Genomic DNA, 57,671 nt, shown 5'->3' with positions numbered 1-57,671 from the left:
AGATAAGGTTGGTTTTCTGAGGTGTCGATGACACCAGAATCTGGCCAAAAGACGTGCGCATTGTCCTTCGCCCAATAGAGTGTTTGCTTATCGATATAATAGGTTCGATAGGCAGTATTGACTTGCGGATGCGCAGCTAAATATAGAACCCACAAATAGTACATCGATAATAGCGCAAGCAAGACGAATATCGCTAAACGATAAACGCCTCTACTCGACACCTTTAGGTTGGTCTCTTCTTTAAGATCAAAACGTTGTGCAGACATGCTCAATAACATTTGGTTACATATGTTATTGGTTTTACTCTTTGCCCACTATCGCTCTGTCAATAGAGGGTCAGAAACTGATTAAGTTTCGGTGACCTTCTTATAATCCACTCGCTACGATTCACTCTTGTTATAACTTGGTAATAAAAGCTTCTGCTGCAGTTTGGATGATTTCTCATAATTGGTTCAGTTTGCACAAAAAACCATGAGCTTTGCGAGGTTTTGCCACAAAATCACTTTCCCGACACCTATTCATTAACTTAATATTCACTCTGTCAGCCCATACAATTAACAATATAATTATGCGACTTACAATAACAAATAAACTCCTACTCGCACTTATTCTGGTTTTTGGCACTGTGGTTATCATTTCCACAACCTATCAATACAACCAACAACGTGATCTTATTTACTCCGTCCTTAGTGAACAATTGCATGATAAAGCGAGCAATTATTTTGATAGCTTAAACATGATGATGATCACCGGTACCATGGCTCAAAAAGAGACGCTACGAAATAAAGCACTCGCCCAAGAGAATATTGAGAACGTTCGCGTCCTTCGCGGTGATGCGGTCAGTAAACTCTATGGTACGGGACTCGACAACCAAATAGCTGTCGATGATATCGACCGCCGCGCCCTAAACGGTGAAACCGTATTAGAACCGTTCAAAGCAGATTGGGGAAATGGCCTTGTTGTTGCACTCCCAATGAAAGCAAGCGCCGATTACCGTGGAACCAACTGTATCGCCTGCCATATGACAGAAGAGGGCGAGGTGCTTGGCGCAATTCGAATTGAATACAATCTTAGCCATGTGAATGGGATGGTGAATAAGCGCACGGCGATTGCCGTCGCTATCATGGCGGCGATCGCGTTCCTTGGTTACCTGTCGACCATTTTTATCGCACGTCGATTTATTGTTGGACCGGTTCAAACAACATCAAAATTTATGACACGTGTGAGCGGCAGTAAAGATCTCTCTATCCGTTTATCACAAAAGCAAAATGACGAAGTGGGTGACTTAACCAACGATATTAACGCTTTCTTGGATACGGTTTCAGAAAGCCTAATAAAGGTTCAAAACACTGCACAGACGGTAAGTAGCAATGCTGACAAGTTGACGGACATCGCCGAGAACAATGAGTCTACCGCTAAGCGCCAGCTTGATGAAACAGCAGCCGTTGAAAGCAATATGCAAATGCTTAAAGAGCAACAAGCCACGGTCAGTGATGCCACGGAGAGGGCCTCTTCGTTGATGCAGGAAACCTGTGAGCTCACACGAGCTAGCAGCATTGAAGCAAAAGGCGCTAGCGACGATATTGAGCTATTAGTTCAAGAGATCACTGAGGTGTCTACCCATATCTCGGAGTTGAATGCGCAAACCGAACAAGTCTCTGCCATTCTCTCGACCATCAAAGGCATTGCCGATCAGACCAACCTACTCGCTCTCAATGCCGCCATTGAAGCAGCACGTGCCGGCGAACAGGGTCGTGGCTTTGCTGTCGTTGCGGACGAAGTTCGATCACTGGCAAGTCGAACGACTGAAGCTACTAACGACATAGAAGAGATCATTGCCAAGTTCCAACAAGGCAGTAGCTTCTCCGTTGAGGCGGTCAACAAAGTGTCAGACACTGCTCACCAACGCGCCGACGAAGTTCAAGCACTGGCGAGCAAAATGCAGACGGTCGTTTCGCAAATAGAATCGACCACAGACCTTGCTAGTCAAGTTCAAGAACAGATCCAGGCAAATCGACAAACCAGCGAAAGCGTTGGTGAAAAAACCGCCATCATCACTCAGCATGCGAATGAAACCTCAAGCAGCGCAACGCAGACACATCAAATCAGCATGGACTTACAACAGCTTTCTCATCAGTTGGAGACATTACTTAATCAATTTATGCTTAATAACCACAATAAAGGTTGAACCATGAAAATTGACAGGTAATATGTGCCTTTGAAAAGAAATTTAGTAGCAACCCAATGAGTTGACTAATTATTGGTCAATAATCATTGGGTTGTATTGTTACCTCCATGGAGAAGATTAATAACATGACTTACGCGCCTGTAACTGACGTACTAAGCGGTAAGCTAGCTGTTGACAGTGAAGTAACTGTTCGCGGCTGGATCCGTTCGCGTCGTGATTCCAAAGCTGGAATCTCTTTCCTTGCCATCTACGACGGCTCTTGTTTCGACCCGATTCAGGCCGTGGTCCCAAATAATCTAAATAATTACGAAGAAGAAGTTCTAAAACTGACTACTGGTTGTTCAGTAGAAGTAACGGGCAAAATCGTAGAATCTCCAGCAAAAGGTCAAGACTTTGAGCTTGCAGCAACTGACGTTAAGGTTGTTGGTTGGGTTGAAGACGCAGACACTTACCCAATGGCTAAGACTCGTCACTCAATCGAATACCTACGTGAAGTAGCGCACCTTCGTCCGCGTACTAACGTGATTGGTGCGGTTGCGCGTGTTCGTAACTGTCTATCTCAAGCGATTCACCGCTTCTACCACGAGCAAGGTTTCTTCTGGACTTCTGCACCACTTATCACAGCGTCTGACGCTGAAGGTGCAGGCGAAATGTTCCGCGTGTCTACTCTAGACCTAGAAAACCTACCTCGCACTGAAAAAGGCGATGTGGATTTCAACGAAGACTTCTTCGGTAAAGAGACTTTCCTAACGGTATCAGGTCAGCTAAACGCAGAAGCTTACGCTTGTGCGCTAAGCAAGGTTTACACCTTTGGTCCGACGTTCCGTGCAGAAAACTCAAACACCAGCCGCCACCTAGCGGAATTCTGGATGGTTGAGCCTGAAGTCGCATTCGCAGACCTAGAAGACGTGGCTAAGCTTGCTGAAGACATGCTTAAGTATGTATTTAAAGCAGTACTAGCAGAGCGTCGCGATGACCTTGAGTTCTTTGCTCAACGCATCGACAAGCAAGCGATCACTCGTCTAGAGCAGTTCGTAGATGCTGACTTTGCACAAGTTGACTACACGGACGCAATCCAAATCCTTCTAGATTCTGGTCGTGAGTTCGAATTCCCAGTTGAATGGGGTATCGACATGTCTTCTGAGCACGAGCGTTACCTAGCGGAAGAACACTTCAAAGCACCAGTAATCGTTAAGAACTACCCGAAAGACATCAAGGCATTCTACATGCGCTTGAACGACGACGGTAAAACAGTTGCGGCAATGGACGTACTAGCACCTGGTATCGGTGAAATCATCGGTGGTGCACAGCGTGAAGAGCGTCTAGACATTCTAGATGACCGCATGCGCGCGATGAACATCGATCCAGAGCACATGAACTGGTACCGCGACCTACGTCGTTACGGCACCGTACCTCACGCAGGCTTCGGTCTTGGTTTTGAGCGTCTAGTGTCTTACGTAACTGGCATGGGCAACGTTCGTGACGTTATCCCATTCCCACGTACACCGCGTAGTGCGAACTTCTAATAGACTCTATCTATTCCCTAAAGCCGCTCTTTATGAGCGGCTTTTTTTATCCTTCAAGGTGCTCTCCCCTGCCTCTCAACTTTGTGTAAAGCTCTGTAAATTCAGTCCACTATTCTCTATCGCTTGATATCGTTGTACTTGTATTACAATAACTAAGGCATGGAAGATGAATCGTACAATTCGAAACACGGTCATATCGTTATCTATTGCAGCAGTGGCGTCAGTCGCTATCTACCAAACTTATCCCGTTTTTTGGGAAGCGCAAAGCAAGCCAGCACAGTCGTACAAAACTGAATCAGTATCGATCGGCGATATCAGCAATACAGTGAGTGCAACTGGCACCTTAGCCGCTGTCGATGATGTTGTCGTCGGTGCCCAGCTATCTGGGCAAGTTATCAAAGTCTATGCCGACTTCAACGATAGTGTTGAGGAAGGACAACTGCTCGCCAAATTGGATCCCGCCTCTTTCGCCGCTCAAGTCGACCAAGCACAAGCCCTTGCCGATAAAAGTGCCTCCGATCTTAAATCACAAGAACTAAGAATCGAACGCGCAAAGTTAGACTACCATCGCTCGGTTCGTGAACTTAATAGAGCTAAAGAATTGTATGCCCAGAAAAATGTCTCTGAAGATTCTATTGACGTACTGGAGACCACCAGCCGGCTTCTCAATATTGACTGGCAACAAGCTATCGTAGAGAGGGACATACTCAAAGCGACTCATGACGCTAACATCGCGAGTCTTGCTCAAGCGAAGATTCAATTAGAGCGCACCGATATACGCGCTCCTATAAGCGGCTTTGTTATTAACCGAACGATCGAAGCCGGTCAGACAGTTGCTTCTAGCTACAACACGCCAGAATTATTTACGATCGCACGCGATCTGTCTGAAATGGAAATAGAAGCCTACATCGATGAGTCCGATATTGGTCTTATTAAGGAAGGACAACAAGTCTCCTTCGGTGTCGATGCATTTACCGACAGAGAATTTAGAGGCCACGTGCGACAAATACGTAAAGCACCACAAGATAACTCCGGTGTCGTCAGCTATGTCGTAGTAATTGAAACCCCTAACCCTCGAGGCATGTTACTCCCAGGAATGACCGCTAACTTAGAAGTCTCTATTGAGAATTTGAGGGATGTTCAAAGGGTCAGCAACGCAGCGGTTCGTATCGCGAGTCGCTACGAGGTATCCAATAGCAATCAGCAGAAAGGACCACTAGCGCGGCTTAAATACCTCAACCTGACGCCTGACCAAGAACGCCAGATCCAACAATCTATGCCAAACCGAGACGCTTCAGGATCACACAACGCTGATCGTCAGCAACGTCAAATGATGTCAAAACGATTAGCCGAAGTACTGACTAAAGAACAGCGTGCACTACAAAAGCAGATACGAGATGGCAAGATCAAAATGGGTCCGTTGCTTTTGCTGCGTAACAATCAAATTGAGACCGTGTACGCACAACTCGGAGTGGCAGATGACAAATATACCGCTATTATCCATCCCGATCTAAGTAATGAAGTCGTGGTTACCCAATATCGTGGGGGCAACTGATGACTATCGCTATTGAATGTAAATCCATCAGTCATAGTTTTCCGACCGGGGCAGATCGATTCCAAGTTCTCAATGACGTCAGCTTTTCAATCAACAAAGGGGAAATGGTTGCCATCATGGGACCATCAGGAAGCGGAAAGTCGACTTTAATGAATATGATTGGTTGCCTTATGACTCCGGAAACTGGCGAGATCACCATCCTTGATAATTCCATTCAAAACATGGACAAAAATCAATTAGCGGAAGTACGGAGGGACCACATAGGTTTTGTCTTTCAGCAATTTAATCTCCTTGCCCGAACATCAGCCGTCGACAATGTCAAAATGCCCCTCATGTATTTTGACGACCCTATTAAAGATGCCAGCACACGAGCTCAGCAATGCTTAGAACTCGTTGGTTTAGGTGACAAGCTAGACTCGCATCCAAATCAGCTCTCAGGGGGGCAGCAGCAACGAGTTGCGATTGCGCGCGCGCTGGTTAATCAACCAGATATATTGTTAGCAGATGAGCCGACGGGCGCGCTGGACAGCAAGACGGGCGAAGAGATAGTCGAACTATTCCACCACCTCAATCAACAAGGGCAGACCATTATTATCATCACACACGATGACGAAGTGGCCTCCCAAGCTCAGCGAATTCTCAGAATTCGAGATGGTAAACTCATCGCTGACCTATCTAGTCATGAGTCTAAGGGGGCTGCATGATACTAATATCAACAGCTCTTCTCTCACTGAGGCGAAACCTACTTCGCTCTATTCTCACTACGTTGGGCATTATAATTGGTATTAGCGCTGTGGTGATCATGTTTGCATTGGGTGAAGGTGCTCAACGTGAAGTGGAACAGCAAATAGAAAGCCTAGGTTCAAACCTATTAATGGTCCGCCCTGGATCCATAAAATCTGGTGGAGCTTCACAAGCTGTAGGAGCCAGCAATCGCCTTACTATGAGCGATGTCGCGATTATTAAAAGCGAAATCCCTGAAGCGATCGCTGTTGGGGGTTCCGTCAATAATCAAGCTCAAGTCGTTTGGGGCAATCAAAACTGGAGTACTTCTGTATACGGAACAGATACTGACTACCTCGTAGCGTCAAACTGGGAAATGAGCCACGGTGAAGCCTTCGAGGACAGCGACGTGCGACGTGGAGCAAAAGTTGCTCTCATTGGTCATACCGTGGCCAGCGAGCTATTTGGCAACGTTGAATCAGCACTAGGTGAAACGATCCGTATTAACAAAATTCCGCTTTCGATTTCAGGTGTGCTTGCGTCGAAAGGACAAGACATGCGAGGGCAAGATCAAGATGACATCGTGATTATCCCAATCACGACCGCAAATCGAAAAGTGATTGGCCGCAATAATGGTAAATCGGACCAAATTAAACGCATCACTATCTCGGTCGGAAACAAAGATGATATGGATTTTGTGGCTGACGAAGTAGAACGCTTGCTGATTCAAAAACATCGTATCCCCGCGAATCAAGTTAGTCCATTTAAGATAATGAACCTTACCGCAATGATGAATACTCGGGCAGAAGCCAACAAAGTGTTCTCATTGTTACTATCTGGTGTGGCAGGCGTATCATTACTCGTAGGCGGCATTGGAGTAATGAACATTATGCTGGTGAGCGTAACGGAGCGAACCCGTGAGATTGGACTTCGAATGGCGGTAGGTGCAAAACCCAAACACATCATGAGCCAGTTCCTTATAGAGAGCGTAGTACTGTGCCTAGTTGGAGCCTTGCTCGGTATCATTATTTCTCTGCTTGTGATTGCCGCGCTTCAATACGGCTTGGGTTGGCAGCTTATTGTTTCGCCGATGATCATTGTACTAAGCATCTCGGCTACTGCCTTTATTGGCATTGGGTTCGGATTTTACCCAGCCTATAAAGCATCGAGGCTTGATCCCATAGAGGCGCTTCGTTTCGAATAGTAGCGTCTACTTGGGTGTACCACGTTTTAAAAATAGAGCTACATTTAAGTAATCTCCCCTGAGTTGAGGACAGTAAGATGGCTAAATTTTCAAACAGTGATATCGACTACCATGGTGAGTCCAACGGTGTTCACAAATGGGAAACAAAAAGCGGTCAACCCTATTATTGGCACCCAGACTGGCTGCACGTTGCAGAAGATGAAACCGGCCAACGCGTTAAGCAAGCGATTAGTGTTGGCAGCAGTGAAGAAATCACTAAAGAGCACGCCGCCAGTGCGATTTTGAAACACCTTAACGACTGGGCAAAGAGCAAATTTGACCAAAACCCTGACATCGAAACACAAGCCGTTGAGTCAGAGCACGAGCTAAAAGGATTTGATAAATGAGCTTTACTTGAACAGAAAAACCGCATCCAACATGTATTGTTGAATGCGGTTTTTTGTTTAGTTTACAGTGACTGTAACAGGCGTTGAGTAGATGAAGTAAGACTCACCCGTATCCAAATGATGTTGGTACATTGCCAGCACCTCTGCTTGCCCTGAGTTAAGGAAGACTAACTCCCCATCTTCATTTTGTTCGTAATCCACACTGCTTGAAGTCACGAGGAAGTTAACAGCAATAGCCGCTTGCTCACCACCTTTCTGGTCTCTAAGCAGAACATCGAGAGCTAGCGATTGCTCAACATCTACATTTATATCCGAAGTAGGCACCGATACAGACACCATCTTTTCACTGGACCACTGAGCATAATCGGTAGTCAGTCCATGGATACCCATCGCATAGTGCTTATTCTGATCTTCCTTATTGCGATACGTCCAAGGCCAGAGAGTCATGCCACGATGCTTAGCAATGCCGATAGTCTCCGCAGATAAATTAGCGTAGGACGGATTATACGTGGTTGATAACGGCTGAACCTTCTTAAGCATTTGAAGTAGCGTCGCTTCTGAATCTCTGCCTTCACTGTGTGAAGTCAGTAATCCAACAGGAATTGTCGGCATGATCTCAGCCATTCTTTGCGTCTGCTGTTCGTTGAAAGTAATCACGATGAGTTGATCTGCTACATCATATTCCTCGGTAAGCTTTGCAATCTCATCTACTATTAGCGGATTTGAACTCTTGATCTCAAGGAAATGCGTCATCTCTTCGCCTTTAAACTCCTCGAAGAACTCAGCCAAAGTGGGTACTTTCATCGCAGTTGGCGTTGCACCATCAAGATCTAATATACTGAGTGCCCGTAACTCTTCTAGTGTCATCTCCTCGACTTTACCTGTTCCATCCGTCGTTCTGTCAACCGTTGTGTCATGCATGACGACGACATGGTTGTCCGCAGAGAGATAAACGTCATACTCATTACCGTCAACACCCAATTCAAGCGCTTTGATTGCACCTTCTAAAGTATTTTCAGGCACCAATGAAGGGACGCCGCGATGACCTATAATAAGAGGTTTGCGAATCAATGAGTTTGAAGGAAACTTACCCATCAATTCGGCAAGCACATCAGTGTGTGCCGTCACTAGGCCATGAGCTCCCGTTGTCAACAGGCTCGCCATAGAGCTTACTCCGTCATGTTCAACCCACACCGTAAGCAAGCGACGCTGCAGATAGTCCATTAGCTCTGCAGTCACTTCTGATTGCGGCAAGACCACTATTCGAGATTTAGATGCTGTGACTCTAGAAACAAGGCCATGCCATGCACTGATGTCGGAGCCAACGTCTTCTGCTAGCACTTTCATCGCTGAACGAATGTTACCGTTTCTATCTCTTAGTTCGGTGAGCTGTGTATGCTCAGTGGAAACAAAAGTAAGGTCGACGGCCTTATAGCTCTCAAGAACCGCTGTCAGCTTATCTAGAGCCACATCATTAGCGAGTTCAAGCACTGGGATAATACTGAGCTCAGCAGCCAACAGCTGCTCGAGCGATGACAAGTACTCACCATCTTGAGAGTACACCCCCAGAGAGCTATCAAGTTTCAAGTATGCATTCGACCCGTTGAAATAATTTAAGCTATCAAGTGAGCTAAAGTCAGTACCGATAACACTTGGTGCCATCGCAATCTCAGTTTCTGGCTCATCAACCGAATAGATTTGCTCAAGTTTAGGCAGTGTTTCTGTTTGTTCGGTAATTTTGACATCTTGGATTTTCAGTACTGAGCCCGCCGCCTGAAAACCAATATTTCCCATTACTGGTAAGATTGCATTGTCATGAAGTAGTTGACCATTGAGTTTCTGTTGAACACGGTCACCATGAGTAATGATCTCAACCGTATAGATTTGCTCAGGATCGATATCTTGATTAAACGCGCTAGTATCAAGAATCGTCCATTCATTTTGATAGCGGGCGGCAAGTTCAGTGCCGTTATTGCTCGTTGCAGCTTGGCGTATCGCCATCTGATAATAAGGGTCTGAGCCAAGGATACGGTACTTGAAGCCAGCCCAACGCGAGCTGTTGTTCGCCTCAGGAATGGTAAAATTCACAGTAACTTTGTAGTTACCATATCCAGACAGCTCTTGCGGCAGTTCAACGGCCGTCGCTGTGTAGTTATCAACCGTACCATCGACGTAGAGATACCCGTCCTTTACATAGGCTTCACCAAGGTTAGTGACAAGGTCCCATCCCTCTGGTAGCTGACCGTTTTCAACGTTAGTAAAGTTTTCCTCTAAGATGACGTTAACGCCTTCCTCGGGAATGATCGTATTGTCATTGTCATCACCGCATCCTGCTAGTGACACTGTTGCCACTAAGCCAAATACCAATCTATAGCTGTTCATTAGCTGCCTCCTGTATTAGATGGAGAAATGCTATTGACCAGAGATGAATGCAAGCTTTCAGTAGCATGAACCTTAAATGAGATAAAACGTGTTTTTGTTCATTCGAACATTGTCTATTTTACAATCATTTACAACATAGTTCGCTTGTCTAACAAGACCGGTTACACCCGTTTCATATTTGAGCTTTATATTCACTTGAGTTTCATTTGAACTTATTCCGAGATTTTGACATGAAAAGGAAGCAGAGAATTCTTCAACTATTGCAAACAAAAGGGACACTCAAAACGTGTGATATCTCCGAGCTATTTAACGTCACTCCTCAAACCGTTTGCCGGGACATTAATGCGCTGTGTGTCGAAGGAAAAGCTAGACGAATTCACGGGGGAGTTACATTGCCCGCTACTGCTGACAATTGCCATTTCAATCAACGCGCGCAAAGCAACTCAAGTGGAAAGTTAGCGGCGGCTAGAGTTGCGGCTAAGTTGGTTACGCAAGGGCAAACTGTTTTCTTCGGTTATGGCTCAACGATCGCACTCGTTGCCAGCAAGATAGAACCAGCGCTCCGCTTCAAAGCGATAACCAATAATCTCGATGTTGCGACTGCATTAGAGAACAGTAATGCCGAAGTTTGGCTTGCTGGCGGGCTAGTACGGAATAGACAGCGCGATGTTACCGGGTATAGCACTGCCAACTTCTTGAACAGCTTTCGCGCGGATATCGCTTTTTGTGGAATAGGGTCCATCAATGACCGTGGAGATTTGTTGGAGTTTCACTATGAAGAGGCCGAGCTTACCCGCTTAATCCTGAGCAATTCTAAACAGCGAGTTATTGTTGCTGACCAAACGAAACTAGAACGTCACGCCTCGGTTTTTTGTAGCAAAATCATAGATATTGATACGCTTGTAATTGACGATGCGCCAGCCAACCTAGCGCAGCTTTGTCGCTTAAATTCGGTAAGACTTATGCCAGCAAATGAAAAGAACAGCGAAATCGCTGCGCAATCCTCCGAATCAGAGATTCACTTCAAAGGGTTTGAAGGTTCAGGTGGATTAGATAGTTAAGTGAAAGGCCTAACTACTTAAGTTAGGCCTTTAACATTTTACTGATGTGATACCCAGAAATCATACACAACTACTTCACCATAGTTGTCAGGGTCATCGGTATACGACCCTTCTTTCTCAGGATTACTTTGGGTATAGTTACCAACCTTAAAGTAAGCTTCGCCGTAGTCGAGATCCATCAACACAGTGCTACTGCCATCTTTCACTAAGTACTGACTTGCATTACCCGACGCATAAGCGCTTCCAAGGTTGCCGTCTTCACTGTAATAAACGTAGTGCTTACCATCGATAACCTCGAACATCACTTCATGAATCGTTCCTAGCGAGTAGTTCGTTTTAATGGTCAAGTCATCACGTAACACGCCGCCATTGAACGATAAGAATAGATGAGAGCCCTCTAGACGAAGTACCAAAGAATCATCAATACCAGCTTCTTTATTTCCGTGGATCTGAGTCGCAACTAGATGATCTTTGACTATCGGAAGGTGAGTAATGGCTTGCTTAGCGTAAACTACATGCTTACCTGTCGTTGTCCAATAGATATCGGAACTACCATCTGCCTCTCGTTCTCGAAGCTCTGATCGGATATAGCTTGAGTTAGGCGTCGTACCGTTATTCGAACGAACCGGCGCTCTAAACACTATGCCGTTACGATCATCATTGACGTAGAAATACTCATTACTCTCCTGATACAACGTCTTGTCTTCTGTACCATCAGGATAGGTAATCTTCCATTGATTGTAGTTACTCATCAAATCAGATGGATACTCGGCGTTACCTACAGGCTCACCACCTCCAGAGCCGGTACCACCATAAATCTCAACTTCGTTGATATTTGTCCATTCAGTACCAGCCGTGTTACTAAATGTTTTGATACGTATCTGCTGTGCTGAGATATCAGTGATATCAAAGACTTCGAATCCATCTACGCTACCGCTACTAACATCATCAAACACCTTAGTCCAAGTGCCACTTGTACCTGGGCGGGCATAGATTTCAAATGTATATGCTCTTGAGTCCCCTTGCCCCCAAGCAATACCTACTTCAGATACATCACTGGTTTCTTGGAGTTGAATAGTCAGATTCACAGGTGAACCTAACGCAGCCCAACGAGAACTCCACGCTGTGCTGCCATCAATTGCGTTGGTTGCTGGATAACTACCATGACCTGTCCCGTCATCAAAAGCAGTGTCAATTGCGAGCTTATTGCCTGACGTGCTATCTATGTTGTTCAACACCCACTGTTGATTGACGTTGCTATCACTGGAATCCCAGAGATAAAGAAGTTGCCCTTCTGCAGCACCGCCATTTCCATCAATGGAATAGCCCGTTGCATTCCGCTTTTGAAATCGATATATCTCTGTACCGCTGACAACTTTGATCTTTTGCCAGTGTTGGTTGTAATCGCTCGCATTACAGGTTTGCAAAGTCACTGCTTGTCGCTGCGCACCACCGTCCCCGCCATCCCAACATAAGTTAGTATCTTTCTTTTTGTATGAATAATAACCGTCACCATGATTAATTTGAACCCACTGCTGATTCGTATTAGTCGTGTTAGTTCCCCATAAGTAGAGTTGCTGCCCCTCCTGGGCACCACCGTTACCGTCTATTGAAAAGTCAGTACCATTTTTCTCCATTACGAAAGTAGCAGCGCTGGCAGAAACACCTAAAAATCCAGTAATTACAGTTGCTAACGTCAAAAAACGGAAAGTCTTCGGTCTCATGTCATCTCCTGAATAATATTCCATTATGTAACAAGTTGAGGGACCCAGTTTCCATCCTGTACAACACTAACCACTAAATAGTCCAAGGATCTAGCTGAGTTATTTTTGTATTACAATATCAACATTAGCAAATATATTTATATGCCACTTCGGCATATATAACAAGATGTGATCTAGCACATCTAATTCGAGCTTGAATTACCTTAAGACGTGACGGAACTAATAGATTCATGACGATTCCGTTTCGTTTTGCAACATAGAGTGTGGCAGATCTCATGTGAAACCATCGTGATATTAATTTCCATTTCGCTATCCATACACTTTTTCACTTTATCTACTACGAAAGCTCATAAACGTGTGCCCTTTCCATACATAAATACTGAATTACTGCCCTTTTCTGTTTCAAATCAAGATAATTTTTAGTTTTCTTCTTTAATCTGGTTGTCACTGATAGCCTCGAGAGGTATAAATAGGCTGTTGTCACCTAGTAACTGATTCGTTACGAATGGTTTTTCGCCCCCTTCAATTAACATGGATGAAGAATATGTTTGAAAAAGTTGTTGCAGCACCCGCTGACCCTATCCTCGGTCTTACAGAAGAGTTTAAAAAAGACGCTCGCGCTGAGAAGATCAACCTAGGTGTAGGTATCTATAAAAATGAACAAGGTGAGACTCCTGTTCTGGCTACCGTAAAAAAAGCAGAAGCAGCACTTCTAGAAACGGAAAAAACCAAGTCTTATCTGACGATTGAAGGGACGGCTGAGTATGGCCTAGCTGTTCAAAAACTACTATTTGGTGCAGATGCTGAAATCGTAGCTGAAAAGCGCGCAAAAACAGCTCAAGCGCCAGGTGGTACTGGCGCACTTCGCGTAGCGGGTGAGTTTATCAAACGCCAACTTGGTGAAGTGAAAATCTGGATCAGCAACCCAACATGGGCAAACCACAACGGCGTATTTAGCGCTGCTGGCATCGAAACGGCACAATACCGTTACTACGATGCACAAACTAAAGACAAAGACTTTGCTGGCATGGTTGCAGACCTTGAGCAAGCGTCTGCTGGTGATATCGTATTGCTTCACGGCTGCTGCCATAACCCAACAGGTATCGACCCAACTGCAGACGAGTGGGAACAACTTGCTAAACTTGTGGCTGACAAAGGTCTAGTTCCATTATTCGACTTCGCTTACCAAGGTTTTGCAAAGGGTGTTGAAGAAGACGCTCAAGGTCTGCGTACTTTCGCTAAGTACAACAAAGAGATCCTTGTAGCGAGCTCATTCTCTAAAAACTTTGGTTTGTACAATGAGCGTGTGGGTGCGTTTACACTCGTTGCTGAGACAGAAGAGATCGCTACGACGGCTTTCTCTCAAGTGAAGAGCATCATCCGCTCTATCTACTCAAACCCGCCAGCGCACGGCTCTGCGGTTGTTACCTATATTCTAAACGATGCAGCACTGCGCGCAGAATGGGAACAAGAAGTCGCTGAAATGCGCGATCGTATTCAAGAAATGCGTGAGCTATTCGTGGCAACACTGAAAGCAGAAGGCGTAGACGCAGACTTTAGCTTCATCGAGCGCCAAAACGGCATGTTCTCTTTCTCTGGCTTGAGCAAAGAGCAAGTAAATCGCCTGAAAGAAGAGTTTGGTATTTACATCGTAGGTTCAGGTCGCATCAGCGTTGCAGGTATGACTAAGTCGAACATGGGACCACTATGTAAAGGTATCGCTGCGATACTTTAATCTCCAAATATCAAAATATTAACTCAAAGGTCAGCGCAAGCTGACCTTTTTGGTTTCAGCGTGTAGTATTAACAGATACTCCATTTGATAAGGCTCGTCATGGACGCTGAACTGATTGAAATCCAGAACTTTCTGGCCTCCCATCCCCCTTTCGATGAACTCCCTGAAGAAACGCTGATACACGTCTCACAACAAATAGAGATTGGTTACTATCGCGAAGACACCCCCATCATTCATTTTGGCGATGACATTCAAGACCTTTACATGGTTCGCAGTGGTGTTGTCGAGATTTATCGACGCAAAGGCGAGCTCTATAACCGAATTGATGAAGGCGATTTATTCGGTCAAATGGGTCTTCTAACCAATAACAAGGTGCGCTTCCCCGCCAAAGCGGTTGAAGACACCTTAGTGTACTGCATCCCTGAGGAAGTGTTTCAGGAGCTTTATGATGGCTTCGACTCATTCGCGGACTTTGTTGAAGTCGAAGATACCGTTCGATTGAGACAAACTGTATCGAACAATGAAAACACCAACGACCTAACCACCTCCAAAGTTCGAACACTGCTGACTCGCGATGCACCGACTATTGAACGCAGCAGTACTATTCAGAGCGCCGCTCGCCTCATGGCAGATGAGCAGGTGTCGTCGCTGCTTATTATCGATCCCGAAATCGTAGAGAACGACGAGGAAGATACGTCCCCAGTTGTCGGTATTATTACTGACCGTGACCTATGTACGCGCGTGCTAGCAGAAAGCTTGGACCCACAAGATGAAGTCTCTACGGTTATGTCCACGGACGTCATCTCTCTTGACCACAATGCGTATGTGTACGAAGCGATGCTCACCATGCTCCGTTACAATGTGCATCATCTTCCAGTACTTAAGAACAAGAAACCTCTTGGGATTATTGAGACGACCGATATCGTTCGCTATGAGTCTCAAAACTCTCTCTTACTCGTAAGTAGTATCTTCCAGCAGCAGTCTGTTGAAGAACTGAAAGCGCTGTCTGACCAAATTCGAGATAGCTTTGTTCGTTTGGTCAATGAAGACGCTAATGCCCATATGGTGGGCACAGCCATGTCGGTGATTGGCAGAAGTTTCAAGCAACGTATCATCGAGTTAGCAGAAGAAGAGTTAGGGCAGGCACCTATCCCTTATTGTTTCTTAGCGCTAGGTTCGATGGGACGAGACGAGCAGCTCGTGGTTACAGACCAAGATAACGCGATCATCCTTGATGACAGCTTCGATAAAGAGAAACACGGTAAATACTTCGAGGCTTTTTCTAAGTTCATTTGCGATGGACTCGCCGATTGCGGATACACCTACTGTACTGGCGACATCATGGCAACGAACCCTGAATGGCGAATGACCCGTAAAGAGTGGGAAGCATGCTTTGCCGATTGGATAGACGATCCAAATCCTAAAGCGCTGCTCAATGCCTCGATATTCTTCGACCTCGATGGCGTCTACGGAAAACTAAAATGGGCAGAGCAGCTCAATAGCTTTATCGTCAGACGAGCAAGACGCAATAACCGTTTCTTGGCCTGCTTAGCTCGCAATGCACTAAACCGCAAACCACCACTCGGATTCTTTAAAGACTTCGTAATGGAAAAAGATGGCCAACACAATAACTCCATCAACCTAAAACGCCGCGGTACTGCGCCTCTTGTTGACCTTATTCGTGTGCATGCACTTGCGGTTGGCTCTCGGTCAACCAACTCGTTTGAACGTCTTGATGACATTCACGAGGCGGGTATCCTTCCCAAAGGACGTGCGCGAGATCTGAAAGACGCACTCGAGTTTATTTCCATGGTGCGCATCGCTCACCAAGCTCAAGACGTAGAGTTAGGCATCGAACCAGACAACAATGTCGAGCCGGAGAATCTATCAGACTTTGAAAGACGGAATTTGAAAGACGCTTTCCAGATTCTGAGTAATGGTCAGAATTTCCTTAAGTTCCGATATCAAGCAAGCAACAACTTTAAGTAGGCCCTATGATAAAAAAACTACTCAAAGTACCAGCGGTGCAATGGAACAATAAGTTTGACGTTCTGAGTGAACGTTCAAAAGACTCGAGGCTCCAAGCTTTCTATTCGGCAGGATTACCACATGCAGATACACCGCTGCGTGAGGTGCCTTTCGTGGCGCTCGATTTTGAAACAACCGGATTGAATCCAGAGAAGGATGGCATTTTGTCGATTGGCTTAGTGCCTTTTACTCTCTCTCGAATCAAACTTAATCAAGCTGCCCATTGGACTGTTAGACCAAAAGCCAAGCTGGAAGAAGAGTCCGTTGTCATACACGGGATTACGCACAACGATCTTATTGATGCCCCTACTCTTAACGAGATCCTTGAAGATGTGCTCAACGCACTCGCAGGCAAAGTGATTGTTGTCCACTACCGTCCTATTGAGCGCGGATTTTTGAACTGTGCTCTGAAGAAGATGCTTGGTGAAGGCATTGAGTTTCCCGTCGTGGATACCATGCAAATTGAGTCAGACTATCAAGATAAGCTGACGGCAGGCCTGCTAAACAAGCTAAAAGGAAAGCGCGCGGACTCTGTTCGCTTGGGTCAAACACGTCGACGCTACGGACTACCTGATTATCCGCCGCATCATGCACTGATGGATGCCGTGGCAACCGCTGAACTGCTACAAGCACAAATGGCTTATCACGGGAGTGAAGGAGCTGTATTGGGAGAGTATTGGTTGTAAGGGTACTTCCAAGCGATGTGACGATAGAAAAATTCGCTTCTGGTTCTCCCCCTAAATTAGGGGGAGTTAGAGGGGGTATTATTCGACGAAGGCACCGCGATTAAGTAGTCAAATTATGCGCCCTAGATCTTAAAGCGACCAATCTCACTTTCAAGCTTCTGAGACAAATCAGACAGCTCTACCGCTTGCTGCGCTGCTTCTTGCGCTTCTTCTGCTAACTCGTCCGATACATCACGAATGCCTTGCGTATTGCGAGTGATCTCAGAGGTCACAGACGCTTGCTCTTCAGCCGCTGTTGCGATTTGTGCGGCCATATCACTGATCTGCTCTACGGCTGCATGGATTTGTGTCAGGCTTGCAGCTGCACTGTTCGCATCATCCACACTGGTTTCCGCCAGACCACGACTATCACCCATAATACCCACTGCTTTCGCTGTCGTCGCCTGCAGGGTCTCAATCGTGCTTTGGATCTCTTGTGTCGACGCATGTGTACGCTGACTCAATACGCGAACTTCATCAGCAACGACTGCAAAACCTCGCCCTTGTTCACCCGCGCGAGCTGCTTCAATAGCTGCATTAAGTGCTAGCAAGTTTGTCTGCTCGGCAATGTCTTGGATGGTTGATAGGATAGTGTTGATGCTATTGCCATGAATCTCAAGCTCTTGAATGACAGACGTCGCCACGTCTACTTCCGCTGCTAGATTCTGAATTGAGCTTTGAGTTTGAGATACTTGACCCGCACCATGCGTACTTGCACCAACCGCTTCGGAGGAATTTGAAGCCGTCATATCGGCATTGTTTGCAATCTCTTGAGTCGCAGCAGCCATCTCGTTGATCGCTGTTGCGACCATGTTGATCTCATCTTGCTGGGTTTGAATACGCTGGCTTCTAACGCGAGCATGGGTTGCGGTGTCTTTGGCTTGATCCGAAAGTGCAACAGACACGTCTTTCAAATGCATAACGGTTTCATGCATGTAGCTCACGAAGGTGTTAAAGTTGCGAGCTAACTGCCCTACTTCATCTTTACTGCGCGGCTCTAGGCGCTGTGTTAAGTCACCTTCACCCGAAGCAATTTCTTTCAATGCTTTCGACACACGGGCAAGTTCGTTGACAAGGAAGCTCATTAGCCACGATGCGATAATTGCGACGAACACCAAGACAATCACAGAGGTGATGATCAACTGTGTCAGTGCGGTTTTATGACCCGCTAGCTCGGTTTCTTTGTCCAACTCAATCGCAAATACCCAGTTAGTGCCCGGAACCTGAGAAAAGAACATCAGCTTTTCTGAGCCACTGAGTGTAACGTCAAGAATGGAGCGATCAGCCACTTTCTGTTGAATGGTTTGGGTATTAAAGTTTTGCCCCAATGCCGTCACAGGCTTAAGAAGCAATGACTTGTTCGGGTGTGCTAGGAATGTGCCATTGGTCAAGTCAATAAGCATTGCGCTCGCATTCTTACCAACGTTAAGACTAATAACATCATCAACCAACTGGTCAATGAGCACATCGGCACCAACGATACCAGCCAGACGACCATTCGTTCTTACTGGTTCAGCGATGGTCACCAACAACGCGTTGGTGATTGCGTCTTGATACGCTTCGGTGATGATTTGCTTGTTCGCTGCTTTTGCATCTTGGTACCAAGGACGAGTTCTAGGGTCATAATCCGCACGATTGCGCTCAGGGTGTGAGCGATGCATTTCACCGCTTGGTGTGCCAAAGAAGATATCATCAAAACCACCAGCAATTCGGGCTTGTTGAAGGTAAGGTACTTTATCTTGCTCACCGGCAAAACCATTGAAGGCACTGGCGATCTTAGTTCGAATATCTACCCAGTTTTTAATGCCTTCCACTGCAGCATAAGAAACATTGTGGGCACGTGCATTAATCGCAGCATTGGTTTGAGAGGATAATTGGTTGGCAGCGAGTATAGTTAAAGCGACTGCCATAAGAACAACTGCGCTTAAGGTCGCAGCAATTAGCTTTTGTCGTAATGATAAGTTCATAAATTATTATTCTGTTATTTATAGGATTGGAGCGCCATTCAGTGTAATTATGAATATTTGAAAGGCGGCTGAATAATATACATATTCGACCACAAAATCGAGAGCCAATATATTGACTTAGTTGAATAAAAACGCGTCACAATATTGACCATTTCAAAGACTAAATCAATGGTTTCATATATGATTGGTTGATTATTAAGCCGACACAATTATACTCGGCGAAATTACTACTTTCTTGAGACGCCGATATGCAAGTCTGCTGTATTCAACTCGCTCTACCGGTCGTCGTCATCGCGTATCTTAAACGACCTTTTATTCACTAGCTGTTCAGTTTGCCTAAACATTCAAATTAAACGCAAATTGGAGACATTAATGTGAATAACAAACATTGGACTCGTTTTGAGCTACTGCATCAAACCGTCAAAAACAAGAATATCCACATCAAAGGTACGCACAGCTACTACAGTGATGCCTATGATGATGGCTTTGAAAGCTCTGTCGTGCGTTACTTGCACGGCGACGAGGTAACAAAAGACCGTCAGCCGCGCTGGGCAGTTGATCAGCTCTACATTGGAGACTATGTCTGTATTGGTGCCGAAGCCGTTATCCTAATGGGAGGCAATCACACGCACCGCGTAGACTGGTTCTCTCTCTATCCCTTTATGGACGTGATCGATGAAGCCTATCAATCTAAAGGTGATACGCATATTCAAGATGGCGTCTGGATAGGTATGAGAGCGATGATTATGCCAGGGGTAACTTTAGGAGAAGGCGCAATTGTCGCCGCAAACAGTGTGGTGACGAAAGATGTGCCCGCATACGGGGTTGTTGGTGGTAATCCAGCGAAACTCATCAAGCATCGGTTCGACGATCCAACCATTAAACGTCTTTTAAAGCTTAATATCTATTCTTGGAGCTCAGATAAGTTTGAAGCGCTAAAGCCATTGATATGCGCCTCTGACATCGATGCGCTGGAGAAAGCAAGCCACACCTTCAAAGGATAAAAAAAAGAGCGGTCAATGACCGCTCTTTTTCAAACTGCGCTTTTAGTACTTTTCTGTCTTCATACCCATCAATAGGCTGACACACATCATAAGTAGGATTACCGTGAACGGAAGCGCTGATGAAATTGCGCCCGCTTGCAGTGCTGCTATCGCTTCATTACCACCAATCCAGAGCAAGGCAACGGCAATCGCACCTTCCATAAATGCCCAGAAGACGCGTTGAATAACAGGTGCATCCACTTTGCCACCAGCAGTGATGCTGTCGATAACAAGTGAACCTGAATCTGAAGAAGTGATAAAGAACACCAGTACCAAGATAACCGCAATAATCGAAAGCAGCGTACCCATTGGCAGTACATCGAACATTTCAAACATCGCTAACGGAACATCACGAAGTCCATTCGCACCCAAGGTACCAACTTGGTTGATAACTTGGTCGATAGCTAAACCACCGAATACAGACATCCAGATGATTGTCACGGTAGTCGGCACAATCAGAACCGCAGTAATAAACTCACGTACCGTACGACCTTTCGACACACGCGCGATGAACATACCTACGAATGGTGACCAAGAAATCCACCACGCCCAATAGAATACCGTCCAACCGTGCATCCACGCTTCGTCTTCACGACCATGCGGGTTACTCAATGGGATAATGTTCTTCAGGTAAGCAAATAACGTGTCTGGAATAGCGGCAAATGTCACCGCATAACCGATGATCGCAACTAGGATGAGCAGTAGGAACGCCACGATCATATTGATGTTACTGATGACTTTTACACCACCATCAATACCACGCAGAACCGAAACAACAGCAAGAAGCGTAACAACGGCGATAACAATCACTTGCATCGTCATGCTCGCCTCAATGCCAAATACATGCTGAATACCACTCGCCGCTTGCTGAGCCCCGAGGCCCAAAGAAGTAGCAAGGCCAAATAAAGTCGCTAGAACCGCCAGAATATCCACTACGTGGCCAGCCCACCCCCACGCTCTATCACCTAAGATTGGATAGAAAATCGAGCGCATTGATAGGGGTAATCCTTTGTTATAGGCGAAGAATGCAAGAGACAACGCTACAACACCATAGATAGCCCACGGGTGCAGACCCCAGTGGAACATCACAGCACCCATCGCGAGCTCTTTTGCCTGCTCTGTGTTGGCTTCTACGCCGAGCGGTGTCTCATACCAACCGGTAAAGTAAGCGACTGGCTCAGCCACACTCCAGAACATCAAGCCGATGCCCATACCAGCAGCGAATAGCATGGCAAGCCATGACATAAACGAGTAGTCGGCAACTGCATCGGTACCACCGAGTCGGATTTTACCAAACGGTGTCACGATCAAAACTAAGCAGAAAACAACAAAAATGTTGCCTGACCACATAAACAACCAATCGAACTTATTGATGATGCTCCACTTGATGCCATCAAGTGCAGACTTCGCCGTATCCGCATCAACGATCACGGTCATTACTAGGAGCAGCGCGATAAAACCCGCGCTGATCCCGAATACAGGGTTATGTACATCAAACCCCCACTTTTGGACATTATCCTGTCCTATGGTGTAGTCAGTACTATCAATACTGTACTTATCAATACCCTTTGTCATTAATCCTCTCTATGACTAAATTGCTTCTAACTCAAAGCATTTAATGTTCTATTTACGGCGATATTGGCGTACAACAATCGCTGAGAACATGCATTAATCTACTTTTCAGCGCGTACTTTACCAAATTATAAGTGTAATTTCACGGTATGTAAGTTTTATGGCGATTTTTCACACAATCCTAGCCACCTAAAAAATCATTAGTGTTCGAATGAGTATGCTTTATAAATGCAAATTTGAAGAAATAAAAAAACGCATACGAACTCGTATGCGCCAAAAATAGGTAGCGTTAGTTTGATACGTTCAAACAGTAATTTTTGAGCCAACTACGCCTAGTTTTTCGATATATTGCTGTCTAGCTGTAGTACAGGTGCAGCGTCGATATCATCGGCATTCATCATTAGAGAGATGCGCTGAATAGACGAGAGCAGTAGCGTTTGCTCCCAACTTTCTAGTGCTTGAAACTTCTGTACAAAGTTATCCTGTAGTGGCGGCGGCGAGCTCTTTAGCACCTCTTCACCTTTTGCTGTCAGCACCGCATGAACTTTTCTTTTATCTTGCTGGCTTCTTACTCGCTGCACATACTCTTGCGCTTCTAATCTATCTATGATGGTCGTTGCTGTAGCTTGACTGATGTTTGTCGAGTTAGAGAGTTCACGAATTGTCACATCACCCATGTCTCGGATAGTGTTCATAAGGATTAACTGTGGTCCCGTCAGGCCACACTCTTTCTTTAGTTTCTTAGAATGTAGGTCGATAGCTCGAATGATTTGACGTAACGCTACTAAGACTTCTTCGTGTTTTTCCAAAACTTGTTCCAAACTTTCACTGATATTGGGCGCACTTTATAACAGAAGTTTGCTATTGATGCGTAGGTTATTTGATAAAAATGCGATGGGAATACATTGCGGGCGCGCTGCCGTAGGCTGAGCACTTGTTGTGATTGCATCGCACTTTACCCCTCTAGCTCCCCCCTATATTAGGGGGAAAACCAAAGGCGAGTTCCTATCGTCACTTCGCCCTATTCCATTAGATCTTGCCCCTCCTTATTAAAGGGACAAACTAAAGGTTAAGACAAACCATTCTCTAACGCGTATTTCGCGAGCTCTGCGGTAGAGTGAAGATCCAACTTGTGTTTGATGTTCTGACGGTGCGTTTCTACTGTTCGATAAGAGATGTTCAGTAGCTGCGCTATCTTTTTACTGCTGCAACCTTGAGCTACGAGCTTAAGCACACTCTCTTCCCTTCTGCTTAGTGGATTGGACTTCGCCGCGGTTGGTGTGATCTCTTGCGAGAACAGGGTCTGTGTAACAGACTCGCAGAAGTAGGTTGAACCTTGGTGGACTGTTTTTATTGCCTGCACCATCTTCTCAGCGGAGATCTCTTTTAGCATATAGCCTACCGCTCCAGCCTGCATGACTTTCATAATGTACTCGCGATTATCGTGCATGGTAAGCATAAGTACGCGCACAAAAGGCAACTCTGTCTTTAGCAGCTCGGTGGCTTCGATACCGTTCATGATAGGCATGCTCACGTCCATCAATACTACGTCTGGCACCGTTTGCTTTACGACTTCTACCGCTTCTAAGCCATTACTTGCTGTTGCTACGACATGAATGTCGGGCTCTCGCTCTAGTCGAGCCATGAACCCCTCGAGCACAACTTGATGATCATCGACAATAACAACTCTGATTTGGTCGCTCATCACACCGCTCCTTCCAAGTTCAATAACACCGTTATCTCTGTTCCTTTTCCGTATTCACTAATAAGCTCAAACTCACCACCGATAAACTCTACCCGCTCTCGCATGTTTCTGAGCCCTATTCCACGGCTATTCATGGCATTACCAACATCGAATCCTATTCCGTCATCAGTAACAATAAGCTGCAAGACATCCCCAAAGCGTTTGAGGAAAACCGTTACGTTGGTGGCATTCGCGTGTTTCTCAATATTATTCAGAGATTCCTGAACTACACGGTAAAGTGTAGTCGCCACTTCAGATTTAAGCTTTGGTGTCTTCGTATCCAGCACCAACTCTGTGTTGGCCATAGAGTAAGTTCTAAAGTCTTGAAGCAAGGTAGTAATCGCCGCTTCAAGACCAATATCATCAAGTGCACTGGGTCTTAAATGATGGGAAATACGACGCACTTCCATGATAGCTTCCGACAGCGATGATTGAGACTGCTTAAGGTGCCCCATCGAACGCTCATCGACATCTCGAGTATCGAGCAACTCCAGATGACACTTACTCGATACCAGCAACTGGTTCACACCATCGTGGAGTTCCCTCGCTAGGTGTTTACGCTCATCCTCCTGAAACATTACCGTTTTATGAGCGAGCTCTTTCAAGTTCTTATCGGCTAGTTTATGTTCATGCCAGTTGATAGCGAGCGTCAAAACAATAATGACAGCAACAGTCACAGCAAAAATAGTGACGATAGAAAACATGGTGGTTTCGATGTTCTTGTCTATTGCTGCACGCAGCACCGCCACTTCTTGTGCCACGTCCTCAATATAAAGCCCGGTGCCAATCATCCACTCCCATTTATCCAGCCATGCGGCGTAGCTGAGCTTCGTCACCGTCTCACCAGTAGACGGTTTTTGCCACAGATACTGGTGAAAGCCTCCTCCTGCTTGAGCTTGGAACAACAAGGCCTCAATCAGATAGTCACCATCTTGGTCTTGGAGTTTAAGTAGATTGCGCCCGACCAATTCAGGAAGAATCGGATGTACTAGATTGGTGCCGTGTTTGTCGTAAGCAAAAAAGTAACCATCGGAGCCATATCGAAGACGGTTAAGCGTCTCTCTGACTTCGTTCTTTGCTTCTTCTTCGGACAAAGTAGGGTCATGATAGGCATGGTCAATCGCATCGAAAGCAAGCTCAACGCTGTCCTTAAGCGCCGACTCTTTGGTTCGAATCAAGCTCTCACGAAAGATACTGATCTCATTCTCACCCAATGCTTTTGCCTGATGAAGGGTTATCCAACTCACACTCGCGGTCACGATTATCAGTGGGATCAAGGTTAGCAGGATGAGCTTGGCTTTTAACGGCATAGAAGTCCTTTACTACGGTCGTCCTGGCATTTCTGGTAAGCGCTCACTCAACAGACAAAGCTGCACAAAGTGCAGCTTTTCTTTTTCATTAACATTACCAATGAGTTGCAATGAAATGAATCTCTAGACTGAGCTAACGCAGACCTGATCACATTCCATAGAATTCTGGGAACATGAGGATCGAGGCGAGCACCACTATCTGAATCGCAATGAATGGCATAACGCCGCGATAGATGTCTCTGGTTGTAACCCCATTTGGTGCGACCCCTTTTAGATAGAATAGACTAAAGCCAAATGGCGGCGTCAAGAAGGAGGTCTGCAGGTTCATCGCAATCAAGATCGCAAACCAGGTCATATTGATGCCCATCAGCTCTGCAACAGGTGCAATCATCGGCACGATAATGAAACAGATTTCTACGAAGTCGATAAAGAAACCAAGGATTAAGATCACTACCATAGTAATGATCAAGAAGCCCCACTTCTCACCCGGCAACTCTAGCATCCACTCTTCCACTAGCATATCACCGCCAGTATAGGTAAATGCCATTGAGAACGCTGTCGCACCTAGAAGGATAGCAAAGACCATTGCGGTTACTTTTACTGTCTCTTTCGATGCATCGTAAAGCATGCTCCAACTAAACTGTCGATAAACAAGTGACAATACAATCGCGCCAGCGCCACCAAGAGCTGCCGATTCTGTTGGTGTAGCGATACCAGCGAAAATAGAGCCGAGTACGACAACAATCAGAGCAAGCGGAGGAATAATCGCTTTAAGCGCGGTCTTTACTTCTTCCGAGCGAGAAATCGATTCATCACGAGGAATTGGTTGAGCGCTTTCTGGGTTTAACTTAGCAAAAATCAAAATGTAGAGAACGTAAGCACCAACAAGCACAAAGCCAGGCCACAAGGCAGCTTGGAACAGGTCACCAACAGGCACACCCAATACATCACCCAGTAGGATCAAGACAATCGAAGGTGGAATAATCTGACCTAGGGTGCCCGATGCGCAGATCGTGCCGCACGCGAGTCCTTTGTCGTAGTTATACTTAAGCATAACTGGCAAGGAGATAAGCCCCATTGCTACTACGGATGCACCCACAACACCCGTCGAGGCAGCCAGCAGTGCGCCTACCAAAACAGTAGAAATTGCGATACCACCACGCACACCACCAAACAGACGCCCCATAGACTCAAGTAGCTGCTCTGCCAAACGGGTTTTCTGAAGAACGAGCCCCATAAACACGAACAGTGGGACGGCCATCAATACCGTATTCTCCATAATGGATTGAATGCGATAAGGCATAAAGGCGAACATGTCCATGCCTTCCGCCCACACACCGAAGATGAGTGCTATTCCACCGAAGGTGAACGCAACTGGAAAACCGAGAAGTAGCGCGAATAAGGCTACAAAAAACATCACAATACCGATCATGAAAATGTCCTTATTCTTTTGAGTCGGAAGATTTAGCGTACATGAGGTGTGGGTTAAACAGTTTGTTCAACGAGTGGAGAACCAAACCACATCCGGCAATCGCCATGAAGAAGAATGAAAGTGGAATCATCGCTTTGATTACCCAGCGATAAGGTAGACCGCCTGGGTCGCCTGACGTCTCGCCCAGTTCAAAACTCTCTTTTGCGAAATCGATACCGAACCAAGCCACCAGTAGGCAAAATGGGAACAAAAATATAAAGGTGCCTAGAAGGTCAATAATGGCTTGAGCTTTCATCGATAAGCGTTCGTAGAACACGTCCACTCGTACATGCCCACCCGCTTTTATCGCGTACGGTACACCAAGTAAGAATACTGCCGAGAACAAATGCCACTCCATCTCTTGGAAGGCAATGGATACGTCGTTAAACACGTAGCGCATTACTACGTCATAAACCACGTTCACTAATAAAAGTAAGAAAAGAATACTGGACAACCAACCGAGAACATCGGCTACCTTGTTAAACAGTCTTTCAATGTAAATTAAACTACGCATACAACTTTCCGCCTATCCGCCAAGTTTCGTTAATAGTTATGATTTGGGGCGTATGACTAAGGGTTTGAAAAAAGTGGCGCAGGAGATGCGCCACTTGAAGTGAGACTAGTTGTCGAACTTGTTTAGGTAAGCTTTCGACGCAATGTCTGTCCAAGAACGAACTTGCTCTAGGTAAGCCGCTTGAGAAGCTTGGATTTCTTTTGCCATCTCGTCTTTCTCAGCATGCTCTTTTAGCAGTTTGTCGTTCGCATCACGTAGGGCATCGATAACCTCTTTCGGGAAGTCTTTGACTTTCACGTCTGGGTAGTCAGTCTGGATCGTTGCCCAGTTTTTGCCACTCTCGTGCGTTGATTGGATGTACATGTCATAAGCGGCTGTCTTCATAGCAATTTGAAGAATCGCTTTTAGATCGTCAGGCAGCTTGTTCCAAGTGCGCTTGTTCACTAAGAACTGAAGCTCTGTCGCTGGCTCATGCCAACCTGTGTAGTAGTAGGGTGCGATTTTGTGGAAGCCCATACGAAGGTCAAGAGAAGGACCTACCCACTCTAGAGCATCAATCGTACGACGCTCTAGTGACGTGTAGAGCTCACCAGAGGCAATGTTTGTCGGCTTAGCGCCTACTTCCGCTAGGATTTCACCTGCGAAACCAGGGATACGCATTTTCAGACCTTGTAGGTCTTCAACACTGTTGATTTCTTTCTGGAACCAACCGCCCATCTGAACGTCAGTGTTACCACCAGGGAAAGACATTAGGTTGTGTGGCGAGTACACTTTTTCCATTAGCTCCATACCACCGCCGTGATAGAACCAAGCGTACTGTTCAGGTGCCGTCATACCAAAAGGCATAGTCGTAAAGTAGAGGGTATTTGGCACTTTACCTTTCCAGTAGTAAGACGCAGAGTGACCCATGTCGTACTGACCAGATTTCACCATATCAAACACACCAAATGGCGCTTTGTGTTTGTTAGATGAGTCGATACGGATTTGAAGACGACCGTTGGACATCTCTTCAGCCATTTTTGCCATATTCTTTGTGGCATCACCGAAAATAGGGAAGTTTGGCCCCCATGTTTCAGCAAGTTTTAGGCGATAGACTTTGTCATCAGCGTTTGCTGACCCTGCTACAAAAGCTAGGCAAGTCGCTGCTACAATGGCCGTGCTCTTCATGACACGTGATACTGATTTCTTGATTAGACTCATTATTCAGTTCCTTGAGTAGGTTCCTTGTTGAAGCCGCGTATGCGACTCCAAGTTTCACATTCGAGGTAACTATGGATGGAATTCTGAATAACGGGTATTCGTGCGAGCACGCAGTGACAATTAAGTAAATTAGGATGGTTAGACGTTGGTATTACGTAGAACTACGTAGTCCTTTGGCCGCTAAGTCTATTTTCTATTTATTATTCAATCTGTTATTTTTCTAAAACCCAATCTAAAAATGGGCAAATACGTACGCATTTATTATCAGACAGATATTACAGTATGGCTACTTTTGTGATATCAGTCGCTAACATTTGTCGATAAGCGTATCGCTAAGATCAAAAAAACCCCTACACGAGGGGTCTTTTTGAAATTGGGCAAAGTGAACGCTTATAGCGCTTTATAGATCACTTTGTTACCCGCAAGCTGTTCTTTCGCTACTAAGCCTTCTTCAAGAAGTTTCTTTAGAGCGCCAGTTGCCCAAGATGCCGCTTTCGCGTCTTCTTGACCAGCTTCAAGGCCGATGCCTTTCGGGTTGATGCCTTCAGCGTTCTTAACAACGATGTCTAGTACTTGTTGCTGTTTAGGAGTTAGGGCTACATCAACTTTTTTTGTCGCAGTTGCGGTTTCAACTACAGGTGCTTTTGCTACAACAGGCTTTGCTGTTTTTGTTGCAGCGGCTGTGTTCGCAACTACCGCTTTAATACGCTTTTGCAATTTTGATTGCACTTTGCGCTTATGAGCAAGTCTCATCGAGTTTTCTCTCCAATTCACTGCATCGAGGCAGTGGTCAAAATTTGAAGCGCGTTTTATACCAAAATTTTGAATGCTTTTGTAGGGGCTTGACACAAAGTCGAGACAAAAATGCCGTCTTTGGCCATTAATGACTATTATTTAAACAATAAACTTTGTGGTTGTTTTACCAGTATAAAGCCATGTCAGCACTCACTTATGGCAAGCATTATGGATACATTACATCTCAGCAATCATCATTACACATGGGAATCTCCGACGGTTAAGCTGTTCGTTGGAGTGGGCGCGTTAGTCTGCTTTTGCTTCTTATTACTTTCCCCCTCATGGGAACACGCATGGCTTTTTATTGCCATTTTCGTCGGTGTGATGGGGTTTGCTTATCTTATGCTTCAAAAAAGCCGCGTTACCTTTACGCTGACCAATACCCACCTACAGCAGCACTTGTTTAAAGGCGGCTGGGTAGTTCAATGGGCGAATGTAGAGCGCATTGGGATCTGCACTCAACATCAAGAAGGCTGGCATAAGCCGCTACCATGGATTGGGATCAGAGTGAAAGAGTACGGTCCGTATCTAAACGCCATTTGTCCACGCATCGCCACTGATATCCTACTTAGCCAGCGAGCCCTGCTCTACATCGGGAATCAACAAACCAACCCGACACAGGCATTCGAAGACATTGTTTTGGATTCTGAGCCCTTCATTGATGAAGGTGGCGTGGAGTATAAAGGGCTACTTGCCATGCTCGCAAACAGAATGAAGCATCAGCGTGAGTTCTATGGATACGATGTGTTTATTGCAGAAGCGGACTTGGACAGAGCTGGTGAGGACTTTGTGGGACTGGCTCGACGCTATCAAGCAGCGGCGAGCCGTCACGACTTCGCTGAGTCTAAAGACTGCAGGAAGTTAGTATAGTGGCATTTCGTCGGCGACAAACGGGTTTGAAACGCGCTCGCGTCCAAACGTAGACTCTGGACCGTGACCCGGTACAAACTTAACATCATTACCCAGTGGCCACAGTTTTGTTTTGATCGAATTGATCAACGTCGCGTGGTCCCCTTGCGGGAAGTCAGTACGACCGATACTACCGTTAAACAGCACATCACCCACAAAAGCGAGTTGTGCTTCCTCGTTGAATAAGCACACGTGACCTGGAGTATGACCTGGAGTATGAACTACATTCAGTGATTGATTACCAAATGTCACAACGTCCCCTTCGTCCAACCATTGAGTCGGTTCAAACGCTTCTGTCAGCGGCCAGCCAAACATTTGACTTTGACCTTCTAGGCCTTGTAGCCAGAAGTTATCTGCTTTATGTGGACCGACAATATCTACTTTCAATGACTCCGCCATCTCTACCGTGCCACCAACATGGTCCAAGTGGCCATGCGTCAATACCAGCTTCTCTACAGATACACCAAGTTGCTCTACCAACATCAGCAGTTGCTTCACGTCACCACCTGGGTCAATCACAATACCTTTCATGGTTTCATCGCACCAAACAATTGAACAGTTTTGGGCGAAAGTAGTGACGGGAACAGTTTGATATTTGAGACTCATGATAAACCCTATATTTCTTTGACTAGCGCGACTATGACATTCTCGTCTGTGAATAACAAGTCCCTACTTATTAAGGTGGTTAAAAACAAAAACCATCACCCTACCTGAGGTAAGACAATGGCTTTATAGATTCAGCTCTAAAGGTGGCTGGCTATCAGACTAGGTACTACCTGTTGTTTGAAAGCGCGGCGTCTTCCACATTGTTGCGTTTAGCATCGTAGTCATAGACATCACCACGAAAGTGCACTTTTCCATCAGACAACCATGCAGTTTGATAGATGATATGTACTGGGATGCGCTCTTTGAAGGCGACCGCTTTGTTGGGCCTTGTCGACGCCACCTCTTCTAAGCTTTTACCTTGTACCTCAAGCAATACCTGCGCAAACTGATCGGCATGTTCTACCCGCACGCACCCTGAGCTGAAGGCTCTTAGGCTCTCGTTGAAAAGGTGTTTGCTCGGTGTATCGTGCAAGAAAATCGCCTGTGCGTTAGGAGTATTAAATTTATACTGGCCTAAGGCATTCAACTCCCCGGCTTGTTGACGCATTCGGTATGGGAAGCGCTTAGCATTCACTTCTTGCCAATCAATCATCGTTGGGTCGATACGATTCTGATTGGTCCACCCTTCAATAATTTCAAAGCGCTGTGAAAATAGGTAGGTCGGATCCCTTTTCACCTTGGGAATAATGTCTTTAACCATGATTTTCCATGGCACATTCCAGGTAGGGTTGAGTATCAACGAGTCCATTTTGGTCTCAAAGATAGGCGTTTGCCTGCTGGTTTTGCCAACAATCACTCTCGATTCAAAACGTGTTTCTCCTTCATCCCAATACTTAAGTTGGAAACTAGGAACGTTGACTAAGATAATATTCTCGCGCTGCTGAGGCCACAAACGAGAGCGCTCAGAATTCAACGCCAGGATTCTTAGTTTGTCATTAGCAGACTTGTTGAGCCATTCGATCGTGTTAGGGCCAATAATGCCGTCATCATTAAGTCCATAGAGCTGCTGAAATTCTCTAACAGCTAAATCCAAGGTATCGTCAAAAAGGTTATCTTCCCTTATATCGGCATAGATCTCTGACGCCTGCAATCTCTCAACCAAATGCAAATACTGCTCGGGTGCTAGTACATCACCTCGTCGCAATAGACCCGCTTGTTCATAAGCAGGAAATTCCACCTGTGACTTGGCTAAAAGGTCAATATAGACATTTTCAAAACCGGGCTGCTGAATCATCGGAGAAGCGAGGCTACGAACATAATCCGTCTCTTGCCCAGATTCAAAAGCCGTTACCATTATGTCTACCTCTGTAGCAGATGGTCTTGGCAAAGAATCTTGCAGGCTGGTTGTAAAGTACCACTCTTTCCCGCTGTCTGCTGCTGAAGCAACATAGCTCATATAGAGAAGGAAAGTATCTGTGGTCAGTCTGTCGTACCGAGATTTGTCTTGTTGTTGGAACGCATCATGCAGCATCTCAACACGCTCTTGGAATAATGGGCTAAACCCCGCTAAACGAACAACGTCTAGCTGAAGATTTACCTGTGCATTGAGCTCTTGATCGCTCCAAAGTTGAATCCGCTGCAGACGAGAATAAAGATACTCCACAAGCTCAGGGTAAAGCAGCTCATCCTGTGGCAGCGTGTCTACGTTACTTGTCGAGTGAGTTTCCTGCTGACTTGATTTGAGAATGGGCTCGATGTGTTTCACCGAATAGGACGTCAGTTCACTTGAATCCGAGACGAGTTGGTCTGGAGCAGCCGTGACAGCCACCGAACTTGAGAGTGCCGAGACAAGAATGCTCGGCATGATTAACCAGTTTCGCATCTACCCACCTCCTAAGACAGAGTCTTTAAGTATGGCAGAAATCACACTTCTAAAAGTGTTAATTTAGTTTAAACCAGTTAGCGTCTCATTTATGTGATTGCGCTCCAATGGTTATCCCATTGAATCCCCGAGACAAAGGTTTGTTTGGCAAGATCTGCATTTATTTTTACTACCCTGCCTATCCCTGAGCTCACATGAAATTCACCGTTTTTTACTACGACTCCAGACGCATCAGGTAACGCATTGATCTCCAGAAGTTCACGCGTTGCTTTATCCCAAATACCATAACAGTTACCTCTTGGAGAAGTCGCTAAAATATGGGATTCCGTGGTAGCGATACTCGCGACATAATGATTAAAGCGAGCCCAATCTTCTGGTTCTCCACCCAACTCAACAAGCGCCTCCCCTTTACGATGCATCGCGACTAGCGGTACATAATCATCGGGTTCGCCTCTATATTGTTGACCACAAAGGACGGTGTGCTCCCCATCATGGGCTAGGTGGCGGATGCTTTTATGTTTATCTTGCAACGATACTTGCTCAAGCAACTCACCCGATTCTGAGAGATAGCTAAGACTTGGGTTCATCGTATCTAGGTTTAATGGCGAGCGACCTTGGGTATGAACACCACCGACACCAACCACTAATCTTCCATCAGACATGGTGATGATTTCGTGGGGTCCAATTCCAATTCCAGAAAACTCTTCAACCTTACGATAGCCATTTTCAACGTCGTACACGCCCACGATTCCAAGACTTGTCGAACGGTCCCCTTCAGTGGCGTAAAGCCAACGACCGTCATTCGAGTAAACACCATGCCCATAGAAATGGCGATCGCTCTCGGCTGGTATCAGGGTATCAATATTCCCTGAAACATAGTTAAAGACCATGGCGTAACTGCCAGGGCGACGGGCGAACATGACCGCATGCTCTTGATTTGGCGCAATAGCCACACCATGTCCTCTGCCAGGAAGAGGGATCTGATGCCGAGCTTGGCCAGCCACTGAATACACCACGACTTCGAACTGTCCTTGCCGACGTATGGCTCCGCCAATTAAGGCCTCAGACTTGTTCAGCGCACCATGGACATCGGTAACCATTGAACTGTTATTGTTCGTTGCGCAAGCAGCAAGCAAGGAAGGCGCACAGGTCCCTATCGTTAACGCCTTCGTAAAGTTGCGCTTTGAAATATCAATCGCCATCGGTCGCATTAAACCCTATTACCACACCTAGTTTAATTGATGCTTCTTCGTTAATGAGATACTTAAGCTGCTCCAACTTGTTGAACTGAGCCAGCACGGTTCTATAGCCCTCTTTAGTCTGTAGCATCTCAAACAAGCTCGATTCTTCTGGCCAGGTTTCAAGGGTATCTTCAAACTGATGAACGATGTTGTCGGCAAGCGCGGCCTCACCTGCAGCTCTCAAAATGTCATCTAAGCCCTCGCCTTGCGCGAGATACAAAGACTGCATCGCAATAATGTTCTCTTTTAAGTTCAAGAGAGAGCTGTTTGAACGCCATGACTCAGAAAAGTAAGGGCGTGGCGAGCCTATCTTCGCAAGTGGCCTGGATAGCTTCTTCATGCTGTAGTCGAGCTGATTAGAGAGCATTGCCAAATATTCAGCATGCCAAGCCTTGGTATCCAGTTCAGGCCAAGGATTAATCCTCCAAGCCTCTACAATTGTGTTTGAGCGATCAACCAAAGACTCAGTCACTGCTGCGAGTAGAGAGCATTCTTTAGTCCCACCTACACTGATTGTTGATGCGGTGTCATACAATAACCACTCCACAGAACCTAACCCCTGAACCGTCACACTTTGAGACTGAACAGATGCCATATCCCAAGAGTCGATCTTAGTTGCTGCCACCATCTTTCTACCAGTGGTGTTTTTCTTATCAGGCCAAAATTGGATGTTCCAGTTTTGCTCTAATGCGGTAGCAGGGCCTCGTTCTTGTCCCTGAAGGTGCATCCAACTTTCCATCCCCTGTCGCCAAGTTGCTTTCACCTGTTCTAAACTACGATTGGCGCTGCAATATTGAACGCTGTCATCGTGTAGCTGTCGCATTGCATCACTAAAGCGTTTAGCAGAAGCAAACTGGATCTCATAAACGCTTTGACTTTCGTGACTTGTTGATTGTGGTCGATCTTTCTCAATACCTGCTGATGACTGGCAGCCTGCGAGTGACATCACTGCTGCGATGGTGAGTGTTTTTTGATTAATCACAGCCATCTCCTTATAGCGAGTTCAAAAACGCAAGTAGCGCTTCACGCTCTTGCTTGCTCATCGCCAAAACCTGATTTCTAGCAGCTTCTGCTTCACCGCCATGCCACAAAATCGCTTCCGTAAGGTTGCGAGCACGACCATCATGTAAGAAATAAGTGTGACCATTTACCTCCTGGGTATAGCCGATCCCCCAAAGAGGTGGCGTGCGCCAATGTGTTCCAGATGCTGCGTACTCTGGACGCCCATCAGACAGCCCTTCTCCCATATCGTGTAACAACAAGTCTGTGTACGGCTGAATAGTTTGATTCGACAAAGCCGGTAGATCTGCTCTTTGTGCTGTTTGTATGTTCGTTCTATGACAGTTCTCACAGCCTACTTTCTTGAACAGAGCCTCACCTTGCAAAACCTCTGGATTATCGATGTTACGACGCTGGGGTACTGCGAGATGTTGCGTATAGAATTCAACAAAATTTAAGATCTTGTCACTCACCTCAGGATCACCACCACTCAGGCTATCAGTGCACAAATCTTGCTTATCCGTGCAGTTCTCCTCGGTGAACAGGGAACTTGTTAAACCGACATCACCATTGAATGCCGCAGCATTTTGCTGCATAAGGTTTGGTTGTCCTGCCTTCCAGCCAAAGCGACCTAGCGCCATCTCTTTACTGCGCACATCTAAAACATAGTTAGGGATACCTGCTACCGCTGTGCCGTCGTTTGCCTGCTGCTCAGCAAAGTCGAGAATAGTCGCTTCAGGCACCGATTCTAGTAAGCCAAGACCAATCATAGGTGGTGCAACTCGCGCAGACATCATCACGTCAGGGTGCATATCGCCGTATGCCAGTTCGACAATGTCTAGGTTTGGCTTACGAAGCATCACACTCGTACCGTCTTTAAAACTTACGGCAAGTTCATCGTAAGTAATGTGTATTTGACCTTCTGGGTCCATATCAGGAAGCGCAAAATCTTGTAATTGCCCACCATAAGTTGGTTCTGGGATAACACCCGACACTTTCACCGCTTGCTTTTGCTCTTCCGTCGTCGCAGGAATACTCAAACGAACAAGCATAGACACAGCATGCTGGTCATTTTCTTCAGGTGGGTGTCCTCGTCCATCCTTGATATGACAGTTTTGACATCCGTTGGTATTAAACAGTGGACCTAATCCATCTCTAGCATCGGTTGACGCAGGCGCTTGAACCCAAGGGTTTCTGAAAAAGCTGTTTCCGACACTAAAATCTAAGCGCTTACTCATTGGTAAGTTGGCCGCAGGCATCGAATACGCATTGGGTCCGTCTTTCTTAACGGTTGTTTTACCACCAGAGAGGCGGGTTGGTGTTGATTCAGCAGAAACTGAAGTGGCAATTAGGGCTAAAAGCGTAACCCAGATAGTGTTTGATCTAGACATACAGCACTCACAAGTAGAACAACAAAGGGGGCAAGCGCCCCCCATTTCAGTGATTAATTATTATGATTAAAACTCGTGGTCAGCGGTGTCTGGGCTTAGGCTGTCGATGCCTACAATACCTGCTGCACGCTCGATTGAACCCGTTTGCGCGACTAGCGCTACGATAGTTTCATTAACGAGTTTGTTGCCTTGTGGGTTATTAGATGCAATCAGCTGATCAAAATATTGATTATCTTGCTCTGCAGAAGTGACAAGTTTACGAACTTGGGTACGCGCTATGTCGAACTGCTTTTGGATCTCTTTTGCAGCCGTCTTGTCTTTTTGCTCAACAAGATTGGCGATGCTTGGACCATCTACCAGTGTGCCATCTGCACGAACGTAGGTACCTGTGTATACGTTATAAATACCTTGCTCATTGTAATAGTGAGAATTGTGAGTGTTGTCAGAGAAACAATCGTGCTCATCCTCTGTAGAGTTCGCCTCAAGTGCGACCTTCATGCGCTCACCAGCAAGTTCGCCCAGCGATAGCGACCCCATACCAAAGAGCATCTTACGCAAGCCGTTGTCAGCTTTATCTGCAAGAAGTTCAGTACGATAGTTACCTTTCTCAGACGCAGACCACTGTTTCTCCATCCACTCGAGATCTTGAACTAGAAGTGCTGACGCCGCCTTGAGGTATTCTGCGCGACGCTCACAGTTGCCGTTAGTACAACCTTCTCCGATTACGTAATCAGTATAAGGACGTTCACCCGCACCTGCGTTAGTACCGTTAAGGTCTTGACCCCAAAGTAGGAATTCAATGGCGTGATAGCCTGAAGCAACGTTGGCTTCTGATCCTCCAACTTCATTGAGATCGGCAATGGCTTGAGGTGTGATACTAGACACATCTAACGTCGTTGCGCCAATTTTTAAGGTTTCGTTCGCGACAATATTTGCCTGAGCACCTTCGTTACCCAGTTCGTACTGATAGTCAGCACTAACGTAGTCGATCAAACCTTCATCGAGTGGCCAAGCGTTAAGTTGCCCTTCCCAATCGTCAACGATGGCATTACCAAATCGAAACACCTCTGTTTGCTGATAAGGAACACGCGATGCAAGCCAAGCTTGTTTCACATCTGCAAGGCCTTTCTCCGAAGGGCTCGCTAAAAATGTGTTAATAGATGTGTCCAACTCTTGCGCCGTAATACGAGCGTCGGCAAATACTGCATGCGCAAGATCGGCGTAATGTTCAACAACTTGGTCTTTAGTGACTGCAGAAAAAGCAGACGTAGATGTGATGAGAAATGAGGTGGCAATTGCACCCTTCACTGCGGTTGTTACATTCATGAAAGCATCCTTGTTGAGCTTAATTCTTATTATTTAGTGCGAATTGTTATCATTAACACTATCAACCGCGATAATACCTAGTTACAATTTATTTTCAAGGACGAATACAAAAAAACCTCACAAATGTGAGGTTTTCGTTTCAAAGAATTAACAGTCGGTACTAGAGCTCTAAATGATGCTTTCCGTGAGAAACCTTTGCCTTCAGATAATTCTCATTGCCGTCTTTAATATGGGCACTCGTATTAACGACATCTTCGATATTGATGCCGTGTTCGCGCAGTTCGCGGATCTTTTTCGGATTATTAGTCACTAATCGAATGGAATAAACGTCCAACGCCTGAAGCATCTGCGCCGCTTCTGTGAAGTCTCGCAGGTCATCGCCAAAACCGAGATGATTGTTCGCTTCGTAGGTATTCATGCCTTCAGACTGAAGCTTGTAGGCATCAAGTTTGTTGTATAAACCAATACCACGACCTTCTTGGCGCAAGTAAAGAATGATTCCACCTTCGCGGCCCATTTTCTGAATGGTTTCCTCTAGTTGTTCCCCACAGTCACAACGCGACGAATGGAAAACGTCCCCAGTTAGACATTCAGAATGCATTCTCACTAATGGTAGTGCTTGGTTCTTATCTGCTGCCTTAAAAATGATAGCAACATGTTCTTTGTCGGTGTTCAAACCGCGAAAAGAGAGCATTTCCGCGTCGATATCACTTTTAGCACCGACTTTTAATTGTATTCTGGCACGTACTTCCGCCATCGTATTTCCTAATAGATTATCTGAGGCTATTAGTGAGCTTATCTCAGCCATAGTCTGTTTCTCCAATATGGGAACTATGGGGGCTATTACTTAACTTTTCAACAATAAGATCACTGTGACAAATGTTATATTATAACATTTTGAATTGAAGTAAAACGAAAAAAGCCCCGAGCATGATACTCAGGGCTTTGAAATTCTTATCTTTTCTTAACTGTTAAGCTTGCTTTTGTTTCCAAACCGCAAGTTGTACCCAAACGTTTTCAAGCTCAGCCAATTCTTCCTCAGTCAACAGGGACATGGTTTTTGATGTGCTCGAAGCACTCGCACCATTAGACGAACGCAGGTGTGCGTAAAAGTCTTTCTTTAACTGGCTGATCACTGCTTCCACTGCTGTTCCACCTTACGTTTGAGTCGCTCCTTTAACTAGGCATCATACCATTCTGATCAGATCGTACAGCTTTTCTCCCCAGCTATGGAACTGCCATCACAGTTTGGAGTGGTTTTTCTGCCAATTTTCTAAATTTTAACGCTCCTCGGACGATAGCGAACTTTTTGTACTGAACTTTTTTGGGTCCTCTGTACAATATCAGCAAACTTACCAACGAAGTAAAAGCAATGTTGAAAATCATAAGTAACCAAGACTTTGACACGTTTTCTCAAAACGCAAAAGAAGCACCTCGTAAGCGCAGTCATCACAACTTACACGAGCAGTTAGATGCTGGTGTACAACGCCTATTCATTTCAACGGAACCTGATACCTACATGCGCCCTCACCGCCACAGTGAAGAGCACAAATGGGAGCTGTTTTTGGTGCTAAAAGGTCAGCTTGACCTACTCATTTTCGATGATGAGGGCAATGTTACTCAACGCCACAGTCTATCACCAGACACAAACCGAGCGATTGAGATCCCACCGGGTACATGGCATGGCTATGCATGCATGGAATCAGGCACTGTCGGTCTGGAAATTAAAGAAGGCGCCTATATTCCAACGCCTCAAGAGGACTTTGCACCTTGGTCGCCAGCAGAAGGTGAAGACGGTGCTAATGATTACCGAGATTGGATGCGCACGGCTCTTCCTGCATAATCGACTCGTCTTATAAAGCCACTTTACTGGCTAATGTCCTCAGTCAGTCATGTTTTTGCTGGTAACATCGACCATAATGTTGATAATACTCGCTCCCTAACGCTGACTGAGGATACCTCGTGACCACTCCGGCTTTTTCCACACTAAATCTACCGACTGAATTATTGAGCACATTGGATAGCCTTGGCTATACCAATATGACGCCGATCCAAGCGGACTCTCTACCAAAAATCCTTGATGGTAAAGACATCATCGGTCAAGGCAAAACCGGATCAGGTAAAACAGCGGCATTCTCACTCGGCTTACTCGCTAACCTCAACGTTAAGCGCTTTCGCGTTCAATCCTTGGTGCTCTGCCCAACTCGCGAGCTTGCTGACCAAGTGGCTAAAGAGATCCGCACGCTAGCTCGTGGTATCCACAACATCAAGGTATTGACGCTTTGCGGTGGCATGCCAATGGGCCCTCAAATCGGTTCACTTGAGCACGGTGCACACATCCTCGTTGGTACTCCTGGTCGTATCCTGGACCACCTAGAGAAAGGTCGTATCAATCTTGAGGAACTGAACACCTTGGTGTTAGATGAAGCGGATCGCATGTTGGAAATGGGCTTTAAAGACGCGCTCGACGCTATCATTGGTGAAGCACCACGCGATCGCCAAACACTGCTATTCAGTGCAACTTTCCCCGAGCAAATTCAAGCGATCGCATCAAGCGTGATGAAACAGCCAGAAGTGGTGAAGGTTGAGAGCAAGCACGATCACTCCAGCATCAAGCAGTTCTTCTATCAAACGGAAACGGTCGAAGAGCGCGATAACGCGTTAGAAAACCTTCTGCTGACACATCAACCTGAATCAGCGGTTGTATTCTGTAACACCAAAAAAGAAGTACAAAACGTTGCAGATGAGTTACACCATCGCGGCTTTAGCGTCATTGATATCCACGGTGACCTTGAGCAACGTGACCGTGACCAAGCTTTAGTGCAGTTTGCTAATAAGAGCGTGTCTATCTTAGTTGCAACCGATGTTGCAGCGCGCGGTCTAGACGTCGATAACCTAGACGCGGTCTTCAACTACGAGCTATCTCGCGACCCAGAAGTTCATGTACACCGCATCGGGCGCACAGGTCGTGCTGGTAACAAGGGGCTGGCGTTTAGCTTCTATAGCGAGAAAGAGTTCTATCGCGTGGCACGCATTGACGAATATTTGGATATGCCTATCGAGCCAAGCATCTTACCACCAGCATCATCAAATCGTCCTTACCAAGCTAAGATGACAACAATTCAGATCCAAGGTGGTAAGAAACAGAAGCTTCGCCCTGGCGATATCCTGGGCGCGTTAACGGGTGATAAAACTCTATCGGGCAACCAGATCGGCAAGATCAACATGTTCCCAATGAGCGCTTATGTAGCGGTAGAGTCATCGATTGCCAAGAAAGCACTCGGCAAGATCACCAACGGTAAGATGAAGGGGCGTAACTTCCGCGCTCGTATTATTAAGGCCTAGCCTAAACGGTATGACCTTATAGAGACAATGTGATGGATGAAAAAGGGCAACCTTGTTTGCAACGTCCGCATCCATCGCACTGCTGCTCATTGACGACAGGCAAGCTGTCGTCATCAAGTTGAATGGCATTTTGTGGACATGCTTCCTGGCATAGGTAGCAATCGCCAAACAGTGCATTCTGGCAGCTTGGCAAGAAGCTTGGCCGCAATCCATTATCAATGGTGCTGCCATGTAGAGCGCCTGTCGGGCAGCTTTTACTGCACTCTCCGCACTGGCTGCAATACCCGTATTCCAGCGTTAGCTGTGCTAACTCACCTTCGATGGCAATAACTTGCTCAGGGCATGCCTTTTGACATTCCCCACAACCATCACAGATTTGTTGAAACAGCACCTCTTCTATGGCTTTCGGAGGCCTTGGTACCAGTCGGACAACCTGCTCAGCACTTAACGTCGCGGTAAGCGAATCGCCAGACTCAGTGGGAGTACGAGTCGCGCCATTTGTCAGAGCACGAAACAAACCACGACGGCTGATCGTCTTGTGTTCCATGTAGGCTTTTACGTATTGCTCATCACGACTCATCATCTTTCCTGTCATCTAATGTTAGCGGTATAACTTCACAGCTTTAGGCGTTAGCTCTAAAAGCTCTTGCACTGCCTCACTCCATTGAGAAACCAACGACGCAAGCTGTTGATAGCTTTTAGTCCTGGCATGTTCTTGTACCAACTCGAAGTAGCGATAGCACCAAGTGAGTAAGTGTTCGGAAAATAAGGCCTTCACGGTATCAATATCTTGTTGCTGCTCAATCAATTGACTCACCGCAAACAGCATCAAACCAATCTGGTCTTCAGGTTCTCGCATGCCGGTATCGAGCTCGATGTCGTGCTGGCGCAGGAACTGACGGTAAGCAACGGTGCTATCACCGAAGATCACCTCTTCCTTGTCGGTATACACGGAGCCCCAAGGCGGCGCTAACATGACCTCTCCACCCTCGAACAACAGAAAAAAGTCTTGATTGAGCGAGTCAGGGAGTTCGGATTGAACGGTATTGCACCAAGCCTGAATATCACTGTCGGCGAGCGCTAAATCTTGCGACAACGCTTGGATCAAGGTTTGGTTGTTACTATCAGTCAGTGGAAAGTACAAAAGTGAGCCGAACACTTTTGCCATGGTTTGCAGGCTTTGAAGATCAATAACGTCTGATTGTGACATGAACTAAGATTACCAAGTTATTCTAAACAATGAAGTTGAGTGTAATAGAGGGCAGGCACAAACGCCTACCCTCCTCACTCATTACATGCCAGCGGTCATGTGAAGACCGAAGAACACGCTGCGACCAATTAGCTCTGCAACCATAACCATCGCAAAACCGATCACCGCGATTGGCATTGAGCGTGATTCAGAGCGCATTGCCCAAACCCATGCAGCAATACCAGCAAACACCAGTACAAAGCGTAGGTTCTGAATTTCTGCCATGTTTGGCACAAGCTCAGCGGCTGATACGATTGCTGAATGAATGCTTGGTAGCGAACCCACCATGGAGATCGTCGTCATCACCAGCGCTAGGCCTGCAACAGATGCAACAATCGCCGTGATCTTACCAAGCCTAGGACACTCAAGTTTCGCACCGCGCATCAAAATAAGTGACAGCATCACACCGCACACCACTGCCGTTAGTGCAAAAGATTGACCGGTAAACGGCGTATCCCAAGTTGGAACAGTGTCAATGATATACACATTGGTCATCGCGTACATAAACACTACGCCAATTACCATTGCCGCCACTAGCAAGCCTTTGCGAATCGCTTCGCTGCCTTTGTCGATAACCGACAGCAACCAGTAGATACCACCCAAGCCAAAGAACATAGAGCCAAAGAGGATCTCGCGTGATAACCACGAGGTACCCACTTGATTCAAAGCGTTAATGGCGCGCATTGGGCTACCCAAGTGCATGGTCGAGGCCATAAAGCCTAGTCCCATAAACACCCAGATAAAGAACATGTTACGAGTAATGCCCGTTTTCACGTGCGCATCGGCTTTGCCAAACAGTGTGATTAGACCCATCACGATAAACGCACCGACCGCAGTTTGTGCAAATACAGTGAAGAAAATCAAAGGCCATTCATGCCATCCCATCTTAGACCTCCTTAGGGTTTGCTAGGTGACCAGTCGTGTCATTAGTTGGACGTGCATGACGGTTTGGCTTGATCACAATATTAGGTTTCGTCAATGACGATGACGGAAGCGGTGCCACATCGGCGTTGGTACCATACTTAGCGCGAAGCTCAGCAATTGGACCAAATTCCAGTGCGCGTAGTGGGCAAGAGCCAACACAGATAGGTTCAAACCCTTCTGCTACACGCTCAAAGCAGCCGTCACATTTCGTCATATGGCCCTTTTCTTTGCTGTACTGTGGTGCACCGTATGGGCACGCGTTAGCACAGTGTTTACAACCGATACACACCTTTTCATCCACGATAACGAAGCCGTCTTCGCGCTTATGCATTGCACCTGACGGACATACTTTCGCACACGCAGGCTCATCGCAGTGGTTACAGGCAATAGAGGTGTAGTAAGCGAATACGTCCTGACGATAGGTACCATTCTCCTCTACCCAGTTGCCGCCAGCGTATTCGTACACGCGGCGAAAGCTGCGGTCGACACCCAAATCTTTAAAGTCTTTGCAAGACAACTGGCAGGTTTTACAGCCAGTGCACTTACTCGAGTCGATATAAAAACCGTATTGTTTCATGAGTTAGTCCTTACGCCTTCTTAACCAGTTGAACTTCGACAAGGTTGGTGTGTTGTGGGTTACCCTTCGCCAATGGACTTGGCTTTTGGGAGGTCAACACGTTGATTGAACCGTTATGGTCCACCTTATTGCCATCTGGTGCGTACCAAGCGCCCTCACCCAGAGCCACAACACCTGGCATCATTCGTGGGGTGACTTTGGCGTTAATTCGAACTTCGCCACGGTCGTTATAAATCTTGATGCGATCGCCATTTTTGATTCCGCGACGCTCAGCGTCCATTGGGTTGATCCACATCTCTTGTTGAGCTGCTTGCTTAAGCACATCAACGTTTCCGTAGGTTGAGTGGCAGCGCGCTTTAAAGTGGAAACCGGTGAGCTGCAAAGGATATTTATCGCGCATTGGCGAATCCCAGCCCTCAGACGTGCTGACATAGATTGGTAGCGGGTGAATCACATCACCTTCAGGTAGCTCCCATTCCGCTGCCAGTCTTGCTAGCTCTTCAGAATAGATCTCAACCTTGCCAGACGGTGTCGTCAGAGGATTGTTCTCAGGATCTTCACGGAATGCTTGGTAAGCAACGTAATGACCATTTGGGTCGCTACGCTTAACAATGCCTTGCTTGCGAACCGTTTCAAAATCCGGCAGAGAAGCATCAAGCTTCAAGGTTTCAGCGTAAAGGTGACGCAGCCAACCTTCCTGGTCGCGGCCTTCAGTGAACTCACGACCCACGCCCATGCGTTCGGCAAGGTCAGAACAGATCTGGTAGATGCTGCGTGCTTCAAACTGAGGTTCAATCGCTTTATCTGCAAAGATGAAGTAAGGCATGTTCGCCGCTTTACCATCCATACAGAAGTCCGCCTGCTCTGACGTAGTTAGATCTGGAAGAATAATGTCCGCATATTTAGCAGAAGACGTCATGTGGTTATCAATCACCACAATCATCTCACACGCCTTGTCATCTTGAAGGATGTCATGAGTACGATTGATGTCTGAGTGCTGGTTGATAATACAGTTACCTGCGTAGTTCCAAATGAACTTGATTGGCACATCTAACTTATCTTTACCGCGCACACCGTCACGAGTAGCCGTCATTTCTGGGCCACGAACAATCGCATCAGTCCAAAGGAACATTGAGATAGAGGTCTTGATTGGGTTTTCAAGCGTAGGGAAACGAACAAACGGAATGTTGTAGTCCGACTCACGTGCACCAGAGCCACCACCATGGATACCCAGGTTACCAGTCAGCAATGCCAGCATAGCGATGGCGCGAGAGGCAATCTCACCATTTTGAGTGCGCTGCAAACCCCAGCCTTGATAGATCGCACATGGCTTTGTTGAGCCAATTTCACGTGCTGTCTTAATGATGATATCGACAGGAATACCCGTGATAGGCGCTGCCCATTCCGGCGTTTTCTCAATGCCATCTTCACCTAGACCAAGGATGTATGACTTATAGTCGCTATTGGCTGGTGCCGATGCAGGCAAGGTCTTCTCGTCATAGCCGACACAGTATTTGTCTAGGAATTCTTGGTCTACCAAGTCTTCTTTGATCATGACATGAGCCATTGCCGCGATAAAGGCAGCATCTGTACCAGGCTTGATTGGGATCCACTGATCCTCATGACCTGCCGCAGTATCGTTATAACGCGGATCGATCATAATCATGCGCGCATTGGATTTGGCTTTGCTTTCAATCAAGTGGTGAATCAAACCGCCGCCCGACATGCGAGTTTCTGCAGGGTTGTTACCGAACTGAACGATAAGCTTGCTATTCTCCGTATCCGAGAACGAGTTACCGTTTGCCCAGCCGCCGTAGGTGTAACTAAGACCTTTAGCAATCTGCGCAGTTGAGTAGTCACCATAGTGATTCAGGTAACCACCTGTTAGGTTCATTAGACGGGCAATCAACGACTTACCCGGAGGCCAAGACTTAGTTACCGTACCGCCCAGTGTGCCCGTACCGTAGTTCAGGTAGATCGCTTCGTTGCCGTATTCTTTTTTGATGTGGTCAAGGCTGTTAACGATCTCAGTGTAAGCCTCATCCCAAGAGATGCGCTTGAATTTACCTTCACCACGCTTGCCGATGCGCTTCATCGGATACTTTAGGCGGTCAGGATTGTAAACGCGGCGGCGCATAGAACGACCACGCAAACAAGCACGCACTTGCACATCTTTATTTGCGTAATCATCGTTACCTGTGTTGTCGGCATCGACCCACTTAATCTCACCATCCACTACGTGCATACGCAGAGGGCATCGGCTACCGCAGTTAACGGTACATGCGCTCCAAACGACCTTTTCAGCGCCTGGTGCTGATTTGGCTTCTGCGTGTGCAGATTTGAAGGGGAGAGAGATGGCACTTGTTGCCGCTACGAGACCGCCGATGGCCGACGAGGATTTGATAAATCCTCGACGCGTCAACGACGGCGTCAATAATTGCTTCAGTTTATTAGTCATATGGACATGCTCGATTATAGTTATGCATCATCACGTCCATGTTACAAATGAAAACCCGTGCCACAGTTGACTAAAATCAACTCTACTACTTAATAGGTAATTTCTTACAATTTCTTGTCATTTAGTGGAATATTTTTAGAACACTTATTTATAAAAATTAATAATTCATCACCACCTCGAAAGGCAGGTGTTTATATTGATAATTATTCACTGTTAGGAATGCGAATTAATACCAAATTGACACCTAATTTGTGTGCAAAATTCCCGACCAACTTTCAGTACCTCTCCATTTAATTTGGCTAGACTGAGACGCTATTCTGGATGCGCTCGATGAGAGAAGCAGTAATCATTGGGTGAGCTTTTCCTCCCGTAAGTAGTGCAATATCAACACTTGGAAGCGGCGGCATATCTGCAAGTTCATATACACCCGCCCCCATCGAAACTCTGCCCATCACACCAATGCCTAACCCGTCCTTTACCATCCCCCTCTGCGCCGATGCTGTATCGCAACACGCAAGCAACTGGTGTCGTCGACCTTGCTTTGTCAGGGAGTCAATCGCGGCCGCATGATATTTACAATCTGCTTGAAACAAAACCAACGGAAGTACATCGACAGAGAGGTCAAAGTTCTCTGCTGCAATCCATACACCTTGGTCGGAATAAAGCCAGTATCCCTCTTCACTATTCGGGGAGCGAGTAACGATGGCTGCGTCTAATTTTCCCTCATCGAGCCATTCTCTCAACACAACACTTGGTTGGCTGAAGACTTGGATGGAACACAAAGGTTCATACTCACGGATCGCACTGATGATCTTCGGAAGCAATGATTCATTGTAGTCTTCAGGACAGCCGAGTCTCAGCGAGCGCTTATTTTGGTAACGTTTAATTTTGTTTAGGCTGCTGTCGTGAAGCTCTAGGATTTGCTTGGCATCTGCTCTTAAGGTAATACCCGCTTCGGTAAGCACCACATTGCGACCTTCTTTCTCAAATAATGGCGCCCCTACTTCAGACTCTAACTTCTTCATTTGCGCACTGAAGGCAGATTGGGTTCGGTTAATTTGTTTGGCGGCTCTTGTGAAACTTCCAGTTTCAGAGAAGGCAAGAAAGCTTCGCAGTGACTCTATATCCATACTGTCGCTACCTATCGATCCTTTGAATGATACCCATCAAAACTTTGCGTTAGTCCTCCATCAAACCATTGATTATGATAAAAATCAAACAAGCATAGGAGGCAAAATGAAACTGTATATTGGAAATCAAAACTACTCGAGCTGGTCACTCAGAACATGGCTTATTTTTGCCCAAAATAACCTCGACGTTGAAGTAGAGAAACTCACGCTCTTTACACCGGAGTTTTATCAAACGCTCTCAGAAATCACGCCAACAGCGAAGGTACCCACGCTCGTAGACTCAAACGTCACTACGTGGGATTCTCTGGCTATTCTGGAATATGTCAATGAGCAATATCTCGATGGCCGCTGCTGGCCTGAGTCACCTTCAGATAGAGCGAAGGCGCGTGCATTAGCGAGTGAGATGCATTCTGGGTTTATGGCACTTCGTAACGAACTTCCAATGAACTGCCGTGCACACCGTCACGTTGAGCTTAGCAAGTCAGCGCTTGCGGACATCCAAAGAGTCGATGCGATGTGGTCAGAACAAATGCACCTTTTCCCCGAACAATGGCTATTTGGAGAATGGTCTATCGCAGACGCCATGTACGCCCCCGTGGCACTTAGATTTAGAACCTACGGAATTAAGCTCAGTGAGCCTGCTCAACGCTATCAAGAGAAGGTGCTATCGAGTGCGGCGATCTTGAGGTGGCTAGCTGAAGCCAGTTCGGAAAGCGATATCGTCGCTGAAGATGAAGCAGGTGTCGACATAGATTAATTAAGAAGCCATATAGGAGTCGCGCTGCAATTAAACAGCAGCGACTTCTTTACATCTGAAACATAGTACTGATTTGGCTGCTAAGTTAACCAAACCATTAAACCACTCGCTAGCAGCAATAGAACTCCTGAAATCCCAACTGAAAACGAAAAGCTTATTTGATGCTGCCTGTCCTTTGTATCGGCTTCATAATTTACTAGATCTCGATGCGTACTTGTATGCGTTATATCGTAACTAATAAAATTAGCACCGTCGTAAGTGATATAAGCAATCACTATTGCAACAACACCGCAATAGGCAACATAATCCACCAATGTAATCATTGCTAGATAGGGTATTAACCACTTAGCCAAAGTCGCGATAACTAGAATAGATATCAAGGTACAGAGAACGCTGGTTACAAATGATTTCACTATTCTTCCTTAGGAGATAGCCTGCTTTACGGCGAGCGCCTGATTTTCAAATAGTTTTTTTGACTCGACTTTGCTTGATCCAACGACAGAAACCCATTGAAGCCCTGTTTCATCGATGTGTTCAAATTCGACTTGAAGCTCATATTTGTTAATCGTAAACATACTGAAAGCGACACCAATAACAAAAGCGATGGGCGCCATAATCATACCAAAGCCTTCTGGGCAAATAACCCAAACAATGCTCGAAAAAATCGCACCTATTAAGAAAAGCTTTAACGCGTGATCTTTAAGCGTGTTTAATTTTACTCTAGCGTTCTTAATTTTTGATAATGGGAACTCATCACGCTTGTATCTAAATGTCGTGCTACCTATTTCAAAATCATTCCTAGATATCATTTTATCTCCATTTAAGTAACAAAGGCATCATTAAGAATATGTAGAGCTAGAGTACTCACTCAGTTCTATTCCTGATCTTATAACCTTTAATAGTCATGCGTTCCGTCATATTACTCGTGACTGATCTAGCGCGTTATTTATATTTATTCCTTTGATTATGAAACTCAACCAATATTATTTAGTTGTGCGACCTAGGTACACTTTCCTCAACAAGTATCAAAAGAAGGGGTAGCCGATATTCGTTTACTTCCAGCCTTGTAACCACATTTCTTTATCTTTGAGCTCTCGCCAATCCATATCTAAAGCTCGCTTTGACATAATCGCCTCTAGCTGACAACCGATGACCACGCCCTCCTCATCACGATCCACATCCACCACAATGAAGTGCTTTTCTTTCTGTTTTGGGCTCACTGCGGTCCATTTGCTGTTCAGTAACTTATTGGGATTAAACTTGTTTATCTCTGAGTTCATAAGATTCGATACCAGTTGTTTGTCTCTTCCTATTCCACGCAACTGCCAGGGATTCGATCAGTGACTGAAACCCATTTATCACAGCGACTGACCATTTATCTCTGTTAATCACCGTTTATCGCATTGAGTCACACGGCTTATAAACAACACGTAAATTGAAGACAAACCTATCTCAAGGAGTCGACATGATTACGTTTAACCATCTCAGTAAAAGTTACCCATTAGGACAATCTTCAGTACAAGCACTCAAAGCGCTTTCTGGTGACATTCAAACGGGTGAGATTGTTGCACTTTGTGGACCTTCAGGCTCCGGGAAGAGCACCCTACTTAACATCCTTGGATTACTAGATACACATTACGACGGCGATATTCACTTTGCTGGAAACACCATTAGTAAATGTCCAAAGGCGCTGACACGATTTCGCCGAGAGAACATTGGCTTTGTGTTTCAACGATTCAATCTGATCCCCGTTATGTCAGCATTAGAGAACGTTACTTATCCGCTAATGCTCAACAAAGTGCCTTACTCAAAACGTATGGAGCAAGCTGAATATTGGCTTGAGCGTGTTGGGCTCAGTCATGTTAAACATCATCGTCCCGACCACCTTTCTGGCGGTCAACAACAACGAGTCGCTATTGCACGAGCCCTGATCCACAACCCACAACTCGTCATCGCCGATGAACCGACAGCAAGCTTAGACAGTGAGTCAGCAGCACAAATCGTCGATTTGATGAAGCAACTGAGCCACGAGCAAGGCACCACTTTTGTCGTAGCCACCCACGATGTTCGAATGTCGAGTCGCTGTGACAGAACGATCCACCTTGTCGATGGGACTTTGTCTTCCCATGCCATCAACTAAAACCAATATCACTCGTCAGTAAGGAAGCACCATGATTCAGTCTCAACTACAAGGTTTCAAAGCCGCCAGCTTGTATCTGGTCAGAAACAAACGTAGGACCCTACTTTCACTCATTATTGTGGCGATTGCTATTTTTGCGATTACGGCTGCAGCAGGGTTTGGGCTATTTACCTATCAAGCGCTAGAGCGTTCAACCGCGAATGACGTCGGACATATCACTATCAGCCAACCGGGTTACTTTGAGAAAGAAGAAGATATGCCACTGCAAAACGGCATCGATGATTACTTGAAGCTCAAACGCTTGCTAGAAGGCTCCATCGATAGCAAGGGCATACAGCCAAGAGTTTATTTTTCTGGCTTGATCTCAAACGGTCGCAAGTCTTCGATCTTCGTTGGCAATGGCGTCGAACCGAGCGAATTTGCTCTACGAAAGGATTTCATTGGCTTGCAGTCTGGCGGTACGTTATCAACCGAAAGCCAAGACGGCATCATGCTGGCAAACGAACTGGCTAACAATCTATCAGTGGACATTGGCGATTGGGTAACGCTACTTGCGACTACGAGTGACGGCGTCCTCAATGCCATGGACTTTGAAGTCGTAGGACTATACTCCACAGGCGTTCCAGAACTCGATAAAAGACAGATTCATATTCAACTATCGAGCGCTCAATCGTTACTGGCGTCGACGAAAGTAAGCGCAGTTTCCATTTATTTAGACAACACCCGTTTAACCGCACCAGCAATGCAAGCGGTATCAAATACGCTGAACGACACTACTGCATTTTCAGGATTACAACTCACGCCATGGTATGAACGCGCGTTCTTCTATCACAAGGTTCGCGGCTTATATAACAGCATCTTCGGCGTGCTTGGCATCGTACTCAGCCTTGTGGTCTTTGTAGCCCTGTTCAACACCATGTCAATGACAGTATCAGAGCGAACTCGCGAAATCGGTGCCTTGTCTGCTATGGGCAGTTATCCACGTGAAATCATCGCCATGTTCGTTCGCGAGTCTATCGTTATTGGCTTGGTAGGCAGCGTTTTTGGCGCCCTACTCGCCTGGGTCACCACGCAACTGCTAAAGGTTGCCGCTATTCAAATGCCACCACCACCAGGGCGCAGCGAAGGCTACCCATTAGAGCTGGTCTTTTCTCAAGATGTCGCGGTCAGCGCGGGTGTCGCCGTCATCATTATTTGTGTATTCGCTGCCTTTATTTCAGCCAGAAAAGGCACTAAACGACCTATTACGGAGGCACTGGCTTATGTTTAATTGGATTAAAAAACAACGCATTGTAGCCGCTTCGCTGTTACTGTTTTCATTCAGCGGCAATGCCGCTACCGATCAGAAAGCGCTTATTGACGCATCAACTTCTGCAGCCGAGATTCTGGTAATGGCAGATAAGTACCGACTTGAAGAAGAAGCCGCAAAAGTCGTGACGGTGGTCTCTCTCTTTCAGGACGGACAACTCGATAAAACGCGCCAATATGAAGTTTATTTACGCCCTAACCGCGAGTCACTGGTGTTATTTAAATCTCAGGTCGAGCAAGGTCAAAAGATGCTGATGTTAGGCGACAACTACTGGCTTGTGATGCCTAAAAGCCGACGTCCAATTCGCATCACTCCCATGCAGAAACTGCTTGGTGATGCCTCGGTAGGCGACGTATCTACGCTGACTTGGAGTCAGGACTATACTGGGGCCATTGTCTCGGATAGCAAACCTGGCGACATCGCAGACGTCCCGACGCTGCACCTATCACTCACCGCAAAAACGGCAGGCGCAAGTTACCAGTCGATAGACCTATGGGTCGAGAAAGAGAGCGGGTTTCCAGTTCGTGCGGACCTTTACCTTACCTCAGGCAAGCTTGCCAAAAAAGCCGTATTCGAATCTGGTGAACGACAAGGTAGCCGACGAGTCGTCACCATGACACTTCTCGATCAAATCCAAGAGAACAAAAAAACCGTCATCAACTATCAGGATGTCGCGCCTTATGAGTTGGCGGATAAATACTACAACCCAGCTTATCTATCAAAGAATAAGCGAGTAGAACAATGAGAACTTCCAGCGTTCCACTTTTCACAATCAAACCGTCGTTTTTGTGTTGTGGCTGGTTAAAGACGACACTTGTAAGTGGCGCGCTGGTGTTATCTTTGCAATGCCAAGCAAGCTCAAACTCGATATGGGATGATTTAGCTGTAGAGACCGACTATCAAGTTAATCTGCAGTCCATAGGTTCAGGTGACAGCGTGTTTGTCCCAAACAATGGTGATTCAGTTCGTGAGCAAATCAACGCGCTACTTGATATCAGCGCGCACTATAAGTCCATCAGCGGCAATGTCGCACTGCTTGGCACTTCTCTCTATGACAACGGACAAGCCCCCCAACGTGAGGTTGAAGCTGTCATAACGTCCCTTACTTACGAAACCAGTGTGACACTAGGAGGCACAGACTGGGATCTCTTGCTCGGCAAAGCAAGACTTGATTGGGGAGTCGGCTATGGCTACCGCGTATGGGACATTTTCACCCCGTATCGACGAAACCCCGTTGGCATTCAAGTGGAGGAAGGAGCCGGCACCGCTGCGCTTTCACACTACGGCGTGGAATCGGAGTGGACCTTGATTGCCACTGACTCTAGTTGGACGCAACTCGACACGACAGAGTATGGTAAAGCCAATCAGCAGCAAGGGATTGGTGGTAAGTACTACCGTTTGATGGGTGACCTAGAGGCACAGGTTATCGCTTACTATGACAATGTTCGGGAAGGGCTTGTAGGTGGCAGCCTAGTTAATGTGTTCAACAATGCTTGGTCAGGCCACAGTTCTCTATCCTATTCGCGCTCCTATCAGGGCTACGGTTTTGAGCCTGGACGCCCTGCGCAGCTCCGTAAACAAAGTCATGCAACACAGTTTTTGGTGGGAGGCACTTGGTCTCACGCTTCGGGTATCAGCGTTATTGGGGAATACTGGTATGACTCACGCGCTTGGCATAAGGACCAATGGCAGAAGGCGCATGAATACGCGAAACAGAATCCAAGTCCAATTTCTGCGTCTTATGCTCTTGGCTACACTCAGCAAAATATGGTCCAACACAACATCATGCTGCATAGTCGCTTGGATCCTCTTTTCTGGACTCAGTGGGAGTGGAGTAAAGACAGTCGCGTACTACAAAACATGAAACCCCGCCTCGACCTTCTCATTGCGCCAGAGGATGGCGGCGTTATTGCCACACAATGGATCGATTTCGAGCTGATCGATACTGGTAACAGTAACCTCAATCTAGAGTTTGCAGCGCGATTCGTGACTGGCGCGTCAAACTCGGTGTATGCAAACCTACCTGATACCTATAACATATTGATTAATCTAAAAGGACGCTTCTAAATGATGATTCCAATATCAGAGAACAGCTGGGCTCGCTCACTATTCATTACGACTCTGTTTTGTGCAGGTATCGCTGTTATCACCGCATCGATCTGGGTAGCCCCCTACTTCGAGAACTTAATGATAAGCCTTGGCTATGGCTACAGTGCAGTGCTCATGTCTTGGCTTATCGAGCGTTTCGTTCCGCAACTGAAAGATAAACGAACCATCTCTCTGGCAATCTCGCTCCTTTTAGCAGTCACGCTCGGCACCGCTCATGCCTACCTGTGGGTAAGCAAATACCCTGGATTCGATGTTTGGCAGGGCATTAAACCCATCTTACTGCTTGGCGTCATTTTTACGGCTGTCTGTTTCTACTTCTTCTACATGCAAGAGCAAAAAAATAATCTTCAACAAGCTCTCGAACAGTCAAAACGAGAAAAAGTCGAACAAGAAAAAACGCTGATTGAGTCGGAACTGAAACAACTACAAAGCCAGATAGAGCCACATTTTTTGTTCAATACACTCGCCAATGTCAGTGCCTTGGTGGATCAGGATCCAGCACAAGCGAAACATATGCTGGACAAGCTGACGCAGCTACTCCGAGCATCGATGGCCCGCCATCGAGTCAATCAAGTTTCGGTAAAATCTGAAGTCGACTTAATTGACGCCTATTTATCGATACAGAAAATCCGTTTGGGTTCTCGACTGGATTTTGAGTTCATTATCGCGGATGCGGTGAAGCAACAACTTATCCCGCCCTACCTATTGCAATCATTAGTCGAAAACGCCATTAAACATGGTATTGAGCCCAGCATTGACGGTGGTACAGTGACGATACGAGCACGCTCTGATGCGCAGCAATGTATCCTAGAGGTGATTGATAACGGATTAGGTCTCTCGTTGGACAACACCGCCAGCACAGGTCATGGGATTGGGATTCAGAACGCCAAATCGCGACTCAGTGCTTTATATCAAGACAGAGCATCACTGAATATCAGTGAAAACCAAACCGGCGGCGTTACCGCAAGAATCAAATTACCATTAGAGCAACCAACACCATAGCGGAGGCGACATGAAAGCACTTATCGCAGATGATGAACCCCTATTACGATTTCACCTAGACAAGATGTTGGCAGATGTGTGGCCAGAACTTGAGGTAGTGGCTCGATGTGAAAATGGCGAACAAGCCCTTGCCGAGCTTGAGAACGCGTCGATAGATATCGCATTTCTTGATATTCAAATGCCAGGGAAGTCAGGAATAGAGGTAGCGCAGATAATCGCTAAATCTCATCAAGATTCTTCGACGCCAGCGCCTTTGGTCATTTTCATTACCGCATTTGATCACTATGCAGTGAGTGCGTTCGAAGCCAACGCAATCGACTACCTATTAAAGCCTCTGCAAGAGGACCGCCTCATAGATGCGTGCAACAAAGCTAAATCACGCCTCAAAGTGAGTGATGGAGGTCCTGACTTAAACGCGATTGTCGCCAATCTAGAAAAGCTTTCGATCAACACAACCCCGCAGTTTGCGAAATGGCTAAAGGGTAGCAAGCAAGACGAGATCCACCTTATCTCTGTTGATGATATTGCCTTCCTCAGGGCAGAAGACAAATACGTTACCCTTGTCACCGCCGACAATCGAGAATACGTGCTACGAAGTACCATCAAAGAACTGGCTACCCAGCTCGACCCAGATAGTTTCTGGCAGATCCATCGCTCAACCATGATTAATCTACACAAACTCGAAAAAGTGAAAAAAGACCTCACGGGCAAAATGAATGCCTATATTGCCGGGCACAAACTTCCTGTCAGCCGCGCGTTGCAGCACTTGTTTAAGTAGCTTTAGCCTACTCTTGCCAATCCGAGAAGTGTTTAACTAAATAGTCTATCGCCATTCGCGCCCTTACCGGCAAGAAGCGGCGATTTTGATACACAATCCAACTACTCGATCCTTTACCCCAAAATGGTTCGAGAACTGGCTTTAATCTCCCCAATGCGAGTTTGTTTCCAAAGCTACTACGAGGCAAGTAAGCGATCCCTAAGCCTTCTTCACATGCCTGAAGAATCGCGTTGGAGTTATTGCTTCTCCAACGACCGCTGACCCGAGTAGCACTCATCGGCTTGCCCTCTTTTTCGAACTGCCAGTGGTCATTGTTGGCGATGATACAACTGTGCTGTGCAAGATGATTCGGGTGAGTCGGTTCTCCAAATTGATCTAAATACCTTTGACTTGCAGCTGCCGCCATCGGTCTATCCACCAGTTTTCTGGCGACTAAGCCTGAATCACTCAGGCGACCATAGCGAATAGCAAAGTCGACCCCATCTTCAATGAAATTGACCATCCGAGTATTAAAATCCATCTCGACAGAAAGATCAGGATACTGCTTAGCAAACGTCATCAAAGCGGGGGCAACATAGTTCTCTGCAAATGCACCTGCCGCACTTACACGCAAGGTACCGCTCAGCTCAATCTGCTGAGATGAGAGTCGCTCATTCGCTTGCTGCAAACCAATGACCAGTTCTTTACACTGCTGGTAATAGACCTGCCCAGCGTCAGTCAGGCTGACCATTCGTGTAGAGCGAGCAAGCAGTGCTACCCCTACTCGCTCCTCTAATCTTGAAACCTGGCGGCTCACATGGCTGGTGCTGCAACCAAGCAGCTTGGCCGCCGCGGAGAAACCGTGACTCTCTGCAACAGCAACAAACTCGTTAATCCCTTCAAAGCTCTCCATTACCACTCCAAACGCTATTATTTTTGCTAAATAGCAATAATGTTTTTCTATTCTAGATTATTATCACTCATTTGATTTGCAATTAATATCAATACGTACAAACAAGAACCCGTCAGCTCAAAGGAACTAATTATGAAAAAAGTACTCATCCCAGTGACCAACCACGCCACTCTCGGTGACACTGACCAAGCAAACGGCACCTATGCCCCTGAGCTTACTCACGCTCTAAGTGAAATTCTCGCGGCAGGTTTCGAGTACGATATTGCTTCTATTCAAGGGGGCAAAGCGCCGCTTTATGGAACAGATATTGAGGGTGATACCGTCAATGCCGAGCTTCTGGCGAATGATGACTTTCAAAACCGTATTAACAACACCATCCCTGTGTCTCAGGTGAACGGCGAAGAGTACGATGCTATCTTCTACCCCGGTGGCTTTGGCTTGCTGTCAGATCTAGCAACCGATGAGTCGTTCGCAGTAATTGCTGCAAAGCACTATGAAAATGGTGGCCTCATCGCGGCAGTCTGTCACGGACCAGGGGCACTACTGCCAATTACACTAAGCTCAGGGGAAAAGCTTCTCGCTTCAAAATCGGTCACAGGGTTCACGCGAGAGGAAGAAATCGACTTTGGCACTATCGACGCGATTCCTTTTTTACTAGAAGAGTCATTAGCTCGCACAGCCAGTCGTTATAACAAGGTGCAGCCATGGCAAGAACTGGTCATCGTAGATGAGCGCGTGATTACAGGTCAAAACCCAACGAGCGCACACGGTGTTGGTAAAGCACTGGTTGAAAGCCTTAGCTAATCCTAGAAACTAGGCTCGCAATCATGTCTAAAAGCCCTAAGTAGCCTAACTTAGGGCCTATTTCTATCACCCGCTAAACACTTGGGTGTCGGGATAAAACGCATACCAAGCAAACCAAAACAGCAAGGTCGAAGCCAATGTCTGACCGTCTTCATCGGTGACCCATGCTGATTGATTTTCACTATCCCAGTGAATCTGGTATGAGGCGTTATCAAATGAATAATCAAACTGCGCCTTACCTTGCTTCTCGAGCTCACTAAATGGAAAGGCAATAGCATTGCCATCGACCAATAGTCCTAATACCATCTCTTTTTGGTGGTACTCGCTTGGTGCTTGATTTGCCACAGGAAAATAGACATTGGGGTGTTCTCCATAGCCAGCATAAGGATCGCGATTATAATCACGTCGATACCCAGTGTCTGTCGAGAGCACTTGGGTATCTGGGTACCTTTGAAGCCAGTTAGACCAACGTGATAATGTCATTGGGATCTGTTTGAGCTTACTGCCAACCTGCGGCCCCGCCACGGCTTCACCATGGATTTGCGACCACAGCGATTCGGTCTGTCTGTCGTACATCAACACATCTGAGCTATACAGAAGCCCTGAGACACCAAACTCCAGCTCTCTTTGACCATCACCCTCTGGTTGGCTTTCAAACGCCATGCCGCTACCACAAAGTGGACAATAGCTCACAACGACCCGCTCACCTCCAACGGTATCATTAACGATTTCGTGCCAATTCAAAATGCTCAATGGATAAGCTTTCGCTTCACCGTTGATCACCAAACCAAGTACGATATCTCTTGGTTTCACACTCTGAGCTTTACGCCCTGATTCAAATTTTGGGTCGGTAAGTGCTGGGATACCGTCTCTAGGCGGACCGCCACTTTGGACCAAGTTCAACGGCACGGTTGCATTATCTAGGCTAAATCCATTAAGTGTTTTGGCAACGACTAACGAAGGAGTAAATAGAACTAAGGAAAGGGAAAATAGGGTAAGAATAGAACGCATGTTGCTCTCCTCATAGCAGCCACTTATCAGACAGACCGC

General features: G+C 46.3%; 52 protein-coding genes and 3 pseudogenes (1 of these 55 running past the window's edge). 23 read left to right on the top strand and 32 right to left on the bottom strand.

The annotated features are described in order from the left end of the window. Nucleotides 1–266 carry the 5' portion of a hypothetical protein gene (locus J4N45_RS06495; RefSeq protein WP_252014180.1) on the bottom strand. It extends 322 nt beyond the left edge of the window, so 266 of the gene's 588 nt are visible here — the first part of the coding sequence; its start codon is at nucleotides 264–266; its stop codon lies off the left edge, out of view. 302 nt (nucleotides 267–568) lie between these two features. Between J4N45_RS06495 and J4N45_RS06490 the strand changes: the two genes are divergently transcribed. The 6 genes from J4N45_RS06490 (at nucleotide 569) to J4N45_RS06465 (ending at nucleotide 7,582) form a co-directional block, all read left to right on the top strand. Then, nucleotides 569–2,188, top strand: coding sequence for a methyl-accepting chemotaxis protein (locus J4N45_RS06490; RefSeq protein ID WP_252014179.1), 1,620 nt, complete (start codon nucleotides 569–571; stop codon nucleotides 2,186–2,188). 125 nt (nucleotides 2,189–2,313) lie between these two features. Beyond that, nucleotides 2,314–3,714, top strand: a complete 1,401-nt coding sequence (asnS, locus tag J4N45_RS06485) for an asparagine--tRNA ligase (RefSeq protein ID WP_042498832.1) — start codon at nucleotides 2,314–2,316, stop codon at nucleotides 3,712–3,714. 166 nt (nucleotides 3,715–3,880) lie between these two features. Further along, entirely contained in the window at nucleotides 3,881–5,269 is a 1,389-nt protein-coding gene (locus J4N45_RS06480; protein ID WP_252014178.1) for an efflux RND transporter periplasmic adaptor subunit, read from the top strand. Beyond that, nucleotides 5,269–5,973 carry an ABC transporter ATP-binding protein gene (locus tag J4N45_RS06475; RefSeq protein WP_252014177.1) on the top strand — a complete coding sequence of 235 codons (705 nt, stop codon included), beginning with the start codon at nucleotides 5,269–5,271 and terminating at the stop codon, nucleotides 5,971–5,973. Before J4N45_RS06480 ends, J4N45_RS06475 begins: the two co-directional genes overlap by 1 nt. After that, nucleotides 5,970–7,196, top strand: a complete 1,227-nt coding sequence (locus J4N45_RS06470) for an ABC transporter permease (RefSeq protein WP_252014176.1) — start codon at nucleotides 5,970–5,972, stop codon at nucleotides 7,194–7,196. The genes J4N45_RS06475 and J4N45_RS06470 overlap by 4 nt, the downstream gene beginning before the upstream one ends. A 77-nt stretch (nucleotides 7,197–7,273) precedes the next feature. Beyond that, complete coding sequence (locus tag J4N45_RS06465) at nucleotides 7,274–7,582, top strand: hypothetical protein (protein WP_128649628.1); 309 nt, start codon at nucleotides 7,274–7,276, stop codon at nucleotides 7,580–7,582. 57 nt (nucleotides 7,583–7,639) lie between these two features. On the opposite strand, the gene J4N45_RS06460 is transcribed toward J4N45_RS06465, so the two are convergent. Then, nucleotides 7,640–9,964 carry a glycerophosphodiester phosphodiesterase family protein gene (locus J4N45_RS06460; protein ID WP_252014175.1) on the bottom strand — a complete coding sequence of 775 codons (2,325 nt, stop codon included), beginning with the start codon at nucleotides 9,962–9,964 and terminating at the stop codon, nucleotides 7,640–7,642. Between the two features lie 230 nt (nucleotides 9,965–10,194). Between J4N45_RS06460 and J4N45_RS27250 the strand changes: the two are divergent. Both J4N45_RS27250 and J4N45_RS06455 read left to right on the top strand, forming a co-directional pair. After that, nucleotides 10,195–10,350 (top strand): annotated as a pseudogene (locus J4N45_RS27250) (DeoR family transcriptional regulator); the annotation flags it as partial. A gap of 6 nt (nucleotides 10,351–10,356) precedes the next feature. Continuing rightward, a complete protein-coding gene (locus J4N45_RS06455) occupies nucleotides 10,357–11,025 on the top strand; it encodes a DeoR/GlpR family DNA-binding transcription regulator (RefSeq protein ID WP_252014174.1) in 669 nt (222 codons plus the stop codon). Between the two features lie 38 nt (nucleotides 11,026–11,063). On the opposite strand, the gene J4N45_RS06450 is transcribed toward J4N45_RS06455, so the two are convergent. Then, a complete protein-coding gene (locus tag J4N45_RS06450; RefSeq protein ID WP_286036900.1) occupies nucleotides 11,064–12,749 on the bottom strand; it encodes a polysaccharide lyase family 7 protein in 1,686 nt (561 codons plus the stop codon). A gap of 544 nt (nucleotides 12,750–13,293) precedes the next feature. On the opposite strand from J4N45_RS06450, the gene J4N45_RS06440 reads away from it, so the two are divergent. The 3 genes from J4N45_RS06440 to J4N45_RS06430 all read left to right on the top strand — a co-directional run bounded on the left by J4N45_RS06440 (nucleotide 13,294) and on the right by J4N45_RS06430 (nucleotide 17,198). After that, a complete protein-coding gene (locus J4N45_RS06440; protein WP_252014173.1) occupies nucleotides 13,294–14,484 on the top strand; it encodes an amino acid aminotransferase in 1,191 nt (396 codons plus the stop codon). A gap of 99 nt (nucleotides 14,485–14,583) precedes the next feature. Next, nucleotides 14,584–16,473 carry a putative nucleotidyltransferase substrate binding domain-containing protein gene (locus J4N45_RS06435; RefSeq protein WP_252014172.1) on the top strand — a complete coding sequence of 630 codons (1,890 nt, stop codon included), beginning with the start codon at nucleotides 14,584–14,586 and terminating at the stop codon, nucleotides 16,471–16,473. An 8-nt stretch (nucleotides 16,474–16,481) separates the two neighbouring features. Continuing rightward, entirely contained in the window at nucleotides 16,482–17,198 is a 717-nt protein-coding gene (locus J4N45_RS06430; RefSeq protein ID WP_234496097.1) for a 3'-5' exonuclease, read from the top strand. Between the two features lie 122 nt (nucleotides 17,199–17,320). Here J4N45_RS06430 and J4N45_RS27335 read toward each other — a convergent pair. Continuing rightward, nucleotides 17,321–18,490 (bottom strand): annotated as a pseudogene (locus J4N45_RS27335) (methyl-accepting chemotaxis protein); the annotation flags it as partial. Continuing rightward, nucleotides 18,476–19,147 (bottom strand): annotated as a pseudogene (locus J4N45_RS27330) (PDC sensor domain-containing protein); the annotation flags it as partial. The pseudogenes J4N45_RS27330 and J4N45_RS27335, both read right to left, overlap by 15 nt. Before the next feature lie 431 nt (nucleotides 19,148–19,578). On the opposite strand from J4N45_RS27330, the gene J4N45_RS06420 reads away from it, so the two are divergent. Further along, nucleotides 19,579–20,208 (top strand): CatB-related O-acetyltransferase, encoded by a 630-nt coding sequence (locus J4N45_RS06420; protein WP_252014171.1) that lies wholly within the window; start codon nucleotides 19,579–19,581, stop codon nucleotides 20,206–20,208. A gap of 42 nt (nucleotides 20,209–20,250) precedes the next feature. On the opposite strand, the gene J4N45_RS06415 is transcribed toward J4N45_RS06420, so the two are convergent. The 8 genes from J4N45_RS06415 to J4N45_RS06380 all read right to left on the bottom strand — a co-directional run bounded on the left by J4N45_RS06415 (nucleotide 20,251) and on the right by J4N45_RS06380 (nucleotide 28,811). Next, nucleotides 20,251–21,822, bottom strand: a complete 1,572-nt coding sequence (locus tag J4N45_RS06415) for a BCCT family transporter (RefSeq protein WP_252014170.1) — start codon at nucleotides 21,820–21,822, stop codon at nucleotides 20,251–20,253. Between the two features lie 329 nt (nucleotides 21,823–22,151). After that, a complete protein-coding gene (locus J4N45_RS06410; RefSeq protein WP_042477435.1) occupies nucleotides 22,152–22,628 on the bottom strand; it encodes a MarR family winged helix-turn-helix transcriptional regulator in 477 nt (158 codons plus the stop codon). Between the two features lie 260 nt (nucleotides 22,629–22,888). Continuing rightward, nucleotides 22,889–23,524, bottom strand: a complete 636-nt coding sequence (locus J4N45_RS06405; RefSeq protein ID WP_128650185.1) for a response regulator transcription factor — start codon at nucleotides 23,522–23,524, stop codon at nucleotides 22,889–22,891. Further along, entirely contained in the window at nucleotides 23,524–24,873 is a 1,350-nt protein-coding gene (locus J4N45_RS06400; protein WP_252014169.1) for a cache domain-containing protein, read from the bottom strand. Before J4N45_RS06400 ends, J4N45_RS06405 begins: the two co-directional genes overlap by 1 nt. Nucleotides 24,874–25,021: 148 nt before the next feature. Then, nucleotides 25,022–26,305 carry a TRAP transporter large permease gene (locus J4N45_RS06395; protein ID WP_252014168.1) on the bottom strand — a complete coding sequence of 428 codons (1,284 nt, stop codon included), beginning with the start codon at nucleotides 26,303–26,305 and terminating at the stop codon, nucleotides 25,022–25,024. 10 nt (nucleotides 26,306–26,315) lie between these two features. After that, entirely contained in the window at nucleotides 26,316–26,858 is a 543-nt protein-coding gene (locus J4N45_RS06390) for a TRAP transporter small permease subunit (RefSeq protein ID WP_042477437.1), read from the bottom strand. A 105-nt stretch (nucleotides 26,859–26,963) separates the two neighbouring features. Then, on the bottom strand, nucleotides 26,964–28,058 hold the full coding sequence (locus J4N45_RS06385) for a TRAP transporter substrate-binding protein (protein ID WP_234494010.1): 1,095 nt from the start codon (nucleotides 28,056–28,058) through the stop codon (nucleotides 26,964–26,966). Between the two features lie 390 nt (nucleotides 28,059–28,448). Beyond that, complete coding sequence (locus J4N45_RS06380; RefSeq protein WP_128650186.1) at nucleotides 28,449–28,811, bottom strand: MarR family transcriptional regulator; 363 nt, start codon at nucleotides 28,809–28,811, stop codon at nucleotides 28,449–28,451. 210 nt (nucleotides 28,812–29,021) lie between these two features. On the opposite strand from J4N45_RS06380, the gene J4N45_RS06375 reads away from it, so the two are divergent. Then, the gene (locus tag J4N45_RS06375; protein WP_252014167.1) at nucleotides 29,022–29,723 is read left to right on the top strand and encodes a DUF2982 domain-containing protein; all 702 of its coding nucleotides are present in this window, start codon (nucleotides 29,022–29,024) and stop codon (nucleotides 29,721–29,723) included. Here the strand turns inward: J4N45_RS06375 and J4N45_RS06370 are convergent. From J4N45_RS06370 to J4N45_RS06335, 8 genes are all read right to left on the bottom strand, one after another. Then, nucleotides 29,715–30,368 (bottom strand): MBL fold metallo-hydrolase, encoded by a 654-nt coding sequence (locus J4N45_RS06370; protein ID WP_234494012.1) that lies wholly within the window; start codon nucleotides 30,366–30,368, stop codon nucleotides 29,715–29,717. The two genes, J4N45_RS06375 and J4N45_RS06370, sit on opposite strands and share 9 nt — an antisense overlap. Before the next feature lie 166 nt (nucleotides 30,369–30,534). Continuing rightward, on the bottom strand, nucleotides 30,535–32,190 hold the full coding sequence (locus tag J4N45_RS06365; RefSeq protein WP_252014165.1) for a L,D-transpeptidase family protein: 1,656 nt from the start codon (nucleotides 32,188–32,190) through the stop codon (nucleotides 30,535–30,537). Nucleotides 32,191–32,279: 89 nt separating this feature from the next. After that, nucleotides 32,280–33,401: a DUF1513 domain-containing protein gene (locus tag J4N45_RS06360; protein WP_252014163.1), complete on the bottom strand. Its 1,122-nt coding sequence runs from the start codon at nucleotides 33,399–33,401 to the stop codon at nucleotides 32,280–32,282. Next, complete coding sequence (locus J4N45_RS06355) at nucleotides 33,382–34,377, bottom strand: imelysin family protein (protein ID WP_252014660.1); 996 nt, start codon at nucleotides 34,375–34,377, stop codon at nucleotides 33,382–33,384. Before J4N45_RS06355 ends, J4N45_RS06360 begins: the two co-directional genes overlap by 20 nt. Before the next feature lie 46 nt (nucleotides 34,378–34,423). Beyond that, nucleotides 34,424–35,821: a di-heme oxidoreductase family protein gene (locus J4N45_RS06350; protein WP_252014161.1), complete on the bottom strand. Its 1,398-nt coding sequence runs from the start codon at nucleotides 35,819–35,821 to the stop codon at nucleotides 34,424–34,426. 66 nt (nucleotides 35,822–35,887) lie between these two features. After that, nucleotides 35,888–37,147, bottom strand: a complete 1,260-nt coding sequence (locus J4N45_RS06345) for an imelysin family protein (RefSeq protein WP_252014160.1) — start codon at nucleotides 37,145–37,147, stop codon at nucleotides 35,888–35,890. 160 nt (nucleotides 37,148–37,307) lie between these two features. Then, on the bottom strand, nucleotides 37,308–37,904 hold the full coding sequence (locus tag J4N45_RS06340) for a GTP cyclohydrolase II (RefSeq protein ID WP_234494017.1): 597 nt from the start codon (nucleotides 37,902–37,904) through the stop codon (nucleotides 37,308–37,310). A 214-nt stretch (nucleotides 37,905–38,118) separates the two neighbouring features. Further along, on the bottom strand, nucleotides 38,119–38,292 hold the full coding sequence (locus J4N45_RS06335; protein WP_234494018.1) for a hypothetical protein: 174 nt from the start codon (nucleotides 38,290–38,292) through the stop codon (nucleotides 38,119–38,121). 227 nt (nucleotides 38,293–38,519) lie between these two features. Here J4N45_RS06335 and J4N45_RS06330 point away from each other — a divergent pair, with 227 nt between their 5' ends. Together J4N45_RS06330 and dbpA are read left to right on the top strand one after the other, a co-directional pair. Further along, nucleotides 38,520–38,990 carry a WbuC family cupin fold metalloprotein gene (locus tag J4N45_RS06330; RefSeq protein ID WP_252014157.1) on the top strand — a complete coding sequence of 157 codons (471 nt, stop codon included), beginning with the start codon at nucleotides 38,520–38,522 and terminating at the stop codon, nucleotides 38,988–38,990. A 119-nt stretch (nucleotides 38,991–39,109) separates the two neighbouring features. Then, nucleotides 39,110–40,492, top strand: a complete 1,383-nt coding sequence (dbpA, locus tag J4N45_RS06325; protein ID WP_252014156.1) for an ATP-dependent RNA helicase DbpA — start codon at nucleotides 39,110–39,112, stop codon at nucleotides 40,490–40,492. Between the two features lie 16 nt (nucleotides 40,493–40,508). Here dbpA and J4N45_RS06320 read toward each other — a convergent pair whose 3' ends face one another. From J4N45_RS06320 to J4N45_RS06295, 6 genes are all read right to left on the bottom strand, one after another. Continuing rightward, nucleotides 40,509–41,072 (bottom strand): ferredoxin-type protein NapF, encoded by a 564-nt coding sequence (locus tag J4N45_RS06320; RefSeq protein ID WP_252014155.1) that lies wholly within the window; start codon nucleotides 41,070–41,072, stop codon nucleotides 40,509–40,511. A gap of 21 nt (nucleotides 41,073–41,093) precedes the next feature. Then, complete coding sequence (locus J4N45_RS06315; protein WP_252014154.1) at nucleotides 41,094–41,702, bottom strand: TorD/DmsD family molecular chaperone; 609 nt, start codon at nucleotides 41,700–41,702, stop codon at nucleotides 41,094–41,096. 81 nt (nucleotides 41,703–41,783) lie between these two features. Further along, a complete protein-coding gene (locus tag J4N45_RS06310) occupies nucleotides 41,784–42,626 on the bottom strand; it encodes a DmsC/YnfH family molybdoenzyme membrane anchor subunit (RefSeq protein ID WP_252014153.1) in 843 nt (280 codons plus the stop codon). Nucleotide 42,627: 1 nt separating this feature from the next. Continuing rightward, nucleotides 42,628–43,242: a DMSO/selenate family reductase complex B subunit gene (locus J4N45_RS06305; RefSeq protein WP_042477459.1), complete on the bottom strand. Its 615-nt coding sequence runs from the start codon at nucleotides 43,240–43,242 to the stop codon at nucleotides 42,628–42,630. Nucleotides 43,243–43,252: 10 nt separating this feature from the next. After that, nucleotides 43,253–45,700 carry a DmsA/YnfE/YnfF family dimethyl sulfoxide reductase gene (locus J4N45_RS06300; RefSeq protein ID WP_252014152.1) on the bottom strand — a complete coding sequence of 816 codons (2,448 nt, stop codon included), beginning with the start codon at nucleotides 45,698–45,700 and terminating at the stop codon, nucleotides 43,253–43,255. Nucleotides 45,701–45,999: 299 nt separating this feature from the next. Then, on the bottom strand, nucleotides 46,000–46,830 hold the full coding sequence (locus J4N45_RS06295; protein ID WP_252014150.1) for a LysR family transcriptional regulator: 831 nt from the start codon (nucleotides 46,828–46,830) through the stop codon (nucleotides 46,000–46,002). A gap of 106 nt (nucleotides 46,831–46,936) precedes the next feature. On the opposite strand from J4N45_RS06295, the gene J4N45_RS06290 reads away from it, so the two are divergent. Further along, nucleotides 46,937–47,587 (top strand): glutathione S-transferase family protein, encoded by a 651-nt coding sequence (locus J4N45_RS06290; RefSeq protein WP_252014148.1) that lies wholly within the window; start codon nucleotides 46,937–46,939, stop codon nucleotides 47,585–47,587. Nucleotides 47,588–47,667: 80 nt separating this feature from the next. Here the strand turns inward: J4N45_RS06290 and J4N45_RS06285 are convergent, their stop codons facing one another. The 3 genes from J4N45_RS06285 to J4N45_RS06275 all read right to left on the bottom strand — a co-directional run bounded on the left by J4N45_RS06285 (nucleotide 47,668) and on the right by J4N45_RS06275 (nucleotide 48,855). After that, on the bottom strand, nucleotides 47,668–48,000 hold the full coding sequence (locus J4N45_RS06285) for a hypothetical protein (protein WP_252014146.1): 333 nt from the start codon (nucleotides 47,998–48,000) through the stop codon (nucleotides 47,668–47,670). 9 nt (nucleotides 48,001–48,009) lie between these two features. Then, on the bottom strand, nucleotides 48,010–48,396 hold the full coding sequence (locus J4N45_RS06280; RefSeq protein ID WP_252014145.1) for a hypothetical protein: 387 nt from the start codon (nucleotides 48,394–48,396) through the stop codon (nucleotides 48,010–48,012). 243 nt (nucleotides 48,397–48,639) lie between these two features. Continuing rightward, entirely contained in the window at nucleotides 48,640–48,855 is a 216-nt protein-coding gene (locus J4N45_RS06275; RefSeq protein ID WP_252014659.1) for a TIGR02450 family Trp-rich protein, read from the bottom strand. A gap of 197 nt (nucleotides 48,856–49,052) precedes the next feature. On the opposite strand from J4N45_RS06275, the gene J4N45_RS06270 reads away from it, so the two are divergent. From J4N45_RS06270 to J4N45_RS06245, 6 genes are read left to right on the top strand one after another with little or no spacing between them, the layout of a single operon-like run. Next, a complete protein-coding gene (locus J4N45_RS06270; RefSeq protein WP_252014144.1) occupies nucleotides 49,053–49,727 on the top strand; it encodes an ABC transporter ATP-binding protein in 675 nt (224 codons plus the stop codon). A gap of 31 nt (nucleotides 49,728–49,758) precedes the next feature. Beyond that, a complete protein-coding gene (locus J4N45_RS06265; protein ID WP_252014143.1) occupies nucleotides 49,759–50,997 on the top strand; it encodes an ABC transporter permease in 1,239 nt (412 codons plus the stop codon). Then, nucleotides 50,990–51,781, top strand: a complete 792-nt coding sequence (locus tag J4N45_RS06260; protein WP_252014141.1) for an outer membrane lipoprotein-sorting protein — start codon at nucleotides 50,990–50,992, stop codon at nucleotides 51,779–51,781. The genes J4N45_RS06265 and J4N45_RS06260 overlap by 8 nt, the downstream gene beginning before the upstream one ends. Next, the gene (locus J4N45_RS06255) at nucleotides 51,778–53,103 is read left to right on the top strand and encodes a hypothetical protein (RefSeq protein ID WP_252014139.1); all 1,326 of its coding nucleotides are present in this window, start codon (nucleotides 51,778–51,780) and stop codon (nucleotides 53,101–53,103) included. Before J4N45_RS06260 ends, J4N45_RS06255 begins: the two co-directional genes overlap by 4 nt. Further along, nucleotides 53,104–54,147 (top strand): sensor histidine kinase, encoded by a 1,044-nt coding sequence (locus J4N45_RS06250; RefSeq protein WP_252014138.1) that lies wholly within the window; start codon nucleotides 53,104–53,106, stop codon nucleotides 54,145–54,147. 10 nt (nucleotides 54,148–54,157) lie between these two features. Next, complete coding sequence (locus J4N45_RS06245; protein ID WP_252014137.1) at nucleotides 54,158–54,925, top strand: LytR/AlgR family response regulator transcription factor; 768 nt, start codon at nucleotides 54,158–54,160, stop codon at nucleotides 54,923–54,925. Nucleotides 54,926–54,932: 7 nt separating this feature from the next. Here J4N45_RS06245 and J4N45_RS06240 read toward each other — a convergent pair whose 3' ends face one another. Then, nucleotides 54,933–55,817 (bottom strand): LysR family transcriptional regulator, encoded by an 885-nt coding sequence (locus J4N45_RS06240; protein ID WP_252014136.1) that lies wholly within the window; start codon nucleotides 55,815–55,817, stop codon nucleotides 54,933–54,935. A 132-nt stretch (nucleotides 55,818–55,949) separates the two neighbouring features. Here J4N45_RS06240 and J4N45_RS06235 point away from each other — a divergent pair, with 132 nt between their 5' ends. Further along, complete coding sequence (locus tag J4N45_RS06235) at nucleotides 55,950–56,621, top strand: type 1 glutamine amidotransferase domain-containing protein (protein ID WP_252014135.1); 672 nt, start codon at nucleotides 55,950–55,952, stop codon at nucleotides 56,619–56,621. A gap of 66 nt (nucleotides 56,622–56,687) precedes the next feature. Here J4N45_RS06235 and J4N45_RS06230 read toward each other — a convergent pair whose 3' ends face one another. Next, entirely contained in the window at nucleotides 56,688–57,632 is a 945-nt protein-coding gene (locus J4N45_RS06230; protein ID WP_252014133.1) for a DUF3179 domain-containing protein, read from the bottom strand. Nucleotides 57,633–57,671 lie beyond the last annotated feature (39 nt).

This window comes from Vibrio sp. SCSIO 43140 (genome assembly GCF_023716585.1).
GTDB classification, from domain to species: Bacteria; Pseudomonadota; Gammaproteobacteria; order Enterobacterales; family Vibrionaceae; genus Vibrio; species Vibrio maritimus_B.
The sequence above is the reverse complement of the archived record's forward strand: the minus strand, read 5'-3'. Positions and strand labels throughout refer to the sequence as shown.

Bases quoted from the DNA above. Each gene is read 5' to 3' on its own strand.
- J4N45_RS06350 (WP_252014161.1), bottom strand. From the start codon at position 35,821: ATGTCTAGATCAAACACTATCTGGGTTACGCTTTTAGCCCTAATTGCC.
- J4N45_RS06270 (WP_252014144.1), top strand. From the start codon at position 49,053: ATGATTACGTTTAACCATCTCAGTAAAAGTTACCCATTAGGACAATCT.
- J4N45_RS06395 (WP_252014168.1), bottom strand. From the start codon at position 26,305: ATGATCGGTATTGTGATGTTTTTTGTAGCCTTATTCGCGCTACTTCTC.
- J4N45_RS06385 (WP_234494010.1), bottom strand. From the start codon at position 28,058: ATGAGTCTAATCAAGAAATCAGTATCACGTGTCATGAAGAGCACGGCC.
- J4N45_RS06260 (WP_252014141.1), top strand. From the start codon at position 50,990: ATGTTTAATTGGATTAAAAAACAACGCATTGTAGCCGCTTCGCTGTTA.
- J4N45_RS06405 (WP_128650185.1), bottom strand. From the start codon at position 23,524: ATGAGCGACCAAATCAGAGTTGTTATTGTCGATGATCATCAAGTTGTG.
- J4N45_RS06465 (WP_128649628.1), top strand. From the start codon at position 7,274: ATGGCTAAATTTTCAAACAGTGATATCGACTACCATGGTGAGTCCAAC.
- J4N45_RS06265 (WP_252014143.1), top strand. From the start codon at position 49,759: ATGATTCAGTCTCAACTACAAGGTTTCAAAGCCGCCAGCTTGTATCTG.
- J4N45_RS06305 (WP_042477459.1), bottom strand. From the start codon at position 43,242: ATGAAACAATACGGTTTTTATATCGACTCGAGTAAGTGCACTGGCTGT.
- J4N45_RS06320 (WP_252014155.1), bottom strand. From the start codon at position 41,072: ATGAGTCGTGATGAGCAATACGTAAAAGCCTACATGGAACACAAGACG.
- J4N45_RS06230 (WP_252014133.1), bottom strand. From the start codon at position 57,632: ATGCGTTCTATTCTTACCCTATTTTCCCTTTCCTTAGTTCTATTTACT.
- J4N45_RS06450 (WP_286036900.1), bottom strand. From the start codon at position 12,749: ATGAGACCGAAGACTTTCCGTTTTTTGACGTTAGCAACTGTAATTACT.
- J4N45_RS06295 (WP_252014150.1), bottom strand. From the start codon at position 46,830: ATGGATATAGAGTCACTGCGAAGCTTTCTTGCCTTCTCTGAAACTGGA.
- J4N45_RS06345 (WP_252014160.1), bottom strand. From the start codon at position 37,147: ATGAATGTAACAACCGCAGTGAAGGGTGCAATTGCCACCTCATTTCTC.
- J4N45_RS06235 (WP_252014135.1), top strand. From the start codon at position 55,950: ATGAAAAAAGTACTCATCCCAGTGACCAACCACGCCACTCTCGGTGAC.
- J4N45_RS06280 (WP_252014145.1), bottom strand. From the start codon at position 48,396: ATGATATCTAGGAATGATTTTGAAATAGGTAGCACGACATTTAGATAC.
- J4N45_RS06315 (WP_252014154.1), bottom strand. From the start codon at position 41,702: ATGTCACAATCAGACGTTATTGATCTTCAAAGCCTGCAAACCATGGCA.
- J4N45_RS06300 (WP_252014152.1), bottom strand. From the start codon at position 45,700: ATGACTAATAAACTGAAGCAATTATTGACGCCGTCGTTGACGCGTCGA.
- J4N45_RS06370 (WP_234494012.1), bottom strand. From the start codon at position 30,368: ATGAGTCTCAAATATCAAACTGTTCCCGTCACTACTTTCGCCCAAAAC.
- J4N45_RS06400 (WP_252014169.1), bottom strand. From the start codon at position 24,873: ATGCCGTTAAAAGCCAAGCTCATCCTGCTAACCTTGATCCCACTGATA.
- J4N45_RS06475 (WP_252014177.1), top strand. From the start codon at position 5,269: ATGACTATCGCTATTGAATGTAAATCCATCAGTCATAGTTTTCCGACC.
- J4N45_RS06340 (WP_234494017.1), bottom strand. From the start codon at position 37,904: ATGGCGGAAGTACGTGCCAGAATACAATTAAAAGTCGGTGCTAAAAGT.
- J4N45_RS06415 (WP_252014170.1), bottom strand. From the start codon at position 21,822: ATGACAAAGGGTATTGATAAGTACAGTATTGATAGTACTGACTACACC.
- J4N45_RS06460 (WP_252014175.1), bottom strand. From the start codon at position 9,964: ATGAACAGCTATAGATTGGTATTTGGCTTAGTGGCAACAGTGTCACTA.
- J4N45_RS06380 (WP_128650186.1), bottom strand. From the start codon at position 28,811: ATGAGACTTGCTCATAAGCGCAAAGTGCAATCAAAATTGCAAAAGCGT.
- J4N45_RS06240 (WP_252014136.1), bottom strand. From the start codon at position 55,817: ATGGAGAGCTTTGAAGGGATTAACGAGTTTGTTGCTGTTGCAGAGAGT.
- J4N45_RS06470 (WP_252014176.1), top strand. From the start codon at position 5,970: ATGATACTAATATCAACAGCTCTTCTCTCACTGAGGCGAAACCTACTT.
- J4N45_RS06355 (WP_252014660.1), bottom strand. From the start codon at position 34,377: ATGTCACTCGCAGGCTGCCAGTCATCAGCAGGTATTGAGAAAGATCGA.
- asnS (WP_042498832.1), top strand. From the start codon at position 2,314: ATGACTTACGCGCCTGTAACTGACGTACTAAGCGGTAAGCTAGCTGTT.
- J4N45_RS06330 (WP_252014157.1), top strand. From the start codon at position 38,520: ATGTTGAAAATCATAAGTAACCAAGACTTTGACACGTTTTCTCAAAAC.
- J4N45_RS06255 (WP_252014139.1), top strand. From the start codon at position 51,778: ATGAGAACTTCCAGCGTTCCACTTTTCACAATCAAACCGTCGTTTTTG.
- J4N45_RS06310 (WP_252014153.1), bottom strand. From the start codon at position 42,626: ATGGGATGGCATGAATGGCCTTTGATTTTCTTCACTGTATTTGCACAA.
- J4N45_RS06440 (WP_252014173.1), top strand. From the start codon at position 13,294: ATGTTTGAAAAAGTTGTTGCAGCACCCGCTGACCCTATCCTCGGTCTT.
- J4N45_RS06250 (WP_252014138.1), top strand. From the start codon at position 53,104: ATGATGATTCCAATATCAGAGAACAGCTGGGCTCGCTCACTATTCATT.
- J4N45_RS06390 (WP_042477437.1), bottom strand. From the start codon at position 26,858: ATGCGTAGTTTAATTTACATTGAAAGACTGTTTAACAAGGTAGCCGAT.
- J4N45_RS06480 (WP_252014178.1), top strand. From the start codon at position 3,881: ATGAATCGTACAATTCGAAACACGGTCATATCGTTATCTATTGCAGCA.
- J4N45_RS06360 (WP_252014163.1), bottom strand. From the start codon at position 33,401: ATGCGACCGATGGCGATTGATATTTCAAAGCGCAACTTTACGAAGGCG.
- J4N45_RS06490 (WP_252014179.1), top strand. From the start codon at position 569: ATGCGACTTACAATAACAAATAAACTCCTACTCGCACTTATTCTGGTT.
- J4N45_RS06365 (WP_252014165.1), bottom strand. From the start codon at position 32,190: ATGCGAAACTGGTTAATCATGCCGAGCATTCTTGTCTCGGCACTCTCA.
- J4N45_RS06290 (WP_252014148.1), top strand. From the start codon at position 46,937: ATGAAACTGTATATTGGAAATCAAAACTACTCGAGCTGGTCACTCAGA.
- J4N45_RS06435 (WP_252014172.1), top strand. From the start codon at position 14,584: ATGGACGCTGAACTGATTGAAATCCAGAACTTTCTGGCCTCCCATCCC.
- J4N45_RS06245 (WP_252014137.1), top strand. From the start codon at position 54,158: ATGAAAGCACTTATCGCAGATGATGAACCCCTATTACGATTTCACCTA.
- J4N45_RS06375 (WP_252014167.1), top strand. From the start codon at position 29,022: ATGGATACATTACATCTCAGCAATCATCATTACACATGGGAATCTCCG.